This window comes from Novosphingobium cyanobacteriorum (assembly GCF_029436685.1).
Classification (GTDB): domain Bacteria; phylum Pseudomonadota; class Alphaproteobacteria; order Sphingomonadales; family Sphingomonadaceae; genus Novosphingobium; species Novosphingobium cyanobacteriorum.
In genome coordinates, this window is sequence record NZ_JAROCY010000023.1 from 1 (window position 1) to 53,727 (window position 53,727).

65 protein-coding genes and 1 tRNA gene (1 of these 66 only partly in view) are annotated in these 53,727 nt (G+C 64.9%); 54 read left to right on the top strand and 12 right to left on the bottom strand.

Annotated elements, in window-relative coordinates; genetic code table 11:
- Window positions 1-323: 323 nt before the first annotated feature.
- Together POM99_RS18505 and POM99_RS18510 are read right to left on the bottom strand one after the other, a co-directional pair.
- Window positions 324-1,277, bottom strand: coding sequence for a sensor histidine kinase (locus tag POM99_RS18505; RefSeq protein ID WP_277280097.1), 954 nt, complete (start codon window positions 1,275-1,277; stop codon window positions 324-326).
- Between the two features lie 152 nt (window positions 1,278-1,429).
- Window positions 1,430-1,798, bottom strand: a complete 369-nt coding sequence (locus POM99_RS18510; protein ID WP_277280099.1) for a hypothetical protein — start codon at window positions 1,796-1,798, stop codon at window positions 1,430-1,432.
- A 206-nt stretch (window positions 1,799-2,004) separates the two neighbouring features.
- Between POM99_RS18510 and POM99_RS18515 the strand changes: the two genes are divergently transcribed.
- Both POM99_RS18515 and POM99_RS18520 read left to right on the top strand, forming a co-directional pair.
- Window positions 2,005-2,415 (top strand): protocatechuate 4,5-dioxygenase subunit alpha, encoded by a 411-nt coding sequence (locus POM99_RS18515; protein ID WP_277280102.1) that lies wholly within the window; start codon window positions 2,005-2,007, stop codon window positions 2,413-2,415.
- Window positions 2,415-3,257 (top strand): class III extradiol dioxygenase family protein, encoded by an 843-nt coding sequence (locus tag POM99_RS18520; protein ID WP_277280103.1) that lies wholly within the window; start codon window positions 2,415-2,417, stop codon window positions 3,255-3,257. Before POM99_RS18515 ends, POM99_RS18520 begins: the two co-directional genes overlap by 1 nt.
- Before the next feature lie 196 nt (window positions 3,258-3,453).
- Here the strand turns inward: POM99_RS18520 and POM99_RS18525 are convergent, their stop codons facing one another.
- Window positions 3,454-4,080 (bottom strand): response regulator, encoded by a 627-nt coding sequence (locus POM99_RS18525; RefSeq protein WP_277280105.1) that lies wholly within the window; start codon window positions 4,078-4,080, stop codon window positions 3,454-3,456.
- Window positions 4,077-5,723, bottom strand: a complete 1,647-nt coding sequence (locus tag POM99_RS22435) for a sensor histidine kinase (protein ID WP_277280107.1) — start codon at window positions 5,721-5,723, stop codon at window positions 4,077-4,079. The genes POM99_RS18525 and POM99_RS22435 overlap by 4 nt, the downstream gene beginning before the upstream one ends.
- Before the next feature lie 331 nt (window positions 5,724-6,054).
- On the opposite strand from POM99_RS22435, the gene POM99_RS18535 reads away from it, so the two are divergent.
- The 4 genes from POM99_RS18535 (at window position 6,055) to POM99_RS18550 (ending at window position 8,146) form a co-directional block, all read left to right on the top strand.
- Window positions 6,055-6,678 (top strand): LuxR C-terminal-related transcriptional regulator, encoded by a 624-nt coding sequence (locus POM99_RS18535; protein WP_277280109.1) that lies wholly within the window; start codon window positions 6,055-6,057, stop codon window positions 6,676-6,678.
- 85 nt (window positions 6,679-6,763) lie between these two features.
- The gene (locus POM99_RS18540) at window positions 6,764-7,090 is read left to right on the top strand and encodes a hypothetical protein (RefSeq protein WP_277280110.1); all 327 of its coding nucleotides are present in this window, start codon (window positions 6,764-6,766) and stop codon (window positions 7,088-7,090) included.
- A gap of 38 nt (window positions 7,091-7,128) precedes the next feature.
- The gene (locus POM99_RS18545) at window positions 7,129-7,683 is read left to right on the top strand and encodes a hypothetical protein (RefSeq protein WP_277280112.1); all 555 of its coding nucleotides are present in this window, start codon (window positions 7,129-7,131) and stop codon (window positions 7,681-7,683) included.
- Window positions 7,622-8,146 carry a helix-turn-helix domain-containing protein gene (locus tag POM99_RS18550; RefSeq protein ID WP_277280113.1) on the top strand — a complete coding sequence of 175 codons (525 nt, stop codon included), beginning with the start codon at window positions 7,622-7,624 and terminating at the stop codon, window positions 8,144-8,146. Before POM99_RS18545 ends, POM99_RS18550 begins: the two co-directional genes overlap by 62 nt.
- Window positions 8,147-8,171: 25 nt before the next feature.
- On the opposite strand, the gene POM99_RS18555 is transcribed toward POM99_RS18550, so the two are convergent.
- From POM99_RS18555 to POM99_RS18570, 4 genes are all read right to left on the bottom strand, one after another.
- A complete protein-coding gene (locus tag POM99_RS18555) occupies window positions 8,172-8,423 on the bottom strand; it encodes a YMGG-like glycine zipper-containing protein (RefSeq protein WP_277280114.1) in 252 nt (83 codons plus the stop codon).
- 143 nt (window positions 8,424-8,566) lie between these two features.
- Window positions 8,567-8,851, bottom strand: coding sequence for a hypothetical protein (locus POM99_RS18560; protein WP_277280116.1), 285 nt, complete (start codon window positions 8,849-8,851; stop codon window positions 8,567-8,569).
- Window positions 8,848-9,735: a kinase gene (locus tag POM99_RS18565; RefSeq protein WP_438823028.1), complete on the bottom strand. Its 888-nt coding sequence runs from the start codon at window positions 9,733-9,735 to the stop codon at window positions 8,848-8,850. Before POM99_RS18565 ends, POM99_RS18560 begins: the two co-directional genes overlap by 4 nt.
- A gap of 226 nt (window positions 9,736-9,961) precedes the next feature.
- Entirely contained in the window at window positions 9,962-10,666 is a 705-nt protein-coding gene (locus tag POM99_RS18570; protein ID WP_277280117.1) for an energy transducer TonB, read from the bottom strand.
- Window positions 10,667-11,314: 648 nt separating this feature from the next.
- Between POM99_RS18570 and rpsL the strand changes: the two genes are divergently transcribed.
- From rpsL to POM99_RS18695, 25 genes are all read left to right on the top strand, one after another.
- Window positions 11,315-11,686 carry a 30S ribosomal protein S12 gene (gene rpsL / locus POM99_RS18575; RefSeq protein WP_264445369.1) on the top strand — a complete coding sequence of 124 codons (372 nt, stop codon included), beginning with the start codon at window positions 11,315-11,317 and terminating at the stop codon, window positions 11,684-11,686.
- Between the two features lie 149 nt (window positions 11,687-11,835).
- Window positions 11,836-12,306 (top strand): 30S ribosomal protein S7, encoded by a 471-nt coding sequence (gene rpsG, locus POM99_RS18580; RefSeq protein WP_277280119.1) that lies wholly within the window; start codon window positions 11,836-11,838, stop codon window positions 12,304-12,306.
- 99 nt (window positions 12,307-12,405) lie between these two features.
- The gene (fusA, locus tag POM99_RS18585; protein WP_277280120.1) at window positions 12,406-14,478 is read left to right on the top strand and encodes an elongation factor G; all 2,073 of its coding nucleotides are present in this window, start codon (window positions 12,406-12,408) and stop codon (window positions 14,476-14,478) included.
- Between the two features lie 127 nt (window positions 14,479-14,605).
- Window positions 14,606-15,796, top strand: a complete 1,191-nt coding sequence (gene tuf / locus POM99_RS18590; RefSeq protein WP_277280122.1) for an elongation factor Tu — start codon at window positions 14,606-14,608, stop codon at window positions 15,794-15,796.
- 170 nt (window positions 15,797-15,966) lie between these two features.
- Window positions 15,967-16,278 carry a 30S ribosomal protein S10 gene (gene rpsJ / locus POM99_RS18595; RefSeq protein WP_185663838.1) on the top strand — a complete coding sequence of 104 codons (312 nt, stop codon included), beginning with the start codon at window positions 15,967-15,969 and terminating at the stop codon, window positions 16,276-16,278.
- A gap of 312 nt (window positions 16,279-16,590) precedes the next feature.
- On the top strand, window positions 16,591-17,346 hold the full coding sequence (gene rplC / locus POM99_RS18600; protein WP_277280124.1) for a 50S ribosomal protein L3: 756 nt from the start codon (window positions 16,591-16,593) through the stop codon (window positions 17,344-17,346).
- A gap of 3 nt (window positions 17,347-17,349) precedes the next feature.
- Complete coding sequence (gene rplD / locus POM99_RS18605; protein WP_277280126.1) at window positions 17,350-17,973, top strand: 50S ribosomal protein L4; 624 nt, start codon at window positions 17,350-17,352, stop codon at window positions 17,971-17,973.
- Complete coding sequence (locus POM99_RS18610; protein WP_277280127.1) at window positions 17,966-18,271, top strand: 50S ribosomal protein L23; 306 nt, start codon at window positions 17,966-17,968, stop codon at window positions 18,269-18,271. Before rplD ends, POM99_RS18610 begins: the two co-directional genes overlap by 8 nt.
- Before the next feature lie 11 nt (window positions 18,272-18,282).
- Window positions 18,283-19,119, top strand: a complete 837-nt coding sequence (gene rplB / locus POM99_RS18615) for a 50S ribosomal protein L2 (protein ID WP_277280129.1) — start codon at window positions 18,283-18,285, stop codon at window positions 19,117-19,119.
- A 6-nt stretch (window positions 19,120-19,125) separates the two neighbouring features.
- The gene (rpsS, locus tag POM99_RS18620; protein WP_277280131.1) at window positions 19,126-19,404 is read left to right on the top strand and encodes a 30S ribosomal protein S19; all 279 of its coding nucleotides are present in this window, start codon (window positions 19,126-19,128) and stop codon (window positions 19,402-19,404) included.
- The gene (gene rplV, locus POM99_RS18625; RefSeq protein ID WP_124809396.1) at window positions 19,404-19,781 is read left to right on the top strand and encodes a 50S ribosomal protein L22; all 378 of its coding nucleotides are present in this window, start codon (window positions 19,404-19,406) and stop codon (window positions 19,779-19,781) included. The genes rpsS and rplV overlap by 1 nt, the downstream gene beginning before the upstream one ends.
- 2 nt (window positions 19,782-19,783) lie before the next feature.
- Window positions 19,784-20,494, top strand: a complete 711-nt coding sequence (gene rpsC / locus POM99_RS18630) for a 30S ribosomal protein S3 (protein ID WP_225205866.1) — start codon at window positions 19,784-19,786, stop codon at window positions 20,492-20,494.
- A gap of 3 nt (window positions 20,495-20,497) precedes the next feature.
- A complete protein-coding gene (gene rplP / locus POM99_RS18635) occupies window positions 20,498-20,932 on the top strand; it encodes a 50S ribosomal protein L16 (protein WP_277280135.1) in 435 nt (144 codons plus the stop codon).
- A gap of 12 nt (window positions 20,933-20,944) precedes the next feature.
- Window positions 20,945-21,148 carry a 50S ribosomal protein L29 gene (rpmC, locus tag POM99_RS18640; protein WP_169492441.1) on the top strand — a complete coding sequence of 68 codons (204 nt, stop codon included), beginning with the start codon at window positions 20,945-20,947 and terminating at the stop codon, window positions 21,146-21,148.
- 10 nt (window positions 21,149-21,158) lie between these two features.
- Window positions 21,159-21,428 (top strand): 30S ribosomal protein S17, encoded by a 270-nt coding sequence (rpsQ, locus tag POM99_RS18645; RefSeq protein ID WP_277280137.1) that lies wholly within the window; start codon window positions 21,159-21,161, stop codon window positions 21,426-21,428.
- A 126-nt stretch (window positions 21,429-21,554) separates the two neighbouring features.
- Entirely contained in the window at window positions 21,555-21,923 is a 369-nt protein-coding gene (rplN, locus tag POM99_RS18650) for a 50S ribosomal protein L14 (protein ID WP_277280138.1), read from the top strand.
- Window positions 21,923-22,240 (top strand): 50S ribosomal protein L24, encoded by a 318-nt coding sequence (gene rplX / locus POM99_RS18655; protein ID WP_277280140.1) that lies wholly within the window; start codon window positions 21,923-21,925, stop codon window positions 22,238-22,240. Before rplN ends, rplX begins: the two co-directional genes overlap by 1 nt.
- Window positions 22,233-22,814 carry a 50S ribosomal protein L5 gene (rplE, locus tag POM99_RS18660; protein ID WP_277280142.1) on the top strand — a complete coding sequence of 194 codons (582 nt, stop codon included), beginning with the start codon at window positions 22,233-22,235 and terminating at the stop codon, window positions 22,812-22,814. Before rplX ends, rplE begins: the two co-directional genes overlap by 8 nt.
- A gap of 23 nt (window positions 22,815-22,837) precedes the next feature.
- Window positions 22,838-23,143: a 30S ribosomal protein S14 gene (rpsN, locus tag POM99_RS18665; protein ID WP_277280144.1), complete on the top strand. Its 306-nt coding sequence runs from the start codon at window positions 22,838-22,840 to the stop codon at window positions 23,141-23,143.
- 10 nt (window positions 23,144-23,153) lie between these two features.
- Window positions 23,154-23,549, top strand: coding sequence for a 30S ribosomal protein S8 (rpsH, locus tag POM99_RS18670; RefSeq protein WP_225008635.1), 396 nt, complete (start codon window positions 23,154-23,156; stop codon window positions 23,547-23,549).
- Complete coding sequence (rplF, locus tag POM99_RS18675) at window positions 23,549-24,082, top strand: 50S ribosomal protein L6 (RefSeq protein ID WP_277280146.1); 534 nt, start codon at window positions 23,549-23,551, stop codon at window positions 24,080-24,082. The genes rpsH and rplF overlap by 1 nt, the downstream gene beginning before the upstream one ends.
- Window positions 24,082-24,432, top strand: a complete 351-nt coding sequence (gene rplR, locus POM99_RS18680; RefSeq protein WP_277280148.1) for a 50S ribosomal protein L18 — start codon at window positions 24,082-24,084, stop codon at window positions 24,430-24,432. Before rplF ends, rplR begins: the two co-directional genes overlap by 1 nt.
- Window positions 24,433-24,434: 2 nt before the next feature.
- The gene (rpsE, locus tag POM99_RS18685; RefSeq protein WP_277280149.1) at window positions 24,435-25,154 is read left to right on the top strand and encodes a 30S ribosomal protein S5; all 720 of its coding nucleotides are present in this window, start codon (window positions 24,435-24,437) and stop codon (window positions 25,152-25,154) included.
- A 6-nt stretch (window positions 25,155-25,160) separates the two neighbouring features.
- Window positions 25,161-25,337 carry a 50S ribosomal protein L30 gene (gene rpmD / locus POM99_RS18690; protein ID WP_185663857.1) on the top strand — a complete coding sequence of 59 codons (177 nt, stop codon included), beginning with the start codon at window positions 25,161-25,163 and terminating at the stop codon, window positions 25,335-25,337.
- 347 nt (window positions 25,338-25,684) lie between these two features.
- A complete protein-coding gene (locus POM99_RS18695; RefSeq protein WP_277280151.1) occupies window positions 25,685-28,306 on the top strand; it encodes a calcium-binding protein in 2,622 nt (873 codons plus the stop codon).
- 45 nt (window positions 28,307-28,351) lie between these two features.
- Here the strand turns inward: POM99_RS18695 and POM99_RS18700 are convergent, their stop codons facing one another.
- Complete coding sequence (locus POM99_RS18700; protein ID WP_277280153.1) at window positions 28,352-28,897, bottom strand: biliverdin-producing heme oxygenase; 546 nt, start codon at window positions 28,895-28,897, stop codon at window positions 28,352-28,354.
- Window positions 28,897-31,482, bottom strand: a complete 2,586-nt coding sequence (locus POM99_RS18705; protein ID WP_277280210.1) for an HWE histidine kinase domain-containing protein — start codon at window positions 31,480-31,482, stop codon at window positions 28,897-28,899. Before POM99_RS18705 ends, POM99_RS18700 begins: the two co-directional genes overlap by 1 nt.
- Window positions 31,483-31,673: 191 nt before the next feature.
- Here POM99_RS18705 and rplO point away from each other — a divergent pair, with 191 nt between their 5' ends.
- The 18 genes from rplO (at window position 31,674) to POM99_RS18795 (ending at window position 47,096) form a co-directional block, all read left to right on the top strand.
- Window positions 31,674-32,201, top strand: a complete 528-nt coding sequence (rplO, locus tag POM99_RS18710; protein ID WP_277280155.1) for a 50S ribosomal protein L15 — start codon at window positions 31,674-31,676, stop codon at window positions 32,199-32,201.
- Window positions 32,202-32,413: 212 nt separating this feature from the next.
- Window positions 32,414-33,781, top strand: coding sequence for a preprotein translocase subunit SecY (gene secY / locus POM99_RS18715; protein WP_277280211.1), 1,368 nt, complete (start codon window positions 32,414-32,416; stop codon window positions 33,779-33,781).
- 37 nt (window positions 33,782-33,818) lie between these two features.
- Window positions 33,819-34,463 (top strand): adenylate kinase, encoded by a 645-nt coding sequence (locus tag POM99_RS18720; RefSeq protein WP_277280157.1) that lies wholly within the window; start codon window positions 33,819-33,821, stop codon window positions 34,461-34,463.
- Between the two features lie 59 nt (window positions 34,464-34,522).
- Entirely contained in the window at window positions 34,523-35,497 is a 975-nt protein-coding gene (locus POM99_RS18725) for an SRPBCC family protein (RefSeq protein ID WP_277280159.1), read from the top strand.
- Between the two features lie 186 nt (window positions 35,498-35,683).
- Entirely contained in the window at window positions 35,684-37,039 is a 1,356-nt protein-coding gene (gdhA, locus tag POM99_RS18730; RefSeq protein ID WP_369011647.1) for an NADP-specific glutamate dehydrogenase, read from the top strand.
- Between the two features lie 89 nt (window positions 37,040-37,128).
- On the top strand, window positions 37,129-37,500 hold the full coding sequence (locus tag POM99_RS18735; protein WP_277280161.1) for a hypothetical protein: 372 nt from the start codon (window positions 37,129-37,131) through the stop codon (window positions 37,498-37,500).
- 282 nt (window positions 37,501-37,782) lie between these two features.
- Window positions 37,783-38,151 (top strand): 30S ribosomal protein S13, encoded by a 369-nt coding sequence (gene rpsM / locus POM99_RS18740; RefSeq protein ID WP_277280163.1) that lies wholly within the window; start codon window positions 37,783-37,785, stop codon window positions 38,149-38,151.
- 54 nt (window positions 38,152-38,205) lie between these two features.
- The gene (gene rpsK / locus POM99_RS18745; protein WP_008065643.1) at window positions 38,206-38,595 is read left to right on the top strand and encodes a 30S ribosomal protein S11; all 390 of its coding nucleotides are present in this window, start codon (window positions 38,206-38,208) and stop codon (window positions 38,593-38,595) included.
- Between the two features lie 118 nt (window positions 38,596-38,713).
- Window positions 38,714-39,778, top strand: a complete 1,065-nt coding sequence (locus POM99_RS18750) for a DNA-directed RNA polymerase subunit alpha (RefSeq protein ID WP_277280177.1) — start codon at window positions 38,714-38,716, stop codon at window positions 39,776-39,778.
- Between the two features lie 243 nt (window positions 39,779-40,021).
- Complete coding sequence (gene rplQ, locus POM99_RS18755; RefSeq protein WP_277280179.1) at window positions 40,022-40,447, top strand: 50S ribosomal protein L17; 426 nt, start codon at window positions 40,022-40,024, stop codon at window positions 40,445-40,447.
- A 364-nt stretch (window positions 40,448-40,811) separates the two neighbouring features.
- Window positions 40,812-42,929, top strand: a complete 2,118-nt coding sequence (locus POM99_RS18760) for a prolyl oligopeptidase family serine peptidase (RefSeq protein ID WP_277280215.1) — start codon at window positions 40,812-40,814, stop codon at window positions 42,927-42,929.
- Window positions 42,930-43,054: 125 nt separating this feature from the next.
- Window positions 43,055-43,693, top strand: coding sequence for a hypothetical protein (locus tag POM99_RS18765; protein ID WP_277280180.1), 639 nt, complete (start codon window positions 43,055-43,057; stop codon window positions 43,691-43,693).
- A 100-nt stretch (window positions 43,694-43,793) separates the two neighbouring features.
- On the top strand, window positions 43,794-44,117 hold the full coding sequence (locus POM99_RS18770) for a DUF1476 domain-containing protein (RefSeq protein ID WP_277280182.1): 324 nt from the start codon (window positions 43,794-43,796) through the stop codon (window positions 44,115-44,117).
- Window positions 44,117-44,350, top strand: a complete 234-nt coding sequence (locus POM99_RS18775; protein ID WP_277280183.1) for a BolA family protein — start codon at window positions 44,117-44,119, stop codon at window positions 44,348-44,350. Before POM99_RS18770 ends, POM99_RS18775 begins: the two co-directional genes overlap by 1 nt.
- A 45-nt stretch (window positions 44,351-44,395) precedes the next feature.
- Complete coding sequence (grxD, locus tag POM99_RS18780; protein WP_277280185.1) at window positions 44,396-44,719, top strand: Grx4 family monothiol glutaredoxin; 324 nt, start codon at window positions 44,396-44,398, stop codon at window positions 44,717-44,719.
- A 368-nt stretch (window positions 44,720-45,087) separates the two neighbouring features.
- A complete protein-coding gene (locus POM99_RS18785; protein ID WP_277280186.1) occupies window positions 45,088-45,882 on the top strand; it encodes an NUDIX hydrolase in 795 nt (264 codons plus the stop codon).
- A gap of 105 nt (window positions 45,883-45,987) precedes the next feature.
- Entirely contained in the window at window positions 45,988-46,278 is a 291-nt protein-coding gene (locus POM99_RS18790; RefSeq protein WP_277280189.1) for a hypothetical protein, read from the top strand.
- 125 nt (window positions 46,279-46,403) lie between these two features.
- Window positions 46,404-47,096, top strand: a complete 693-nt coding sequence (locus tag POM99_RS18795) for a sugar transferase (protein ID WP_277280191.1) — start codon at window positions 46,404-46,406, stop codon at window positions 47,094-47,096.
- A gap of 195 nt (window positions 47,097-47,291) precedes the next feature.
- Here the strand turns inward: POM99_RS18795 and POM99_RS18800 are convergent, their stop codons facing one another.
- Both POM99_RS18800 and POM99_RS18805 read right to left on the bottom strand, forming a co-directional pair.
- Window positions 47,292-47,429 (bottom strand): hypothetical protein, encoded by a 138-nt coding sequence (locus POM99_RS18800; RefSeq protein WP_277280192.1) that lies wholly within the window; start codon window positions 47,427-47,429, stop codon window positions 47,292-47,294.
- Window positions 47,430-47,517: 88 nt separating this feature from the next.
- On the bottom strand, window positions 47,518-48,684 hold the full coding sequence (locus tag POM99_RS18805; RefSeq protein WP_277280194.1) for a glycosyltransferase family 4 protein: 1,167 nt from the start codon (window positions 48,682-48,684) through the stop codon (window positions 47,518-47,520).
- Between the two features lie 261 nt (window positions 48,685-48,945).
- On the opposite strand from POM99_RS18805, the gene POM99_RS18810 reads away from it, so the two are divergent.
- The 5 genes from POM99_RS18810 to POM99_RS18830 all read left to right on the top strand — a co-directional run.
- A complete protein-coding gene (locus POM99_RS18810) occupies window positions 48,946-49,815 on the top strand; it encodes a glycosyltransferase family 2 protein (RefSeq protein ID WP_277280196.1) in 870 nt (289 codons plus the stop codon).
- 7 nt (window positions 49,816-49,822) lie between these two features.
- Window positions 49,823-50,908 carry a glycosyltransferase family 4 protein gene (locus tag POM99_RS18815; protein ID WP_277280197.1) on the top strand — a complete coding sequence of 362 codons (1,086 nt, stop codon included), beginning with the start codon at window positions 49,823-49,825 and terminating at the stop codon, window positions 50,906-50,908.
- A 13-nt stretch (window positions 50,909-50,921) separates the two neighbouring features.
- Window positions 50,922-52,388 (top strand): oligosaccharide flippase family protein, encoded by a 1,467-nt coding sequence (locus POM99_RS18820; protein WP_277280198.1) that lies wholly within the window; start codon window positions 50,922-50,924, stop codon window positions 52,386-52,388.
- 112 nt (window positions 52,389-52,500) lie between these two features.
- Window positions 52,501-52,576 (top strand) — tRNA-Thr (locus POM99_RS18825).
- Window positions 52,577-52,741: 165 nt separating this feature from the next.
- On the top strand, window positions 52,742-53,727 hold the 5' portion of the coding sequence (locus POM99_RS18830) for a tyrosine-type recombinase/integrase (RefSeq protein ID WP_277280200.1). It continues 214 nt past the right edge of the window; only the first 986 of its 1,200 coding nucleotides appear in the window; its start codon is at window positions 52,742-52,744; its stop codon lies off the right edge, out of view.

Sequence of the window (53,727 nt, forward strand, 5' to 3'; positions counted from 1 at the left end):
AACGAGCATCATGTACGCAGAGCCCGCGAAGACCAGCACGTTCAGCAACACGCTGGCTACGCCGACAAGGATGAAGTTGCCCTTGTAGCGCTGGATAAACAGGCTCAGGAATTGACGATCCACGTGTCCAGAACTCCCCCCACGAGCCGTGGCTAGACGAAGCCATAACGGTCGGCAAGCGCAATCATTCCGTAGAAACTACCACGGAAGCAGTGCGCCGAATCGCGCTAGGGCCATAATGTTGCAGGCGGGGTCAGGTTCCGAGCACTTTTGACACTGAAAGGGAGGTATAGCGCCGTTTCGGTGCAATTTGTTGGCCTTTTTCAAAGGTGCCGGCCACCATGGATGGCGATTTCGCACCACAGCCCCCTGGGTTCGAAGGCCAGTTCCACCCGATCCAGCCCCGGTTGCGGCATCAGCAGGCGGGTGCCGATGCCGGTGCGTTGGGGCGGCCTGACGGTTGGCCCGCCAACTTCCTTCCACAGCAGGAACAGCCCGCCGCCGCCTTCGGCCACGAACCAGGATATCTCGACGCGGCCGGCCTCGCCGGACAGCGCGCCGTGCTTTACGGCATTGGTGCACAGTTCGTGCAGCGCCATGATCAGCGGGATGCAGCTTTCGTCGGGCACCACGCAGGGGGTGCCCTGCAGGTGGATGCGGCCAGTGCCCGAGAAGGGTTCGACCGTGCGTTCGATCAGGTCGGGGAGGCGGCCTTCCGCCTCTGTGCCGATGCGCAGCAGGTCGCTGGCACGGGCGAGGCTGTCCAGCCGGCCGGAGAATTCGCGGAAGAAATCCAGCGGGTTCTCCGCTTTCGGCCCGCTCGAGGCAAGTGCCTGGACGATGGCGAGCATGTTGCGCACGCGGTGGCGCAGTTCGCGGTTGAACCCTTCCTGCTGCTGGTTGGCTTGCTCAAGGTGGCGCACCGCGCGGCGCAGCAGCGTGCCCATGGCGATGATCAGCGAGGCCGAGAATGCGAACAGTGCGAAGAACACGATGCGCGCGGCATCCAGCGAGACGAACCATCCGCCACCGCCGAAAATACGCTGCGCCCCCGCCGCGGCGACCACGGCAAAGGCTATGGCGAAGCCGGTGTCGAGGATCAGCGAGGCGACCAGCAGCGAGGGCCAGAACGTGAGGAAGGGCAGTGCCAGCCCACCCGTGTCCACGCTGGCGCGCAGCAGCGTGGGCACGACGAAGAGTGCGAGCATCCACATGGCCTGCTCGGCCTTGCCCCGCTGCCGGGTGACGGCCCTGCGTACTGCCGGCATCAAGTCCATCGGTACCCCTGCGCGCCCTGCGGATTTTGGGGGAATTGCACCCTTCACGTTCCGCTGGCGCGCTGGATTAGTCCGATCTGCAAAGCAAATCCATGGAAATAATGGTAAAAGCCATTCCTGTTTCCGCCCGCTCAGGCCCAGTTTTCGCCCACTCAGGCGGCGTAGGGCAGGATCGTGGAGCGCGGGGCGAGCCGCAGGGCGTCTGCCAGTTCGATGACCATGCCGATGGCGCGAGCCTCTTCATCGGTCAGGCCTTCGTAATCGGGCAGGAAGGCGCGACAGGCCTGCAGAAGGTTGCCCGGCGCGCGCTCGAGCTCGGCGCGGTAGTGCGCCAGCGTGGTGCAGCCGTCGATCTCGGACCAGCGCAACCCGCTGGGGGCGGGGCGTTCGTGAAAGGCCCAGAGCGCGGCGATGGCGCGTTCCACGGCGGCGCGCGCCTGGTCACCCAGCGCATCACCCGATGCGCGGGCCTTCAGCCTCTGGCGATAGCGTCGCTGGCGTTCGGCATTGGTCATGGCCATGCCCGAATGGCTAGGGGCTAAGCGGCATCCAAGGCAATCCGGTACCAACCTGTTACGTAACCATCCTTATGTCGGAACGTTTGCCACTTTCATCGGCGAAAAACCGGCCAAGCCTTGACCTGCATCAAGGCTGTATGTGTTGCATACAATTATCGTGCCTCTCGCAAACGGCTCGCGTAGCCGGATCGAGGAGAGAGGAACGGCAGATGACATCCGACCGATCGCTGGCGCTGCGGCGCTCAATTCCGGGCACTGCGCTGTTCGATGGCGAGCTGGCCGAGCGGGGCTTTCAGCTCAACGCCATGTGCTTTTCGTTCAACGAAGCAGCCAACCGAAAGGCCTTCCTGGCGGACGAGGACGCATACTGCGCGAAGTTCGCCCTGACGCCCGAGCAGCGCAAGGCCGTGGCCGATCGCGATGTGCCGGCCATGCTGCGCGCAGGGGGTAACGTTTACTATCTCGCCAAGCTGGCGGGCATCTTCGGCCTCAACGTGCAGGACCTTGGCGCGTTGCAGACCGGGCGGCCGCTGCAGGAATTCAAGGATTACCTGGTGTCGCAGCGCGCCGGGATCGACCCGGCGATCGCCGGGCTCCATGTCAGCAGGGAGATCGCATGATGGCCGAGATCGTGGGCGCCTATTTCACCAGCCATGTTCCCGCCATCGGCGGTGCGATTGCGCGTGGTGACCAGCACAATGAATACTGGAAGCCGTTTTTCGACGGGTTCCCCAGCGTGCGCCGCTGGCTGGCCGAGGTGAAGCCCGATGTTGCCGTGGTGTTCAGCAACGATCACGGGCTCAACTTCTTCCTTGATGCCATGCCCACCTTCGCAGTCGGCGCGGCGAAGAGCTACGCCAACGAGGACGAGGGCTGGGGCCTGCCGGTCTACAAGTCGTTCGAAGGGCATCCGGCGCTGTCATGGCACGTGATCGAGGAACTGGTCGGTTCGGAGTTCGACATCACCACCTGCCAGAAGATGCTGGTTGACCATGCGGTGTCGATCCCGTTCGAACTTGCCTGGCCCGATGCTGCCGAGTGGCCGGTGAAGATCGTGCCGATCGCCATCAACACGGTGCAGTTCCCGGTGCCCAGCCCGAAGCGCTGCCTCGCGCTGGGCCGCGCGGTGGGCCGGGCGCTGCGATCGTGGCAGGGGAACGAGCGCATCGTGGTGATCGGCACGGGCGGGCTTTCCCACCAGCTTGAGGGTGAACGCGCCGGCTTCATGAACCCGGACTACGACAAGTTCTGCCTCGATCACCTTGCCGCCGATCCCGATGCGCTGACGCAGCATTCGGTGGAGGAAGTGGCCCAGCTGGCCGGCACGCAGGGCATCGAGATCCTCAACTGGATCGCCGCGCGCGGCGCGCTGGGTGACGTGCCGCTGGCCGAGGTGACGCGCAACTACCACATCCCGATCAGCAATACCGCAGCCTGCACCCTGGTGCTTGAACCGGCCTGAAGGAAGCGGGGTTCCGCCGGCGTCGAACCCACCCCCTCCCGCATGCGGGAGGGGAGCGAGACTTGTGCTTGCGCAGCAAGCGTTAGTCGCAGCGGGATGGGCATCCGCCGCATGCGGACAAACATCGGGTCACCACCAACAGAAAAGGGCGCGCCGCCAGAAGGTTGCGCGCCCTTTCTCGTTCGGTTCGTAAAGCTCAGTCGCCCGGGTCGTTCACGGCCAGCAGCGCCAGCTCGGTGCGGTTGTCGATGCCCAGCTTCTGGTAGATGGCGTGGAGGTACACCTTCACCGTGCCTTCGCCGATATTCAGTTCCTGCCCGATGTCACGGTTGCGCAGGCCGCGGGCCACCAGCCGGGCAATGCGCCGTTCGCGCGGGTTCAGCCGTTCCAGCGGGCCGGTGCCCTCGGGATTCAGCGAAAGGTCCAGCGCGCGCTGCAGGAACTGCGGGTCGATCGCCTTCTGCCCGGCGTTGACCTTTTCCAGCACGTCGATCAGCTCGTCCTCGGCCCCGTCTTTCGAGATGATGCCGTCCACCCCTGCGCGCATCACCGACAGCAGCTGGCGATCATTGATTTCGGCGGTCAGCAGCACCACCGATCGCTTGTCTCCCCGCGAACGCAGCGTTTCCAGCGTCTGCACGCCGTTCAGCCCCGGCATGTTGATGTCCAGCAGCACGATCGATGGATCGTAGCTGTCGATCGCGGCCAGCGTCTCTTCACCGCTGGCGGTTGCCGCCACCACCTGGAACCGGCTGCCGCGCAGCACAGCTTCCACGCCTGCGCGGATGAAACCATGGTCGTCGGCAACAAGAATGGGGATCATGCAGCAATCCTTATCGGCAGATCAATGTCAAGCACAGCACCCGGATCGCTGTTCGATACGGCGATCCTGCCTCCCAGAGTTTCGATACGTTCACTTATCGACCGGGGGCGCATGACGCCAGTTGTCTTTGGGAAACCTTCGCCATCATCGGAGATTAGGATGCGCAGTGCGCCGGCCTCTTCCATGGCGAGCTGTACTTCCACCGTCCGGCAATGCCCGTGGCGAACGGCATTGGCCACCGCCTCGCGCACCACCTGCCGCAGCTCATAGGCCAGGTGTATAGAAACGGAGAGCGGGCGCTCTTCCGCCACCAGCCTGGTGGTGATGTGCCAGTGGTGGCCGATTTCTCCCAAAAGGCTTTCCAGTTCCTCGACCAGGTCGGTCTTGCGGTCGCCTTCCTCACCGCGCCGCAGGCGGTCGATCATGACGCGCAGCTGCGCCTGTTCGCGCCGCAGCGCCTCCTTCATGCCGTCGATCTCGTGCGATGGGTCGTTGCCTTCGCGGATCCAGCGGCGCAGCGCCTCCAGCCGGAACAGCGTGCCGGCAAGGAACTGGGCTACGCTGTCGTGCAGGTCGCGCGCCAGCGATTGGCGTATGTCGGAGACCGCGGCCGACTGGGCCAGCGCGGCCATGTCCTCGCGATCTATGGCAAGACCGATCTCGCGCGCCAGTGTCCGCACCGGCGACAGATCGTCCACCCCCAGGTCCGATGCGCCCCAGACCAGCAACTGGCCATGGCCATCGGCGGTCACAAAGCTCGCCAGCAGGCCTTCATCCACGCCGCAATAGGTCGCAAGGGGCAGCTCCATGCGCTCCATGCGCGCTCTCATCGCGCCGTCGTCTCCCAGCACGATGCCGCGCCCCGAAGGGCGATTGAACAGCATGGGATCGGAAACGTGGGAAATGTCTTCGGCAATCTCGTTCGGACCGATGCGGTCCGTCGTGATGGTGCCATCGATGTCCTTGACCACGTCCAGCCAGGGCTCTTCGTCGCGCACCACGGCCAGCGCCGCGCCCCGTGCCTGCAGCGACGTACGGACGTGCGACAGGGCATTGGCCAGCACCCGATCGCGCCGTTCGCCCGGGATGCCACCCGGTTCCGGCAGCGGCGGCAACAGCGGCCGGCGGCGCTCGACGCCCAGCCAGACCATGATGATCGACAGTACCACCATGTAGGATTGCCGGCGTCCGAAGCGGTATATGTCGATATCGAGGTGCAGCGTGGTCAGCAGCACGCCTGCCAGGCTGTTGGCCACGACCAGCGCCACCGCCGTGCGCAGCACTGCGGCCCAACCCCACCGCATTGCTGAAAAGATCAGAAGAAAGACCACGAAGGCCATGAACGGGCTGGAAAAATCGCCACGGCCGGTCTCGGTGATATAGACCGCGCCGATAAAAGCCAGGATATCGATCCCGTGGACGATCGCCGAAAGGCGGAAATCGAGCCACCAGCTGCGCCAGGCGATGGCCACCAGCAGTATCGACCATGCCAGGTACACCGTCAGCACGGCAAAGCCCGCGGTGAGCGAGCGGGCCGGCTGGACCGGATCGATCCACAGCGCCAGCAGGAACACCAGGGCCAGGATGGCGCGGCTTGTCGCCAGGGCCTTGCCCGTCCGGCGAATGAACAGGCTACGCTTCACGAGCGGCCTCTACCCCTTTAAGATCACGTCGGGCCACAGGATAGCGACAAACCTTTTCCGCACAATCGGAAAGGCGCGCAATGCACCGGGCCCGCAAGCAGCAACGCAAGCATTAGCAGCCTCTTGAATGCTTTTATTCCCGGGTCCGGAATTGAGGCTTGCAGTGCTCAACGGATTACACCATTTTGGTAACCGTTACCGGTAACTACGTGCAAACGCGTAGTTCAGCACGATTGACGGGGCGTTCACGCGGATCGAATGCTGGCAAGCGTTCGGTCCTAATGTATGCCAGATCAGGTGGATATTCGTTTCGGGTAGGCAGGGGCACGGCGTGGACAGTCTGGACGATCCGGAAGGATGGGAATCCGCCGGAGATTTTATCGGCAAGGACCTTGCCGAGCGACAGTTTGGTTCGTCTGAGCTGCGTGACGGGCTTACTGAGAAGCAACGGGCGGTTCTCGACCTGCTGATCCAGCACAAGACGTCCAAGGAAATATCCCGTGAGCTCGGCATCTCGCCCCATACGGTGGACCAGCGCATCATGCTCGCGCGGGCCAAGCTCAATGTCTCGAGCCGCAGCGAAGTGGCCCAAGCCTATCGTCGTCTGTTGGAAGAAGAACGCGAATCCGCGGGTTCCGCGATATACGAACGATCCATATATGGCTTTTCCCATGTCGCTCCCCCGGCAAATGACGCGCATTCCCTGTTCCGGGATGACGTGGCGGAACGACGCCCGGAAGCACCGACCGGAGACATGCGGGCTACGATGGCCGCACCGGCCGGCGACCTGTCCGGACCGGCCTACTACCACGTCCTCCCGGAGATGTTCGACGGTCCGAACGGAACCATGCTCCGGCTGGGCGCGATTGCGGTAATCGCGGTGTTCCTGATCCTGATCGTCCTGGGCGGATTGGCCATGTATGGCCAGCTGGCGCAGATGATCGACAGGACCTGAAGGGTCCGGCGAACCTCTCCTCCTTGACCGAAGCGTGTCGGCGCCTGCGCCGGCCGAAGGGGGATGTGCCATGTCGAATCGGACGATGACCATTGAAGTTGCCCAGCTGCGCATCACGCGGGACCTGCATGAAGCGGAGGCCGCACTCGACGAGGCGCTGATCCGCCAGGCCAACCTGCTTGCCACCATGGTGGGCGCCCGCCGCGAAACCGGCGTCGATCCCTTCGTGGGGCAGGATGCGCTGATGCGGCTGGTCAAGAGCCAGCAATCGATGATCGATGCCGGCGGCGAACTGGCCCGCGTGCACGGGCGGCTCAACAAGGTGGCGGTCGAACACAACGGCGGCAACGATGCCTGCCCCAGCACCGCCGAAGTGGAAGAGGCGCCGTTGGCCGCCTCGCAGGCCGCATGACCTTGACGTGCGGCCGCCCCGGATGTTCGTGATGCCCGATGCTTTCGCTCTGGATCCCGCGCCTCATCCTGCTCGTCACCGTCCTGTTCGCAGCCCGCAAGGGCGACGAACCCGAACGGCTCGTGGCGGGCATCCTGCTGGCCACCTTCGTGCTGGATGTGGGCAACCATGCCATGTTCGGGGACCCGGGCTGGTTCGCGGTCAACCCCGGCCATGTGGTGATCGACAGCTGGGCCTTCGTGGTCCTGCTGTGGGTCGCGCTCAGGGCCAACCGGGGCTGGCCGCTGTGGGTCAGCGCCTCGCAGGTGCTTGTCGTGCTGGGCCACCTCGCCAAGATCTGGGACGTAGGCGTGGTGCGCAAGGCCTATTGGGCCATGACGCAGATGCCCTTCGTGTTCCAGCTGGCCATCCTGGCGGTCGGTACGCTCGCGCATGTCGAGCGGCGCCGGCGGATCGGTCGCTATCACCCTTGGCGGCCGGAGCCTTCTCCCGCATCGATTGCCCGGGCCGGGCGCAGCCGGGAGAACGGACATGACCACGGTTCGCCTGATCGGATCGGCGCAGCGCAAGGGCAGGGCCATCCGCGCCGCTGAGGCGCAGATGCCCGAAGTGCCCGCGGTGCTGCCGGCGGGACCGGCCAAGGACCGGCTGGCGCTGGCGGTGGCGCGGGAATTCTACCAGGGCCGGCGGCGGCGGGCGCGCTTTCTCAGCGCGGACCTGTTCGGCGAGCCGACCTGGGACATCCTGCTCGACCTCTACGTCGCAGCACGGGAAGACCGGCGCGTGCCGACCACCAGCGCCTGCATTGGCGCGCATGTTCCGCCGACGACGGCGCTGCGCTGGCTGCGCATCCTGGAGGCGCGTGGCCTTGTTGAGCGCGAGGACGACGGCCGCGATGGCCGGCGCACGTTCGTGCGGCTGAGCACCCGGGGCATGGCGGCGATGGACGGGCTGCTGCAGAGCGCAGCCAGCGCGCTGCAGGTGGCCATGGCCAATGCGATGGGCGGCCCCGACGACGATGACGACGGCAGCGGCATGGGCGTGGCGGCGGAATAGCCGCCGCCGCGCCTCCGTTCCAGGGTCAGCGGTAGCGGCACTTCTTGCGGTTCTTGCGGGCGATCTCGTGCCCGGCAACGCCGCCCGCCACCGCGCCCAGCACGGTTCCGGTGGTGCCGCCGGCGATGACCTTGCCCAGCACCGCACCGCCGACGCCGCCGATCACCGCGCCCTCGGTCTTGGTCAGCCGCTTGCAGTCACGCGCCTGCGCCGAAGGCGCCGCGCCCGCCAGGGCAAGCAGGCCGAGCGCGCAGGCGGCGGTGTTCAAAGCCTTCATCAGTTCCCTCCTCATCGGTTCGGCCAAGGCTAGCACGCCTCGGCCGGTCCGGACCATTCCATCCGTCGCCCATCCGACACGCGTCGGCGCGGGCGAGCCGTGATGGCCCGCCCGCGCCTTGCGCCGCCTGAGCGGAGCAGGCGTTACTGACCGGTGCGACCGCCGCCGCCACCCTGGTTGTCGCCCTGCTGCTGCTGACGGCCATCGCGCTGACGGCCACCCTGCTGCTGCTGTTCCTGCTGGCCGGGCTGCTGCTGCCGGTCACCGCTGTCGCCCTGCGGCTTGCGATCGCCGTACTGCTGCTGCTGCTGCTGCTGGCCGGGCTTGCGATCCTCCTGCCCCATCTGGTTGGCACGGTCTGCCTGCTGGTCCTGCTGCCCCTGCTGACCGCCGAGATTTCCCTGCTTGTTCCTGTCGTTGTTGTTCATTGGTTCTCTCCACTGGGACCCGCCAAGGGGTCTGCGGACAGAGCGGATGGGGCCGTGGCCTGTTCCGGCCACAATGGAAATTCCGCGCCGTTCCGCCGCTGGCCCACGACCTGCCGCGCGGCATCGAGCTGCAGGACCAGATCGGCGTGGGCAGGCATCTCGGCCAGGATGTGCCCGGTCAGGCGTTCATAGTGCTGAACGAAGCGGGCGAGCTGGGCGTCGGTCATCCCGCCGCGCCCCTCGCGGCGCAGCGCCTGTTCCTGCTGCGTGCGCCAGGGCAGCACCGCCTGCCACCCCGGCGCGGCAAGGAGGGTGAGGTGGTCGATCCGCCCGAACAGCGCGCGATAGCCCGGCCCGCCAAGCGCGGCGTTGACCGCGTGGCGCCAGATGCCATCCGGGTCCTCGTCGCGCTCCAGCGCGTTGAGCGGGTCCGCCAGTGCCGCCTGCGGCTGGGGCCGAGCGCCGAGGCACCAGCCTTCGAGCACCAGCACGCGGGTTCCGGCGGGAGCCTTGGGCCAGTGGGCGACGGGCAGGCGATCGTCGGCGGCCTTGTCGAAGCGGGGCAGGGGGGCGGGCTCGCCCCGCTCAAGCGCGGCGATGGTGGCGAGGCCGAGGTCGGGATCATGGGTGCCGGGCACGCCGCGCGTGGCGAAGAGGGGATGGACCTGCTGCGCCAGCGCCTGCCGATCGGCGCGGGGCAGGTAGAGATCGTCGAGCGAAAGCGCCGCCGCCGGCACCGCAAGGGCATCGACCAGCGCGTTGGCGATGGTGGATTTGCCCGAGCCCTGCGCCCCGCAGATGCCCACCACGAACAGCCCGGACGGCCGCGCGGCGAGGGCCGGAACGACCGAATCGAGCACCCGGTCGAGGGCGCTGGGGGTCAGCGAGGTTGACACGGTTGACACTGTCCAATGGGCAAAACGCGATTTTCCGAAATCCTGCCTGTCCAGTCACTTGTGGAAAATCGGGAAAAGATAACAGACACGCGTGTCTCCTACGGCCTCGGCAGGAAGGTACTCCGGTTGGGGGGCTGTAGGAAAATGGTTTTTGTCGCGAGCGTGGAACCCCCACCCCAACCCCTCCCCGCCGGGGAGGGGCTTGCATGTGGGTTCAGTCTTCCAGTTGCCAGCGGATGGAGGACTGGAAGGTGGCGGAGGCGGTTGCGCCGGTTTCGTCTCGCGCCGGGGTAAAGCGGGCGCGGGAGGTTACGCGGGTGCAGGCGATCTGGTCGAGCAGGTCGTGCCCGCTGCTGGCGATCACGTCGCAGCCGGTGACTCGCCCATCCGCGCCGATGGACAGGCGGAAGCGGGTGACGCCGGTCCAGCCTTCGCGGATGGCCTGCGTGGGATAGTCGTTGCGCGAGACCCATCTGGCAGGATCGTTGCGCGGCTTTGCCAGCAGCGGGGCGAAGGACGGCTTCGGCGTGGGCGTGGGCTTGATCACCAGTTCGCCCTTGTCGCCACCGCCGATCTCGACGGGCTTGAGCGGGGCGAGGTCGAGCGGCTTTGTATCGAGCATCGGGCCGGTGGGCGCGAGTTCGTTGCGGGCGGGTGGAACGACGATGCGGTCGTCGGTCTTCGGCTTGATCGCAGGCTTGGTTTCGGGATGCGTGGGCGGTGGAGGAGGCGGAGCGTAGAACCACTGCGCATCGATCGCGTCGTCGATCGCTTCGGTGATCGCGCCGCCGGCGAAGGTGGAAAGCAGCGCCACCCCGAGCCCGACATGGAGCGCGATGACCGCCGCCCCGCTGCCCAGCCGTTCACGCCCCCACCGGTCACGCCACGCCGTTTCCCTGTTCAGGTTCGCGTATCCCATGTCTGCCTCTCCGTTATGGTGCCGGATGGGCCAACCCCGCCCGGCGGTTGTTATGGTGTATCATTACCACTGACCGAACTGGGCTTCAAGGGAATTCTCAATCGAAATGGTAGAAATAAACGAACGAGACGGTTTTGTTCTGGGCGGTTGGGTTGGGGGATGACTGGAGTGGCTGCTCTCGCCCATTTTCAGCCGATTGGTGGTGGCAGAGGCGATTCCGGGCACCCTTGGGTGCGGGGTTGCGGGGGGAGCCAAGCCCCGTGTCGAGCACGGGGCGACGGTCCTTTTTTGGAGGGGTTTGCTTTCCGCAGGCTCGTTCGCTCTTTCGCTCGCGCGGCTGCCGTTGGCGCGTATATATAGTGTGACGGCGCGCGGGCGGGCTGGGTGATGGCGGTTGACCTTGGGGCGCATCGCGCGTAAGGGCGCGCCTTCTTTCCGGGGTTTCCCGGATTCGAGCTGAACATTGGCGGTGCGTGCGGGGGGCATCCTTCGCGTTATCCGTCAAAGTAACCCGGTGCTGCGGCGCGGGTGGAGCGTTTCGGCTTGCAGGGCAGGGCAGGGCGGCCATGGGCCGGCCCGGCGCGTTTGCCCGGCAAGGCTTTTCCTTCACCTTTGGCGCAATGCCACAACCAAGGTGAAGAGATCTTCATGCCCACAATCAACCAGCTGATCCGCAAGGGTCGCGTTCCGCAGAAGACCAAGAGCAAGGTCCCTGCGATGGAGCAGAACCCGCAGAAGCGCGGCGTCTGCACCCGCGTTTACACGACCACCCCGAAGAAGCCGAACTCGGCGCTTCGCAAGGTCGCCAAGATCCGCCTGACCAACAGCCGCGAAGTGATTTCGTACATCCCCGGCGAAGGCCACAACCTGCAGGAGCACTCGGTCGTGCTGATCCGCGGCGGCCGTGTGCGCGACCTTCCCGGCGTGCGCTACCACGTGCTGCGCGGCGTTCTCGACACGCAGGGCGTGAAGGACCGCAAGCAGAGCCGTTCGAAGTACGGCGCCAAGCGTCCGAAGTAAGGTCAGCAGGCGAAGGTCCGGCTTCGGACCGATCCGCCGCCCGATCGCCCCCCCCCAAGGGGCATGATCTGGGTGGCTGGGCGGGGAAGCGGGCCGGAGCCGGAAGGCGGTCACTAATGTGAGCGCCGCACTCCGAAGGAGTATCAAAGATGTCTCGTCGTCGTCGTCCCGAAAAGCGGGAAATCCTGCCCGATCCCAAGTTCGGGGATCAGACCCTGTCGAAGTTCATGAACAACCTCATGCTCGACGGCAAAAAGTCGGTCGCGGAATCGATCGTCTATGGTGCGCTGGACACCATGCAGACCCGCGCCAAGGCGGATCCGCTGCAGCTGTTCCACGATGCGCTGAACAACGTGAAGCCGCAGATCGAAGTGCGTTCGCGCCGCGTTGGCGGTGCGACGTACCAGGTGCCGGTGGAAGTGCGCCCCGAGCGCGCCCAGGCGCTGGCCATCCGCTGGCTGATCACCGCCGCGCGCAACCGCAGCGAGACCACCATGTCGGCCCGCCTTTCGGCCGAGCTGCTGGACGCCGCCAACAACCGTGGCAACGCCGTGAAGAAGCGCGAAGACACCCACCGCATGGCCGACGCGAACCGCGCGTTCAGCCACTACCGCTGGTAATCCCGGCGGCGGGAGGTTCCCGTCTTTAAACGGTCACGAACGTAACCATATGGGGCGAGCCCGAGACATCAGGCTCCCCCACACCCAAGGAAACCCACCATGGCCCGCAGCCATCCGCTCGAGCGCTATCGCAACTTCGGCATCATGGCGCACATCGACGCCGGCAAGACCACGACGACCGAGCGCATCCTCTATTACACCGGCAAGTCCTACAAGATCGGCGAAGTGCACGACGGCGCCGCGACCATGGACTGGATGGAACAGGAACAGGAACGCGGCATCACGATCACGTCGGCCGCGACGACCTGCTTCTGGAACGATCACCGCCTGAACATCATCGACACCCCCGGCCACGTGGACTTCACCATCGAAGTCGAGCGTTCGCTGCGCGTGCTCGACGGCGCGGTTGCCGCGTTCGACGGCGTTGCCGGCGTTGAGCCGCAGTCGGAAACCGTGTGGCGCCAGGCCGACAAGTATGGCGTGCCGCGGATGTGCTTCATCAACAAGCTCGACCGCACCGGCGCCAACTTCAAGTACTGCGTGCAGACGATCATCGATCGCCTTGGCGCGAAGCCGGCCGTGCTCTATCTGCCGATCGGCGCAGAAGCCGACTTCAAGGGCCTCGTCGACCTCGTCGAACAGCGCGCGATCATCTGGAAGGATGAATCGCTGGGCGCCGAGTTCTTCTATGAAGAAATCCCCGCCGACCTGGCCGACGACGCCGCGCTCTACCGCTCGCAGCTGATCGAGCTCGCCGTCGAGCAGGACGACGACGCGATGGAAGCGTACCTGGAAGGCAACGAGCCCGACGTGGCGACGCTGAAGGCGCTGATCCGCAAGGGCACGCTGAGCCAGGCCTTCGTGCCGGTGCTGTGCGGCTCCGCGTTCAAGAACAAGGGCGTGCAGGCGCTGCTCGACGCGGTGGTGGACTACCTGCCTTCGCCGCTCGACATTCCCGACGTGCAGGGCGTGAACCCCGACACCGACGAGCCGGACACCCGTGCGACCTCGGACGAGGCACCGTTCTCGGCGCTGGCGTTCAAGATCATGAATGACCCCTTCGTCGGCTCGCTGACCTTCACCCGCATCTATTCGGGCACGCTCGTCAAGGGCAGCTACCTGAACTCGGTGAAGAACAAGAAGGAGAAGGTCGGCCGCATGCTGCTGATGCACTCCAACAACCGTGAAGACATCGATACCGCCTATGCCGGCGACATCGTTGCCCTGGCGGGTCTGAAGGAGACGACCACGGGCGACACGCTGTGTTCGGAAAAGCAGCCGATCATCCTGGAACGCATGGAGTTCCCGGAGCCGGTGATCGAGCTGTCGGTGGAGCCGAAGACCAAGGCCGACCAGGAAAAGATGGGCATCGCGCTCAACCGCCTGTCTGCCGAAGACCCTTCGTTCCGCGTTTCGACCGACCACGAGAGCGGCCAGACCATCATCAAGGGCATGGGCGAACTCCACCTCGAAATCCTCGTCGACCGCATGCGTCGCGAGTTCAAGGTGGAAGCGAACGTCGGCGCCCCGCAGGTGGCCTATCGCGAATACCTCGGCAAGCCGGTGGACATCGACTACACCCACAAGAAGCAGTCGGGCGGCACCGGCCAGTTCGGCCGCGTGAAGGTGAAGGTGACGCCGGGCGAGCGCGGTTCGGGCTTCACGTTCAAGGACGAGATCAAGGGCGGCAACATTCCGAAGGAATACATCCCCGCCATTGAGAAGGGTTTCCGCGAGACCGCCGAAACCGGTTCGCTGATCGGCTTCCCGATCATCGACTTCGAAGTCCTGCTCTATGACGGCGCCTACCACGACGTCGACTCGTCGGCGCTGGCCTTCGAAATCTGCGCCCGCGGCGCCATGCGCGAAGCGGCCCAGAAGAGCGGCATCAAGGTCCTCGAACCGATCATGAAGGTCGAGGTCGTGACGCCGGAAGAGTTCATGGGTGACGTGATCGGCGACATCAACAGCCGCCGTGGCCAGATCCAGGGCACCGACAGCCGGGGCAACGCCCAGGTGGTCGAGGCCATGGTCCCGCTGGCGAACATGTTCGGCTACGTGAACCAGCTGCGGTCCTTCACCCAGGGCCGTGCCAACTACTCGATGCAGTTCTCGCACTACGACGAAGTGCCGGCGAACGTGGCAACCGAGCTGAAGTCGAAGCTCGCCTGATCGCCAGATCAGCGGGTTCAATCGGAACGCTTGCCTGATCGCACGGATCAGGCTAGGGGCGGCGCCTGATTCAGTCGGGCGCCACCCTGCGGATATCACAGACAATCGAAAAAGAAGGTTTTGAGCAATGGCCAAGGCTAAGTTTGAGCGGACCAAGCCGCACTGCAACATCGGCACCATCGGTCACGTCGACCACGGCAAGACCACGCTGACGGCTGCGATCACCAAGGTGCTCGCCGAAACCGGTGGCGCCACGTTCACCGACTACGCGAATATCGACAAGGCTCCCGAAGAGCGCGAGCGCGGCATCACGATCTCGACCGCCCACGTGGAATACGAGACCGCCAACCGCCACTACGCGCACGTCGACTGCCCGGGTCACGCCGACTACGTGAAGAACATGATCACCGGTGCCGCCCAGATGGACGGCGCGATCCTGGTCGTGAACGCCGCTGACGGCCCGATGCCGCAGACCCGCGAGCACATCCTGCTGGCCCGCCAGGTCGGCGTGCCCGCGCTGGTCGTGTACATGAACAAGGTCGACCAGGTCGACGACGAGGAAATCCTCGAGCTGGTCGAGCTGGAAGTGCGCGAACTGCTTTCGTCGTACGACTTCCCGGGCGACGATATTCCGATCGTCAAGGGTTCGGCCCTGGCCGCTCTGGAAGGCCGCGACGACAACATCGGCAAGAACTCGATCAACGAGCTGATGGCCGCTGTCGACAGCTACATCCCGCAGCCGCCGCGTCCGACCGACAAGCCGTTCCTGATGCCGGTGGAAGACGTGTTCTCGATCTCGGGTCGTGGTACGGTCGTGACCGGCCGCGTCGAGACCGGCATCGTCAAGGTTGGTGAAGAAGTCGAGATCGTCGGCCTCAAGGACACCACCAAGACCACCGTCACGGGCGTGGAAATGTTCCGCAAGCTGCTCGACCAGGGTGAAGCCGGCGACAACATCGGTGCGCTGGTGCGTGGCATCAAGCGTGAAGACGTCGAGCGTGGCCAGGTCCTCTGCAAGCCCGGTTCGGTCAAGCCGCACACCGAGTTCTCTGCCGAGGTCTACGTGCTGTCGAAGGACGAAGGTGGCCGTCACACGCCGTTCTTCGCCAACTACCGCCCGCAGTTCTACTTCCGCACCACCGACGTGACCGGCGAAGTGATCCTTCCCGAAGGCACCGAGATGGTGATGCCCGGCGACAACGTGACCCTGTCGGTCAAGCTGATCGCCCCGATCGCGATGGACGAAGGCCTGCGCTTCGCCATCCGTGAAGGCGGCCGCACCGTCGGTTCGGGGGTTGTCAGCAAGATCACGAAGTAATATAGGCCGCGCACCGGCGGGGAGATTCGCTCTTCCCGCCGGCCGGTTTTTTACCAACTGATCGCTTTCAGGCAGTCGGCCCGCTCTCCCCGAGCTTGATAAATGGGGTGGGGTAGAGGGCAGGTCGGCCAGCCTTTTTTGTTTTTGCTCTTTCGCATCGGTAAACGGACATGGACGCCCAGAATATCCGCATTCGCCTCAAGGCCTTCGATCATCGTGTGCTTGACCAGGCCACTGGCGAAATCGCTGACACCGCACGCCGCACCGGCGCGCTGATCCGGGGCCCCATTCCGCTTCCGACGCGCATCGAGAAGTTCTGCGTCAACCGCGGACCGCACATCGACAAGAAGTCGCGTGAGCAGTTCGAAGTTCGCACCTACAAGCGCCTGCTCGACATCGTGCAGCCCAATGCGGCCACTGTCGACGCGCTGATGAAGCTGGACCTCGCGGCCGGCGTGAACGTCGAGATCAAGCTCGCGTAAGCGAGCTTGCCTTCAGTCCCGGCGAAAGCCGGGGTGGCTGAAGGCCGACAGATCTACGACGCAAGTTTCGAACCTTCGGGTTCAAAGTTCCTTCCGGTCCAAAGCCGGCTTGGTGGCAAACCGGCCACCGCGACATAGGGATACCTCCGGCGCCGTCCGCGCTCCCGAAAGGGAACGGGACACAGCCGGGCAAGCGTCCCCCGATCGCTCCTGTTTGGCAGGGGCACTCAGCCCGGTCGGGGCATGCTTCACATACGGGCTGAACACGCCTGTCGGGATGGTCTCGGCAGGCCTCTGTAAGGAGTATGGATCATGCGCACCGGCGTGATCGCGAAGAAGGTGGGGATGACCCGCCTTTTCCAGGACGACGGACGGCACGTGCCGGTCACCGTCCTGTCGCTTGAAAATTGCCAGGTGGTTTCGGTTCGCACTGAAGACCGTGACGGTTACGTCGCAGTCCAGCTCGGTGCCGGCGAAGCCAAGCAGAAGAACGTTGCCAAGCCGCAGCGCGAACACTTCGCCAAGGCGGAAGTGCCGCTGAAGATGGAAGTCGCCGAGTTCCGCGTCGCCGATGACGCCGTTCTCGAAGTCGGCAGCACCATCGCCGCTTCGCACTTCGTCCCCGGCCAGTACGTGGACATCACCGGACACACGCAGGGCAAGGGCTTTGCCGGCGCCATGAAGCGTTGGGGTTTCGGCGGCATGCGTGCCACCCACGGCGTTTCCATCTCGCACCGTGCCCACGGTTCGACCGGTAACCGCCAGGATCCGGGCCGCGTGTTCAAGAACAAGAAGATGGCCGGCCACATGGGCGACCGTCAGCGCACCCAGCAGAACCTGGAAGTCGTCCGCACCGACGACGAGCGTGGCCTGATCTTCGTGAAGGGTTCCGTGCCCGGTTCGAAGAACGGCTGGCTGCTGGTTCGTGACGCCGTGAAGGTCAACCGTCACGCCGAAGCGCCGTATCCCGCAGGCCTGAAGCAGGCCGCCAACAGCAATGACTCGGCTGCTGCCGACACCCCGGCGGAAGTCGCGGCTGTCGAGGCGACCGAAGGTCAGGAGGGCTAAGTCGTGAAGGTTCAGGTCCTCAACCTCGACGGCACCGCCGGCAACGGCGAAGTCGAACTGTCGGACACCGTGTTCGGTCTCGAACCGCGCGCCGACATCCTCCATCGCGTCGTCACCTGGCAGCTCGAAAACCGCCGCGGCATCGCCCGCAAGGCGCGTGAGCGCAGCGACGTTGCCCGCACCGGCAAGAAGTTCGGTCGCCAGAAGGGCGGCGGTACGGCCCGTCACGGCGATCGCAAGGCTCCGATCTTCATCGGCGGCGGCAAGGCTCACGGTCCGCGCGTCCGCGAGTTCAACGTCTCGCTGAACAAGAAGGTCCGCGCGCTCGGCCTCAAGATGGCCCTGTCCTCGAAGGCGCAGGCTGGTCTCGTGGTCGTCGACAACCTCGACGTCGACGGCAAGACCAAGGCGCTTGTCAGCCAGCTCGCCAAGGCGAACTGGGGCAAGAAGGTCCTGGTCATCGACGGCGAAGGCGTGAACGACAACTTCGCCAAGGCCGCGCGCAACATCGTGGGCGTGAACGTGCTGCCGGCGATCGGCGCCAACGTCTACGACATCCTGAAGCATGATACGCTGGTGCTGACGCGCGCCGCGGTCGAGAAGCTGGAGGCGCGTTTCAATGGCTAAGGACGCAATCGACACGCGTCACTACGACGTGATCGTGGCTCCCCACATCACCGAGAAGTCGACGCTGCTGAGCGAGCACAACGCCGTGGTCTTCAAGGTTGCCGACAAGGCGACCAAGCCGGAGATCAAGGCTGCGGTCGAAGCCCTGTTCAATGTCAAGGTCACTGCGGTGAACACCCTGACGCAGAAGGGCAAGACCAAGCGCTGGAAGGGCAAGCCCTACAAGCGCTCCGACGTCAAGAAGGCCGTCGTGACCCTGGCCGCGGGCCAGTCGATCGACGTCACCAGCGGTATCTGAGGCGCACGAACATGGCACTCAAGAACTACAACCCGACCAGCCCCGCACGGCGCGGCCTGATCCTCGTCGACAAGTCGTCGCTGTGGAAGGGCAAGCCGGTCAAGGCGCTGACCGAAGGCAAGTCCAAGACGGGCGGCCGCAACAACAAGGGCCATGTGACCAGCCGCGGCATCGCGGGCGGTCACAAGCAGAAGTACCGCTTCATCGACTTCAAGCGTCGCAAGTGGGACATGCCGGCCACCGTCGAGCGTCTGGAATACGACCCGAACCGCACCGCGTTCATCGCGCTGGTGAAGTACGAGGACGGCGAACAGACCTACATCATCGCGCCGCAGCGGCTTGCCGTTGGTGACGTGGTGGTTGCCGGCGAGAAGACGGACGTGAAGCCTGGCAACGCCATGCTCCTGTCGCAGATGCCGGTCGGCACCATCATCCACAACGTGGAGATGAAGCCGGGCAAGGGCGGCCAGATCGCCCGTTCCGCCGGCACCTATGTCCAGCTCGTTGGTCGTGACCGCGGCATGGTCATCGTCCGCCTGAACTCGGGCGAGCAGCGCTACCTGCGTGGCGACTGCATGGGCACGGTTGGCGCGGTCTCGAACCCCGACAACTCGAACCAGAACCTTGCCAAGGCCGGTCGCAACCGCTGGCTGGGCCGTCGTCCGCTGACCCGCGGCGTCGCCAAGAACCCGGTCGACCACCCGCACGGCGGTGGTGAAGGCCGCACCTCGGGCGGCCGTCATCCGGTCACTCCGTGGGGCAAGCCGACCAAGGGCGCCCGGACCCGTCACAACAAGTCGACGGACAAGATGATCATTCGTTCGCGTCACGCGAAGAAGAAGAGGTAAGACCACATGGCACGTTCCGTCTGGAAGGGCCCCTTCGTCGACCTGCACCTCCTGAAGAAGGCCGAAGTGGCTCAGGATGCAGGCTCTCGCGCTGGCCCGATCAAGACCTGGTCGCGTCGTTCGACCATCATTCCGCAGTTCGTTGGCCTGACGTTCAACGTCTACAACGGGCAGAAGTTCATCCCCGTCGCCGTCTCGGAAGAGATGGTCGGCCACAAGCTTGGCGAGTTCGCTCCGACGCGCAACTTCCCGGGCCACGCCGCTGACAAGAAGGGCAAGCGCTGATGAGCAAGCCTAAGGCACCCCGTCGCGTTGGCGACAAGGAAGCGCTGTCGGTCGGCACGCAGATCCGTGGTTCGGCGCAGAAGCTGAACCTGGTCGCCGGCCTGATCCGCGGTCGCAAGGCCGAAGAGGCCATGAACATCCTCGCCTTCTCGAAGAAGGCGATGGCGGTCGACGCCCGCAAGGTTCTCGCTTCGGCGATCGCCAACGCGGAAAACAACCACAACCTGGACGTCGACGCGCTCGTCGTGGCGGAAGCCTCGGTCGGCAAGTCGATCACGATGAAGCGCTTCCACACCCGTGGTCGTGGCAAGTCGACCCGGATCCTGAAGCCGTTTTCGCGCCTCCGGATCGTCGTCCGCGAAGTCGAGGAGGCCTGATCATGGGTCACAAGTCGAACCCCATCGGTCTGCGCCTGCAGATCAACCGGACCTGGGACAGCCGCTGGTATGCGGAAGGCCGTTCCTATGAGCAGCTGCTCAAGGAAGACCTCCAGATCCGCAAGTACATCGTCGAGAACCTGCCGCAGGCGGCAATCTCGAAGGTGGTGATCGAGCGCCCGGCCAAGCTGTGCCGCGTGTCCATCTATGCCGCGCGCCCCGGCGTGATCATCGGCAAGAAGGGTGCGGACATCGAGAAGCTGCGCTCGAAGCTCGCCACGATGACCCAGAGCGACGTGAAGCTGAACATCGTCGAGATCCGCAAGCCGGAAATCGACAGCAAGCTCGTCGCCCAGGGCATCGCCGACCAGCTGGTGCGCCGCGTGGCGTTCCGCCGTGCGATGAAGCGCGCCGTGCAGTCCGCCCTCCGTCTTGGCGCCGAAGGCATCAAGATCACCTGCGGCGGCCGTCTGGGTGGCGCTGAAATCGCCCGCGTCGAATGGTATCGTGAAGGCCGCGTGCCGCTGCACACGCTTCGCGCCAACATCGACTACGCCGAAGCCGAAGCCCACACCGCCTATGGCGTGATCGGCATCAAGACCTGGATCTTCAAGGGCGAGATCCTCGGCCACGATCCGATGGCGCAGGACCGCCTGATGATGGAAGCCCAGACTTCCGGCGTCCGTCCGGCCCGCGAAGACCGCAGGAACTAAGCCATGCTGCAACCGAAGAAGACCAAGTTCCGCAAGGCTTTCAAGGGCCGCATCCATGGCGTTGCCAAGGGTGGTTCGGACCTGAACTTCGGGTCCTATGGCCTGAAGGCGCTGGAGCCGGAGCGGGTTACCGCCCGCCAGATCGAAGCGGCCCGCCGCGCGATCACCCGCCACATCCGCCGTCAGGGCCGTCTGTGGATCCGCGTGTTCCCCGACGTGCCGGTTTCGAAGAAGCCCGCCGAAGTCCGCCAGGGCAAGGGCAAGGGTTCGATCGAATACTGGGCCGCCCGCGTGAAGCCCGGCCGCATCCTGTTCGAACTGGATGGCGTGCCCGGTCCGCTCGCTGCCGAGGCTTTCAGCCGCGCGGCGATGAAGCTGCCGATCAAGACGAAGGTCGTGGCCCGCCTGGGCGACACCTCGCACCTTGGCGGCGAGTAAGGAGAGACTACGATGGCCAAGTTCGAAGACCTTCGCGTCAAGAGCGACGACCAGCTCTCCGCTGATCTCGCCGAGCTGAAGCGCGAACAGTTCAACCTGCGTTTCCAGGCCGCGACGAGCCAGCTTGAGCGCCCCGCGCGCATCAAGGAAGTCCGTCGCGACATCGCGCGCATCAAGACGCTGCAGACTGAGCGTTCTCAGTCGGCCAAGGCGTAAGGAAGCCAATATGCCCAAGCGTATCCTGATCGGCACCGTGGTGTCCGACAAGACCGACAAGACCGTGGTGGTCAAGGTCGAGCGCAAGGTGAAGCACCCGCTCTACGGGAAGATCATCCGCCGCTCGAAGAAGTACCATGCGCACGACGAGGCGAATGCCTTCAAGACCGGCGAGACCGTCCGCATCGAGGAAACGGCCCCGATCTCGAAGCTGAAGACGTGGAAGGTCATCGACCGCGTCACGGCAGGCAAGACCGCCGCGATCGAAGCGGACGTCTGAGGGTCAGGCGGGTTCTTTCGGCCGAGGGTGGACATATCGTCCGCTCTCGTCGATAGGGCCCGTCCGAATTGCGATTTTGGAACTGCCGGACTGGTTCCGGCAAGCCAGTGAGAAGGAACCGGATCAATGATCCAGATGCAATCCAATCTCGACGTCGCGGACAACAGCGGCGCCAAGCGCGTCCAGTGCATCAAGGTGCTGGGTGGCTCGAAGCGTCGGTTCGCAAGCGTCGGCGACATCATCGTGGTGTCGGTCAAGGAAGCGCAGCCGCGCGCCCGCGTCAAGAAGGGCGACGTTCACCGTGCGGTGATCGTGCGCACCAAGAAGGACGTGCGCCGTGCAGACGGCAGCGTGATCCGCTTCGACAGCAATGCCGCCGTGCTCGTCGGCAAGAACGAAGAGCCGATCGGCACCCGTATCTTCGGCCCGGTGGTGCGCGAACTGCGCGGCCGCGGCTTCATGAAGATCATCTCGCTCGCTCCGGAGGTGCTGTAATGGCCGCCGCGAAGATCAAGAAGGGTGACACCGTCGTCGTCCGTTCGGGCAAGGACAAGGGCCGCACCGGCACGGTGCTGCAGGTCCTTCCCAAGGAAGACAAGGTCGTGGTCGGTGGCGTGAACGTCGCGACCCGTCACCGCAAGCCCAGCCAGCAGAACCCCCAGGGCGGTCTCGACCGCTTCGAGGCTCCGCTGCACGTGTCGAAGGTTTCGGTCGCCGACAAGGATGGCAAGCCCACCCGCGTCCGCTTCGAGACCCGTGACGGCAAGAAGGTCCGCGTGGCCGTGAAGTCCGGGGAGGCCATCGATGGCTGACAAGTACGTTCCGCGTCTGAAGGGCAAGTACGAAGCCGAAATCGCCAAGGCGATGCAGGCCAAGTTCGGCTACAAGAACGCGCTCGAGATCCCGCGCATCGAAAAGATCACGCTCAACATGGGTGTGGGCGAAGCGAGCCAGGACAAGAAGAAGGTCACCACGGCGGCTGCGGAGATGGAACTCATCGCCGGCCAGAAGCCCGTGATCACCAAGGCGAAGAAGTCCATCGCGCAGTTCAAGCTGCGTGAAGGCATGCCGATCGGCTGCAAGGTTACCCTGCGCCGCGAACGCATGTACGAATTCCTCGACCGCCTGATCACCATCGCGATGCCCCGCATCCGTGACTTCCGGGGTCTGAACCCCAAGTCGTTCGACGGCCGTGGCAACTATGCGATGGGTCTGAAGGAGCAGATCATCTTTCCGGAGATCAGCTACGACCAGATCGAGAAGGTGCGTGGGATGGATATCATCGTGACCACCACTGCCAAGACCGACGAGGAAGCGCGCGAGCTGCTCCGCCTGTTCGGCTTCCCGTTCCCGCTGGATGCTGCTGAACAGCAGCAGGCCGCCTGAATTTTTGAAGAGAGCTTAAGTCCATGGCGAAACTGAGTTCGATCAACAAGAACGAGCGTCGCAAGAAGCTTGTTGAGAAGTATGCGGCCAAGTTTGCTGCGCTGAAGGCCCAGGCCGACGATGAATCGCTCGACGAAACCGAGCGCCTGATCGCCCGCCTGAAGATGGCCGAACTGCCGCGCAACGCGAACCCGACCCGGGTGCGCAACCGTTGCAACACCACCGGCCGTCCGCGCGGCTATTACCGCAAGTTTGGCCTGTGCCGCATTGAGCTGCGCGATCTCGCCAACAAGGGGCTCATCCCCGGCGTGACCAAGTCGAGCTGGTAAGGATCATCCAATGGCATTGACCGACCCCCTGGGTGATATGCTCACCCGCATCCGCAACGGCCAGCGCGCGAAGAAGGACTCCGTCATCTCGCCCGCGTCGAAGCTGCGTGCGCACGTGCTCGAAGTCCTTCAGCGTGAAGGCTACATCCGCGGCTTTTCGGAGGACACCACCGGTGACCACCCGCAGCTGCGCATCGAGCTCAAGTATTTCGAGGGCCAGCCCGCGATCAAGCACGTGGCCCGCGTTTCCAAGCCTGGCCGCCGCGTCTACTCGGGTTCCAAGGAACTTCCGGTGATCCGCAACGGCCTCGGCATCACCATCGTCTCGACGCCGCGCGGCGTGCTTTCGGATGCCGAAGCGCGCGCTGCCAACGTCGGCGGCGAAGTGCTGGCGGAGGTGTTCTGATGAGCCGCATCGGCAAGAAGCCTGTGGCGATCCCGAGTGGCGTCACCGCGAACATCGCGGACGGCGTGATGACCGTGAAGGGCCCCAAGGGCACCCTGACGCTCAGCCTGCGCGACGAGATCAGCTACACCGTCGACGGTGACACGATCATCGTGAAGCCCGCCAACGACACGAAGTCCGCCCGCGCCTTCTGGGGCATGCAGCGGACGCTCGTGGACAACCTCGTCACCGGCGTGACCCAGGGCTATACCAAGATCCTGGACATCACCGGCGTCGGCTATCGTGCGAACGCCCAGGGCAAGAACCTGAAGCTGCAGCTCGGCTATAGCCACGACGTTGATTACGCCATCCCGGAAGGGATCGAGATCAAGACCCCGGACAACACCACGGTCGAAATATCGGGTATGGACAAGCAGAAGGTCGGCCAGGTTGCGGCCGAGATCCGTCGCTGGCGCAAGCCCGAACCCTACAAGGGCAAGGGTATCAAGTACCGCGGCGAGTTCATCTTCCGCAAGGAAGGGAAGAAGAAGTAATGGCCAAGCTGTCTCTCTTCGATCGCCGCCGCCGTCGCGTCCGTACCGCGCTCAAGGCGCGCTCGGGCGGTCGCCCGCGTCTTTCGGTCCATCGTTCGGGCCGTCACATCTACGCCCAGATCATCGACGACGCCGCCGGCAAGACGATTGTCGCCGCTTCGACGCTGGTCAAGGGCCAGAAGTCGATCGGTGCGAACGTCGACGCCGCCGTGAAGGTTGGCGCCGAGATTGCCGAGAAGGCCAAGGCCGCCGGCATCACCACCGTCGTGTTCGATCGCGGCGGCTTCCTGTTCCATGGCCGCGTCAAGGCGCTGGCTGACGCTGCCCGCGAAGGCGGCCTGGAGTTCTGACAATGGCTGACGAAACCAACCTGGAAGGCGTCGCCTCGGTCGAAGCGACCGGCGGTGAGCCGCAGCAGCGTGAAGGTCGTGGCCGTGGTCGCGGCCGTGGCGGCAATGACCGTGGCGGTGATCGCGGCGGTCGCGGTGGTCGTCGTGACGACCGTCGCGGTGGCCGTGGCAACGAGGAAGAAGGTGGTGAGGAGCTGATCGAAAAGCTCGTCCACATCAACCGCGTTTCCAAGACCGTGAAGGGCGGCAAGCGCTTCGGCTTTGCTGCGCTGGTCGTGGTCGGCGACGGCAAGGGCCGCGTGGGCTTCGGCCACGGCAAGGCCCGCGAAGTGCCGGAAGCCATCACCAAGGCGACTGCTTCGGCCAAGAAGAAGATGGTCCGCGTTCCGCTGAAGGAAGGCCGCACCCTGCACCACGACGGCAAGGGCCGTTTCGGTGCCGGCAAGGTCAACGTCCGTTCGGCTCCGGCCGGTACCGGCATCATCGCCGGCGGTCCGATGCGCGCTGTCTTCGAAAGCCTGGGCGTGGCTGACGTGGTGACCAAGTCGGTCGGCACCAGCAACCCCTACAACATGATCCGCGCCACCTTCGACGCGCTGACCGACCAGACTTCGCCGAAGTCTGTCGCCCAGCGTCGCGGCAAGAAGGTTGCCGACCTGCTTGGTCGCGGCGGCGCTACTGCGGTCGAGGCGGAAGCCGAAGCCGCGGCCATCGTGGAGTAAGCAATCATGGCGAAGATCAAGATCAAGCAGATCGGTTCGCCGATCCGTCGCCCGGAAAGCCAGAAGAAGATCCTGGTCGGCCTGGGCCTTGGCAAGATGCACCGCGTGGTGGAGTTGGAAGACACCGCCGAAGTGCGCGGCGCGATCGCCAAGCTGCCGCACATGGTGGCCGTGGTCGACTGACCACAGCCTTCCACCTGCGGGTGAACACGAAAGAGCCCCGGCAGCGATGCCGGGGCTTTTTTCGTTTGACGGTGTTTCCATTGAGATCGGCCGGCAGCCCTCGCCAATGCGATGCGGTTTGCCGTGTCTCGACCAGTCTCGGGATTTCCCCCTTTGGACAGCGCTGCGCGGGAGCCAGTTGTTACAAGGGGGAGATATAAGGGTTTACACGTATTATGTGATTTGAGAGCCTCACGCCGGGGGAAATCAGGTTGCCGGATACGATTCGTGTGTGGTCTCGTGGTCCGGGATTCTTGGAAGGTCGCATGCCCCATTGGTTTTTCAACATCCAATGAAAGCAGGGGACCATGACCAACTATATCGGTACTTCGTTCGGTGACGACCTGATCGGCGGTGCGGGCCGCGACGCGTTGTGGGGGCGGGGTGGATCCGACTTCCTGCAGGGCGGTGGCGGTGCCGACCTGATTTACGGCGGGGATGACGGTGATTTCATCTTCGATGGTCTCGGGCGGGATCGGGTCAACGGCCAGGACGGCGATGATACGCTGGTGATGGCGACGAATTTTTCCGGTACGGCGGCCAGCGCGGACATAGGTGACCGGGTCGATGGCGGTGCCGGGGTCGACTATGTGATCTACCTGCCGCTGGTGGAAGTGGCCGGGGTGCTGACTTTCGGGACCCATCCGAAGACGGTGGTCGATTTCCTGGACAGCACCAAGAATGCCGGGCTGGCTCAAGGCGACACGCTGGTCAACGTGGAGGGTTATGTTGGCGGTCGGGGCCAGGACGCGGTCTATGGCAACAACGACGTCAACTATTTCCGCGGATCGTTGGGCAATGACTTCTATGCCGGGCGTGGCGGCACCGATGTCTATATCGGCTACAACGGCTTTCCGGGGCTGGTGGCCGACGTGATCCCGGTGACGATGAAGCTGGCCTTCGGTGCAACGGCATCATCCTATGCGGCGAAGGCCGGCGTTACGGTGGCTGCCGGGCAGGCTGTGGCTCTTTACGAGATCTGGATCGACGCCAACAAGGACTTCGTCCGCGACGTCAGCGAGCTGACCTATGAGGCGGACGTGCTCGACGGGATCGAGCATTTCGTCGGCACGGCGGGCCAGGACGTGATCAACGGATCGGACGCCAACGAGATCTTCAGCACCGGGCCAGCCAGCGGGGGCGACAACATCAACGGCGGCGGCGGGTTCGATACGCTGAACCTTGACGTGCAGTATGGCGACAGCGGTCCGGTGCAGGTGGATATCGGGGCCGGCACGCTGGTGCAGGGCGAACTGGTGAGCCAGGTCGTCAGCATCGAAGGCGTGGAAGGCAGCCTGTACAACGACCAGATCATCGGCAGCGCGGCCAACAACACGCTGTGGGGCAAGGATGGTGACGATTCAGTCGACGGTGCGGAAGGCAACGACCGCATCACCGGTGATGCCGGGATCGACATCCTGTTTGGCGGGACCGGCAACGACATTATCGATGGCGGCGCGGACGAGGACGTGATCGATGGCGGCGACGGCTTCGACACGGCATCTTATGCATCGGCGCTGACCGGGGTGGCGGTGAGCCTGGCCAAGGGACGAGGCGGCGTTGCGCTGATTGATTTCGTACCGCAGTTGCCATCGGATTCGGCCGGGGACACGCTGGTCGATATCGAGGCCGTGATCGGTTCGCTGCAGTCCGACGTCCTGGTTGGCGACGACCTTGGCAATGTGCTGCAGGGGCGCGGCGGCAGCGACAAATTGAGTGGTTGTGACGGCAACGACATCATCTTCGGCGAGGGGGACCCAACCTCCAGCGTGCCCGACCGCAATGTCGACCCGACGCTCGACGACGACTTCTCCGACGATTGCGACTGCGAAGAGGAAGACGGCGCGGATGATTCCGGCAAGTATGACGACGACATTGCCGGGGGCGATGGCAACGACACGCTCTATGGCCAGCTGGGCAATGACGAGGTGTGCGGGGGCAACGGCAACGACGTGATGAGCGGCGGGACCGGCAAGGACGTGATGGAAGGCGGCACGGGCGACGACACCATCGACGGCAACGAAGGTAGCGACGTGATCAGGGCCGGCGCAGGCAACGACACGATCAGCGGGGGTGCCGGGTTCGACATCATCTATGGCGGCCTGGGCACCGACACGGTGACCTATGCGGCTTCGGCCGAGGCTGTGCGCGTGGATCTCTCCCAGTTCTGGCGCAATTCGGGCGGGGACGCGGCGAGCGACTACATTTCGGAGATCCTCAACGGCATCGGATCGGGCGAAGACATCGCGGACGTACTGCAGGGCACGCTGTTCGTGCAGCTGCTGCAACTGCTGGACCCGACGGCGACGTCAACATCGTTCACGCTGGGCATACCCGACGTACTGCTGGGCGTGGAGAACATCACCGGTTCCGCCCTTGACGACGACATCAGCGGCAATGCTTTGGCCAACGTGCTGACGGGCGGGGCCGGGCGTGACGTGATCGACGGACGTGGCGGCAACGACGCGGTGAACGGCGGAGACGGGGCCGATACGCTGAATGGCGGAGACGGCAACAATACGATCCTGGGCGGGGCGAGCATCGACGTGATCGATGGCGGCGCGGGAGCAGACACCATCCGCAGCCAGGAGGGCAGCGATACGGTGACCGGCGGCACGGGCGCGGACCGCTTTGTCTTCGACGTGGTGATCGGCAGCGGCAATGTGGACAAGATCACCGATTTCAGCGTGGTCGATGATACCATCGTGCTCGACAAGGCGATCTTTACCGCCCTGACCGCGGGCAACCTGCCTTCGGCGGCGTTCGTCATCGGCACGGGGGCTGCCGATGCGTCTGACCGGATCGTCTACAATTCGGCCAATGGCGCGCTTTTCTATGACGCGGACGGCAATGGTGCGGGCACCGCGGTGCAGTTCGCGACGCTTACCGCGGGGCTTGCGCTGACATCCGCCGATTTCGTGGTGATCTGAGAATGCAGGAGGGGGCGGCGACAGGAATGAGCGCCGCCCTTGCCTTCAGCGCCGGGCCGCAGAGGTGAAGGCCGCAAAGGTGGCGTGAGCCCCCGACAGCGCGCCGGTGCGCCAGGAAGGGCTGCAGCCTGAGGCATCCAAGCGGCCAAGGAAAGCCTGCCAGCGGCCGGGGGCGTGGCGGGCGTCGAAGAACGCGGAAGGCGCGCCTTCGGGCAGGTGCCTGCGGAGCATGGCGCCGCCCAGGCGGGAGCCTTCGAGCACGTAGAGTGCGCCCCAGCGGGCGGCAGGGCCAGCGGGCAGGGTGAAAGGGAGCGTCTGTGGCGGCGCTTGGCCCAGCGCCATCAGATCCTGGTGGAGAGCGCAGGTGCGGCCGGTCCAGGCGGGCAGGAGTTCGGCAGGGGCAAGCACGCGCTCGACTTCGGGCAGGACGCGCGCCTGCGCGAGGAGGAAACGGCGCAGGCCGTCCATCGTGGTGAGGTCGAAAGAGCCGAAGGCGGCGTCGACCTCGTCATGCTGGCTGCGCGTGGCGGTGCGCAGCATCTGACCGAGCGTTTGCGCCTGCGGAGCGGCGAGGGCGGCAGCTGCGGTCATCAGACGAACTCGCCCGAGACGCCGAGCATGCCCTCGATCGCGCGGATCAGGTTGCCGATGGTGTAAGGCTTTTGCACCACGGTGCGGGCGCGATGCTCCATGGGCAGCTGCGCCTGTTCGCCATAGCCGGAGGCGAAGAAGAACGGCACGTCCATGTCCATCAGGCGGTCGGCGATGCCGAAGCTGGTCTGGTCACCCAGATTGATGTCGAGAATGGCGAGATCGGGGCGCGAGCGATCGAGCGCGTCATGCGCGGCCTCGGGCGTGGAGGCGGTGTCGATGCTGGCGCCGAAGCGCTGGAGGATGTCCTCCGCATCCAGCGCGATGATCAGGCTGTCTTCCACCAGCAACACGTGGAACCCTTCGAGCAGGTGGGGATCCACGGCCAGCTCGGGCTGCACATGCTTGCCATGCTGCTGCTGCTGCCGGGCGATGCGTGGAGGCGCAGCGGTGGGGCGCTGCGAGACATGGCGGCGGGGAATGCAGAAACGCGCGTGTACGCCGCTGCGGGCATAGGAAATCTCTGCCGAGCCGCCAAGGTCATAGGGCACCGAGCGGTTGATGATGGTGGTGCCGAAGCCCTTGCGCGTGGGCGGTTCCACCGGCGGTCCGCCGACCTCGCGCCAATCGACCAGCAGGCTGTCATCGTCGGCACGGTGCCAGGTGAGATGGACCTGGCCATCGCCCGAGAGGCTGCCGTACTTGGTGGAATTGGTGACCAGTTCGTGGATCACCAGCGCCATGGTGGAATAGGCCTGGGGATTGAGCAGCACCGGCGGCCCCTGCGCGATCAGCGAGGTGCGGCGGTTGGCGGCGAAGGCTGCGGCCTCGGCCTCGATCAGCGCTTCGAGCGGGGCAGGGCCCCAGTGATCGTCGGTGATCTGGTTGTGCGCGCGGGCGAGGGCGTGGATACGGCCATCGACCACTTTCACGAAGTCCTTCACCGCCGTCTCATCGGGCTGCGACTGGCGGATCAGGCCGCGGATCACGCCGAGGATGTTGCGCACGCGATGGTTCAGCTCGGCGATCAGCAATTCCTGCCGGGCGTTGGCTTGGTGGCGTTCTGCAGCGGCTTCATCGGCGAGGCGCAGCACGACCTCGATCAACGTGGCGCGCAGCGTTTCGGCCACGCGCAGCTGCGAGGCGGTGAAGGGAGCGGAGCGCCCTTCGACCTGTTCGAGCCATTCCGCGAAGCTTTCACGCGGGGTGAGGCGCGGCCCGTTGGGGCCATAGGTGACCGGCTTGTGCGGATCCCCGGCCCAGCGCACGGCTTCCTTCAGCTCCTTGCGGAACAGCACGACATAGTCACGCGGGGAACGCGAGATGGGAATGGCGAGCAGGCCCGAGGCATCGGCGGCAAAGCCGGCAGCGTCGTCGATCAGCGAGCCGATATGGTCGGTGGCATAGACCTTGCCCGCTGCGGTCCCGTTGAGCGCGCGGATGATGCGGCGGAAATCCTGCGTGGGCGGGGTGGTGCCGGAAAAGGCATAGTGGCCATTGATCCACACGCCCACGCCATCGGCGGGGATCGCGCTGGTGAGGATATCGCCCAGCCAGTCAGGATCGTTCAAAAGGGTTTCATCGGAGGCCACGGCCCCGAGCAGCTGATCGGAAATGTCGCGCGCGCGGCGTTCGTATTCCACCATTTCGCGCCGTTCGCGGCTTTCCAGCCTGAGCGAGAACATCTGCGAGAACAGTTCGCTCAAGGAGCGGCGTTCGAAGGTGGGGGAGAGTGGCGAATAGTGGTGGCAGGCGAAGAGGCCCCACAACTTTTCATCCACCACGATCGAGATCGAGAGCGAGGCGCGCACGCCCATGTTCTTGAGGTATTCGATGTGGATGGGAGAGACCGAGCGCAGCACCGACAGCGAGAGGTCCACGGGCGTGCCGTCTTCGTCGAGCGCGGGCACGATCGGCACGGGCACGGAATCGACATCGTGGATGATGCGGGTGAGGTTTCGCAGGTAGAGCGCGCGGGCCTGCTTGGGAATGTCGCTGGCCGGATAATGCATGCCCTTGAAGGTGCCGATGCCGGGCTTGACCGCTTCGGCCACGACCTCTCCATGCCCGTCAGGAGCGAATTTGTAGACCATCACGCGGTCATAGCCGAGCAGGGCGCGGACCTGGCGCGCGCCTTCCCGGAAGAAGGCATCGCCATCGGGCTGCCCGTCAAGCCGGGCCATCATCCAGCGGACGGTGCCGGTGGCATCGCCATGCTGGCCGCTGGCCGGCTCCGCCTCGATCAGGAACTGGCGGCCGGAAAAGTGGACCGCGATGTCGAATGTGGGCAGATCCTGGCGCAGGCGGCAGGAAAAGATGCGTTCGACCGTGTCGGTGTTGACCAGAAAGGCCATCCGGTTGCGGATATCATGCAGCGGGCCGGCATCGATGAACGCGGCAAGGGGCTGGCCGATCATCTCGTCCGGCGACGTGCCCATGTAGGATGCGATGTTCGACGACACGCGCGCAATCAGCCAGTCGGTGCTGAGCGCGATGAGGAACCCCACGGGCTGGATCGCGCCGAGGAGATGGATAGGTTCACGGTCGCAGTTGGAAAGGTCGACCTGGAATTCCGGAGAGGCCATCAATTGTCCGCAGATCGTCCCAGTTGAAACGACAGGAACGGCATTGCCGCCGCCTGGTTCCGCCTTCATCCAAAAATGAGATGCAGCGTGCGGCAAATCGGAAACGGCCGCGGGGGGTGACAAAGTGGCCGCGTTCGCATATGGGCCCGCGTTCCTATCAGCGCGACTCAAAGCGAAAGCGAGTGCTCAACATGACCAAGCTTAACGAACTTTCCGACAATTATGGCGCCCGCAAGGGCCGCATGCGCGTGGGCCGTGGCATCGGCTCGGGCAAGGGCAAGACCGCTGGCCGCGGCCAGAAGGGTGCCAAGGCGCGTTCGGGCGTGTCGGTGAACGGGTTCGAAGGCGGCCAGATGCCGCTGCACATGCGTATCCCGAAGCGCGGCTTCAACAACATCTTCGCCAAGGACTATGCCCACGTGAACCTGGGCATGATCCAGAAGGCGATCGAGAACGGCAAGCTCAGCACCGATGGCGTGATCGACCATGCCGCGCTGAAGGCCGCTGGCCTGGCCCGTGGCGGCAAGGACGGCGTGCGCCTGCTGGCCAAGGGTGAGCTGACCGAAAAGGCGAGCTTCGCCGTTGCCGGCGCTTCGAAGAGCGCGGTTGCCGCGGTCGAGAAGCTGGGCGGCACCGTGACGCTGCCGGCCGCGCAGCCGAGCGAAGACGAAAAGAAGACCGCCCGTCGCGACGCCAACAAGGCTGCGAAGGCGAAGTAAGCCAAGATCCGGCGGGCGGTGGCGGCATGGCTGCCATCGCCCGCAGGTTTTTCGGGGCAATTCCCCGGTGATTTCTGCGCGAAAACCGGCGCAAGGGCCAAAGAACCTGCGCCCGAGGGTTCGACAATCGCGAACTCTCCCTATATGCGCTAGCCGTAAGGCGGTGCGGACCGGTCCGCAGCCGCTCCATGAGCAAGGCATCGAACCAGACAATGGCATCCCGCGCCGACAATATCGCCAGCAACCTGAGCCTGGCCAACTTCTCCAAGGCGACCGAGCTCAAGAACCGCATCTGGTTCACCGTGGGCGCGCTGATCGTGTTCCGGTTCCTCAGCTTCGTGCCGCTGCCCGGCATCAACCCGCTGATCCTGGAAACGCTCTACGACCAGACGCGCGGCGGCATCCTGGACATCTTCAATGCCTTTTCGGGCGGTTCGTTGCAGCGCATGAGCCTGATCGCGCTGGGCGTGATGCCTTACATCACCGCCTCGATCGTGGTGCAGCTGGCCGCATCGCTTCACCCCTCGCTCGCCGCCCTGAAGAAGGAAGGCGAAAGCGGGCGCAAGAAGCTGAACCAGTACACCCGCTATGGCGCGGTGTTCCTGACCGCGATCCAGGGCTGGTTCCTGGCCACCGGGCTTGAAGCCTATGGCGCCAGCGCCGGCATGCAGGCGGTGGTCAACCCCGGCCTGCTGTTCAAGGTGGGCGCGGTGGTCAGCCTGATCGGCGGCACCATGTTCCTGCTGTGGCTGGGCGAACAGATCACCAGCCGCGGCATCGGCAACGGTGTTTCGCTGATCATCATGGCCGGCATCGTGGCGCAGATGCCCAAGTTCGTGGGCAACCTGTTCGAACAGGGCCGTACCGGATCGATGAACGGCTTCGTGATCTTCGGCATCCTTGCCCTGATCGTGGGCGTGATCATCTTCATCTGCTTCTTCGAGCGCGCCACGCGGCGATTGCTGATCCAGTATCCCAAGCGCGCGACCGAGCGCGGCATGATGGCGGCGGACCGCAGCCATCTTCCGCTCAAGCTCAACACCGCGGGCGTGATTCCGCCGATCTTCGCCAGCTCGCTGCTGCTGCTGCCGCTGACGATCACGCAGTTCGCGGGCAAGTCAGTCTCGCCCGACACCACGACCGGCCAGATCATCATCACGCTGAACCAGTACCTGGGCCACGGCAAGCCGCTGTACATGGTGCTTTATGCGCTGGGCATCGTGTTCTTCAGCTTCTTCTACACCGCGGTGGTGTTCAACCCCGAGGAAACGGCCGACAACCTGAAGCGCAATGGCGGGTTCATCCCCGGCATCCGCCCGGGCAAGAACACCGAGAAGTACCTGGACTATGTGCTGACCCGCATCACCGTGCTGGGCGCGGCATATATTACCATCGTCTGTGTTGTGCCCGAATGGATCATGGCCGAAACGGGCATGGGCACCTTGTTCTTCGGCGGCACCAGCCTGCTGATCGTGGTCAACGTGACCGTGGACACCATTACCCAGATCCAGTCGCACCTGCTGGCCCACCAGTATGGCGACCTGATCAAGAAGGCCAAGCTTAAGGGCCGCATGCGCTGACCGTACGCGCAGGTCGACATAGAGGGGGACGCCAGACGTGAACATCATCCTGTTGGGACCGCCGGGAGCGGGCAAGGGTACGCAGGCCCAGCGGCTCGTGGAGCGCCACGGCATGAAGCAGCTTTCCACCGGCGACATGCTGCGCGCCGCGGTGAAGGCCGGGACCACGGTGGGCCTGAAGGCCAAGGCCGTGATGGAAGCGGGCCAGCTGGTCTCCGACGAGATCGTCTCCGCGCTGATCGGCGATGAACTGGACGCAATGCCGGCGGACCAGGGCGCGATCTTCGATGGCTATCCCCGCACCGCGCCGCAGGCGGAATCGCTGGAGGCGATCCTTGCCAGCCGTGGCCGCAGCCTTGACCGCGTGATCGAGCTGGAAGTGAACGAGGACGCGCTCGTGGAGCGCATCACAGGCCGTTACACCTGCGCCACCTGCGGCAAGGGCTATCATGATACGTTCGAGAAGCCGGCTGTCGAAGGCACCTGCGACAAGTGCGGCGGGCACGAATTCAAGCGCCGTCCCGACGACAACGAGGAAACGGTGCGTACGCGCATGGCCGAGTACCGCGCCAAGACCGCGCCGATCCTGCCGATCTACGAAGCCAAGGGTATCGTGGCGCGCGTGGATGGCATGGCGGACATGGATGACGTGACGGCTGCCATCGAAGCGATTATCGCGTAACGTGATGCAGGTGGAGCAGGGCGCTCCGCCATGCGAATCGTGCGATGGGGGTAATCGGCATGCGGACCTTGGCTCTGGCAGCGGGATTGCTTGTGCTGGCGCCGGCCATGGCGGCTGCTGCACATGCCGAAGTGATCACCAAGAGCGACGTCGGTTTCGTATCCCGCAATGCCGTGCAGGTGGTCGCCACGCCGGCCGAGGCATGGGCGGTGCTGGTCAAGCCGGCCACGTGGTGGCTTGCGCAGCACACCTTCTCGGGCGAAGCGACCAACCTGTCGCTCGATGCCAGCGCGGGGGGCTGCTTCTGCGAACGGCTGCCGGTCCCGCCTGGCGTGCCCAAGGGGCAGCAGGCAGGCGGCGTGCAGCACATGCGCGTGATCTACATCGATCCCGGCAAGGCGATCCGCCTGTCCGGCGCGCTCGGCCCGCTGCAGAGCGAGGCGCTTTCCGCCACCCTGACCATCACGATCAAGCCCGGCGAAGGCGGCACGCGCATCCTGTTCGAATACGTGGTTGGCGGCTTCATGCGCTATAACCCCGACGAGATCGGTCCGGCGGTGGACAAGGTGCTGGCGGCGCAGCTGGCTGCGCTGGCGGGCAAGCTGGGGCCGGTGACACCTGCACCTGCACCTGCGCCCGCTCCTGCTCCTGCAGCGACGCCTGTGCCCGAGCCTGCGGCGCAGCTGCCGGTCGAGGAGACGCGCGGCGGGCCGGGGCTCAGCCGATCGGGCAAGGCATGGAGCCTGCCGCCCGCACCGGGAGACAAGCCGCAGGCAAAGGCGCAACCGGCGACGGCCAGGGTCCAGCCGGCTGCGGCAAAGCCTGCTGCTGCGGCCAAGCCTGCCCCTGTGCCGAAGCCTGTGTCGACGCCGCCGGTGAAGAAGCCGGTCGATCCGCGGCCCATTCCGCCCAAGCCTGCGCCGCCGAAGCCGGCCGCGCCGGGCAGGCCCGCGCCGAAGCCCGCGACCCCGCCGGTGGACAAGGACAAGCAGGACGGCATCGCCGCCTTTGACCAGGCGCTGGGCAACGACTGAGGCTTGGGCCGGTACTGCGACCGCGCCGGACACAACTGTGGCGCGTCGCACTTTCCCCTCACGCAAAAGCGGTTAAACCTTCCCCCCGGAAACAGAGCGACTCGGCACGATACCGGGTTGCCGTTCCGCACGGGCCGCAAGCACACCCGGGGCGCAGCAGCGACCCCGTTCAAGGGGGAGAACACCGTGGCCGTTTCCGATCATGTAGACCTGCCGACCTTCATGGAAGGCGTGAAGCGCCGCAACCCGCACCAGCCGGAATTCGTCCAGGCAGTGCAGGAGGTTGCCGAGGATATCTTCGAGTTCATCCAGGACAAGGAACAGTACCACGCGCAGCAGATTCTGCGCCGCATCGCCGAGCCGGACCGCGTTGTCAGCTTCCGCGTATGCTGGGAGGACGACAACGGCAACATCCGCGTGCAGCGTGGCTGGCGCGTGCAGAACAACAACGCCATCGGCCCCTACAAGGGCGGCATCCGCTTTCACCCCAGCGTGACGGAATCGGTGCTGAAGTTCCTGGCTTTCGAACAGACCTTCAAGAACGCGCTGACCGGCCTGCCCATGGGCGGGGGCAAGGGCGGATCCAACTTCAACCCCAAGGGCAAGAGCGTGCGCGAGATCATGCGCTTCTGCCAGAGCTTCATGACCGAACTCTATCGCCACATCGGCGCCGACGTGGACGTGCCCGCGGGCGACATAGGCGTGGGCGGGCGCGAGATCGGCTACATGTTCGGCCAGTACAAGCGCATCACCAACAACTTCACCGGGGTGCTGACGGGCAAGGGCCTGGAATGGGGCGGTTCGCTGATCCGCACCGAGGCGACCGGATATGGCGCGGTCTATTTCCTTGCCAACATGCTGGCGACCAAGGGCGAGGACCTGAACGGCAAGACCGCGGTGATCTCAGGCTCGGGCAACGTGGCCACCCACGCGGCGGAAAAGATCGTGCAGCTGGGCGGCAAGGTGCTGACCCTGTCGGATTCGGGCGGGTTCATCCATGATCCCGACGGCATCACCCAGGAAAAGATCGACTGGGTGAAGACCCACAAGACCCACCGCCGCGGCCGCATCGAGGAATATGTCGACGCCTTCCCCGGCGCGACCTTCCATGCCGGCAAGACGCCCTGGGGAGTGCCCTGCGATGTGGCGCTGCCCTGTGCCACGCAGAACGAGCTGCTGGGCGAGGATGCCAAGGTTCTGGTCGCCAATGGCTGCAAGGCGGTGTCGGAAGGGGCGAACATGCCGACCGACCTTGACGGCGTGCACGTGTTCAAGGCGGCCAAGCTGCTCTACGCCCCGGGCAAGGCGAGCAACGCGGGCGGCGTCGCCGTTTCGGGCCTGGAAATGAGCCAGAACTCCGAACGCCGCGCGTGGAAGGAAGAAGAGCTGCAGCAGATGCTCAAGGACATCATGATGGGCATCCACCAGTCCTGCCTCACCTATGGCGACCAGGGCGGCGGCTATGTCGACTATGTGAAGGGCGCGAACATCGCCGGCTTCAAGAAAGTGGCCGATGCGATGCTGGCGTTCGGCGTGGTCTGATCGGGCCGACCTGCCACGGATGACGGTCAAACAGGGGGAAGGGGGCGGATGTCTGGCGCATCCGCCCCCGACTTTTTGAGAGGGCGAGCATGATCCCGGGTTCCCTGCTGATCCTTGCCGCAGCCACTGCAGCGGCCGACCCGATCAATACTGCGCGCACCTTTGCCGAGCTGTTGGCGACCGACCGCGCCGCCGCCGCCGCCATGGTCGCGCTCGATGCGCAGATGGGCTTCGGTGACGTTGGCGCTCCGTTCGACATGGCGGTCTTTGCGGACGGGTTTGCGCAGTGCCGCTTCGCCGTGAGGGCGGGGGCACAGGCGAAGCCGCTGGGGATGGCGGGGCGCGCGATCGACACGGTGCCGCTGATCATGGCCTGCCCGGACGAGCACGGCACGGTCCGCGAGCGCGAGGCGCAGTTGCTGGTGGAAGGTGAACGGGTTGCGGGATTTTACGTGCCCTGAGCGTCGGGCGCTTTGACGGCAGGACCAGAATGGAGTAAGAGGCTCTCAACAGGCCACTGGGTCCCGCCCGAAAGCGAGCGGAGGACGCCTGTTTGCGTTGCTTAGAGGTTGACGGACCTTTCGAATCCGCCTAAGCGCGCCTTTCACTCTCAGCCGGAAGGGGTTTGGATCAGGTCAGCGCAATTTTGCACTGGCCGGTTTTCGCCGTTCCGAGGGAGTGATTTTTCGCGATGAGATAGGGCCCCGCCGTGGCGGCGTCCTGTGGAGCAAACGGAGAAACAAGTGGCACGTATTGCCGGGGTCAACCTCCCCACCAACAAGCGCGTTATCATCGCGCTGACCTACATTCACGGTATTGGCGCGTTCAAGGCCAAGCAGATCGCCGACAAGCTGGGCATTGATCATGCCCGCCGCGTGGCCGACCTTTCGGACGCCGAAGTCCTGCAGATCCGTGAGACGATCGACGCCGAGCACACCGTGGAAGGCGACCTGCGTCGCGAAACCGCGATGAACATCAAGCGCCTGATGGACCTGGCCTGCTATCGCGGCCTGCGTCACCGCAAGGGCCTGCCGGTTCGTGGCCAGCGCACGCACACCAATGCGCGCACCCGCAAGGGCAAGGCCAAGCCGATCGCCGGCAAGAAGAAGTAAGATCGGCCTTCACGGTCCGGTCTTCCCAACGGTTTCTCGACAGGAATTCAACACATGGCACGCGAACCTCAGCGCATTAAGCGCCGCGAGCGCAAGAACATCACCAGTGGTGTCGCGCACGTCAACGCCAGCTTCAACAACACCATGATCACCATCACCGATGCCCAGGGCAACGCCATTTCGTGGTCGTCCGCCGGCATGATGGGCTTCAAGGGCAGCCGCAAGTCGACCCCGTATGCCGCCCAGGTGGCCGCGGACGACGCCGGCAAGAAGGCCGCCGAACACGGCGTGCGCACCCTTGAAGTGGAAGTGAAGGGCCCGGGTTCGGGCCGCGAGAGCGCCCTGCGCGCCCTCCAGGCGGTTGGCTTCACGATCACGGCGATCCGTGACGTGACCCCGATCCCGCACAACGGCGTTCGTCCTTCGAAGCGTCGCCGGGTCTGACCCGAATTTCGGCACCCGGCGTGGCGGTACCACCACGCCGGATGCCCAATACCTTTGACCGGGCGCGGCCTGCCCTCAGGCCGACTTCCGGCTCCCGAACAAACCCCAGGGGAATTCCATGACTGTCAACATCAAGAACTGGCAGGAACTGAAGAAGCCCAACTCCCTCGAGATCAAGCCCGGCAACGATCCGAAGCGCCGTGCGACCTTTGTCGCCGAACCGCTGGAACGTGGCTTCGGTCTCACGCTCGGCAACGCGCTGCGCCGGGTGCTGCTTTCCTCGCTGCAGGGCGCTGCGGTGACCTCGATCAAGATCGAGAACGTGCTGCACGAATTCTCGTCGCTCGCCGGTGTGCGTGAAGACGTGACCGACATCGTGCTGAACGTGAAGCAGATCGCGCTCAAGATGCAGGGTGAAGGCCCCAAGCGTCTCCAGCTCTCGGCCACTGGCCCGGGCGAGGTGAAGGCCGGCGACATCGCCGTGACCGGCGATATCGAGGTGATGAACAAGGACCTCGTGATCTGCCATCTCGACGAAGGCGCGACCTTCAACATGGAGCTGACCTGCGACACCGGAAAGGGCTATGTCCCCGCCGTGTCCAACCGCCCCATCGACGCACCGATCGGCCTGATCCCGGTGGACTCGCTCTATTCGCCGGTTCGCCAGGTGTCCTACAAGGTGGACAACGCGCGCATCGGGCAGGAGCTTGACTACGACAAGCTGAGCCTGATGGTGGAAACCGATGGCACCGTGGCGCCGGAAGATGCCGTGGCCTATGCCGCGCGCATCCTTCAGGACCAGCTTTCGCTGTTCGTGCACTTCGATGACCAGCTGCCGACCGGCCACGTGCCTTCGGTTGCCGGTGGCGTTGCCACGCACGCGCCGGAGGAGAGCGATGCGAACCAGCTCAACCGCTACCTGCTCAAGAAGGTGGACGAGCTGGAGCTGTCGGTCCGTTCGGCAAACTGCCTGAAGAACGACAACATCATCTACATCGGCGACCTGGTCCAGAAGACCGAGGCCGAGATGCTCCGCACGCCGAACTTCGGCCGCAAGTCGCTCAACGAGATCAAGGAAGTCCTTTCCTCGATGGGCCTGCGCCTTGGCATGGACATCCCCGGCTGGCCGCCGGAAAACATCGAAGAGATGGCCAAGAAGCTGGAGCAGGAGCTGCTCGGTTAATCCGAGCAGCGGCCGCCCGAAGCAGCCGACGTTTTGCGCAGCGAAACGGCAGGCTGGTGAGGAAATGCGGCCTGCCCGGCCAGCGGCCCGCAGGGCCGACTGACGTCACGGGATTTACTCCCGTGACGGTCTGGCCGAAGCGCAAGTCAAGCCTCTGGTTGGAGGCACCGGGGAATTGGTCGGCCCCATAACCGACCTGGATCGGGGTACCTTGTACGGCCCCCCTACGAACGGAGAAGAAAAATGCGTCATAAGCTGGGCCAGCGCAAGCTGGGTCGTACCTCGTCGCACCGTATTGCGCTGCTGCGCAACCTGTCGGCCGCGCTGATCAAGCACGAGCAGATCACCACCACGCTGCCGAAGGCGAAGGAGCTTCGCCCCTACCTCGAAAAGCTGATCACGCTGGCGAAGAAGGGTGGCCTGTCCAACCGTCGTCTCGCCCATGCCCGTCTGCTTGACGAAGCGCAGGAAAAGAAGCTGTTCGAGGTTCTGGCTGCTCGCTACGCCGACCGCAACGGCGGTTACACCCGCATCATCAAGGCCGGTTTCCGTGGTTCGGACGCCGCTCCGATCGCCGTGATCGAGCTGGTTGACCGCGATACTTCGGCCAAGGGCCTCGATTCGGGCCCGGTGATCACCGCGGACGAGGACGAATACGAAGCGGCCTGATAGCCGTTTCGCAATCGCGATAGTTTACGGGCGGAGCCGCAAGGTTCCGCCCGTTTTCTATTGTGCGCCGCAAAATCCTGATTCGTTTGGGTTTTTGGCTGGAAAAGCGGCGGACTTGCGTGGTATTTGCCGCGTGAAGATAAAAATGATGCTGCGGAGAGGAACAAGCCTGACCAACGGCGCGCTGGCCGGCGTGATCGGCCTGCTGTTGCCTGCAACCGCCTTCGCGGCCGATGCCGGCGGGGGCGATGGCGTTGCGCCTGCGCCATCGGTGGAAGGGTCGGCCGAGGTGCATGGACCATCGGAGGCCGGCTCGGTCCGCGCCTCGGTGCCGGCTGCGGTGGTTACTCCGTCGGTTTCTCCGATGGGCAAGGCCGCTCCCGGCGCTGCTGCCAAGCTGGTGCTGCCTTCGGTATCGATCCAGGGATATCCGGCGACCCGGCGCGAAGGTCTTGTCGAACGCCTGTTCGGACAGGATGTGGCGGACCCCTATCGCTGGCTGGAAGGCGACGTGCGCAAGAGTCCGGAGGTGGCCCAGTGGGTTGCCGGGCAGAATGCGGTGACTCGCAGCTATCTCGCGCAGTTGCCGGGGCGCGATGCGCTGGCGTCGCGCATCCGCTCGCTGTTCGATTACGAACGCTTCAGCCTGCCGCGCAAGGCGGGCAAGAGCTATTTCTACCTGCACAACACCGGCCTGCAGAACCAGTCCACGCTGATGGTGCGCGATGGGCTGAAGGGGGAAGGGCGCGTGCTGCTCGATCCCAATGCCTGGCAGCAGGATGGCAAGCTGGCACTCGATGCCTGGACGCCCTCGCGCGGGGGGCGCTGGCTGGCCTATACGGTGCAGCAGGGTGGCAGCGACTGGCGCACGATCCGCGTTGTCGATGTGAAGACCGGCAGGGTGCTGGACGATACGCTGCGCTGGGCCAACGATACGCTGATCGGCTGGGTAGGCGACGAAGGCTTCCTCTATTCGCGCTATCCCGCGCCGAAGGCGGGCGAGGAGTACCTTGCGCCTGCATTCGGCAAGGCGGTGTGGTATCACCGGCTGGGCACGCCGCAGGATGCGGACCGGCTGGTCTATGCCACGCCCGATCGGCCGGAACTGGGCCACAAGGCCATGGTCACGTCAGACGGGCGCTGGGCGGTGATCACCAGCGAGGACAGCACCTTGCCGCGCCGGGCGGTGCATCTGGTCGATCTGGCCATGGCGGAGAAGACCGGCGACTGGCAGGTCCGCCCGCTGGTGCCCGATATCCGGTATGACTGGAAGCTGGTGGACGGGCTGGGTGACCGGCTGTGGTTCATCACCAACGATGGCGCGCCGAACTACCGGCTGGTGCGGCTCGACCTCGGGCCCGATCCGCGGGTGCAGGTGGTCATCCCCGAAGGCGTCAACTCGCTGGAAGGCGGGCGGATGGTCGGGGACCGGCTGGTCCTGTCCTATATCCAGAACGGGCAGGCGGTGGCCGTGGTCACCGACATGAAGGGCAAGCCCGCCACCGCGATCACCATCAACGGCATCGGCTCGGCCAGCGGCTTTGGCGGGCGGGCGGGCGACCCCGAGACGTTCTACCAGTTCTCCAGCTTCAACCAGCCGCCCACGGTGTTCCGCATGGACATGCGCACCGGGCAGGTCAGCACCTTTGCCCAGCCGAAGCTGGGGTTCGATCCGGCAGACTATGAAGTGGAGCAGCGCACCTATCCTTCGAAGGATGGAACGCAGGTGCCGCTCTACATCGTGCGCAAGCGCTCGCTGGCGCAGGCGGGGAAGGCGGCCCCGACGCTGCTTTATGGGTATGGCGGGTTCGACATCGCGATGACGCCCAGCTTTTCGCCGGTGCGGATGGCGTGGCTGGAGGCGGGCGGCGTGTTCGCGCTGGCGCAGATCCGGGGCGGGGGCGAATTCGGCCGGGCGTGGTATGACGCAGGGCGGCTGGAGAAGAAGCAGAACAGCTTCGACGATTTCATCGCCGCCGGGGAATTCCTGATAAAAGAAGGCATTACGCCCAAGGGCGGGCTTGCCGTGCAGGGCGGATCGAACGGCGGGATGATGGTCGGCGCGGTGGTCAACCAGCGGCCCGACCTGTTTGCCGCTGCCAATCCCGATGTGGGCGTGATGGACATGCTGCGCTTTGACCGGTTCACGCAAGGGCGGTTCTGGACGCAGGATTACGGCAGCCCGGCGAAGGAGGCGGACTGGAAGGTGCTGCGCGCCTATTCCCCCTATCACAACATCGCCAAGGCGCAGTATCCCGCCATTCTGGTGACCACGGCGGACACCGACGACCGCGTGGTGCCGGCGCATTCGTTCAAGTATGTCGCCGCGCTGCAGGCGGGTGAAACGGGCGATCGGCCCCACCTGCTGCGGGTGGAAAGCGATGCCGGGCACGGGTCTGGCAAGCCGGTGGACAAGACCATTGCGGGCGGGGCGGATGTCCTCTCGTTCCTGGCGTACTGGACCGGTCTCAAGCTGCCTTGACCCCGTCTCAGTCGCTTTCAGTCGATCTCAGTCGATCTCAACCCCCTCTCAGTCACGTTCAGTCTACGGAAAGCGGAACCCTGCGACGGTAAGGCATTCTGGCGCCTGTGGATGGGGAGCGCGCGATGAAGGCCCAATGGATCGGACGTTCGCTGGCGGTTGCCGCCTGCCTTGGCATGAGCGCCAGCCCGGCTTTGGCCGACGGTTGGCGTGGGCACCGGGGCGGCTGGGGCCATCACCGGCACGACCGCAGCATAGACGCGGGCGACGTGTTTGCCGGCCTGCTGATCCTGGGCGGGATTGCCGCGGTGGCCAGCGCCATTTCAAAGAAGAATCCCAACCGCACAAGGGGCGAGCAGGCCCCGCCGCCGCCGCCGCCTGCCGATGCCAGCCGCAACGCGCCGGACGGCTGGTACGAGGTGCCGGGCGCGCAGGGCGGCGATGACTATGGGGCCGGGCAGGGCGATGGAATGGACGACCGCCAGGATGCGCCGCCGACCGGGCCGGATGCTGCCGGGCCGAATGGCGGCAGCGACTGGGGCGCGGGCCGGCATTCGCCGCAGTTGGACAATGCGGTGGAGGCCTGCGCGGCCGAGGTTGGAAAGCGGGGGCCGGTGGACCAGATCTGGAGCGCGGGGCCGGTGGCAGGCGGTTTTGAAGTGCGCGGCGGGCTGACATCCGGGGCGCAGTTCACCTGCACGGTCGATTCGCAGGGGCGGGTGTCCAACCTTTCGACCAGCGGCGACGCCAGAACGTCTTTCTGAGCTTCGAAGGACGCCGAAGCGACGAATCTTGCGCCATGCCCTTGCAGCGGTTCGACTCGCTGACTATCCGCGAGGAAAGACCACGCAAGGGAACCACGCGATGACCATGTTCGACGACCGCGAGCGCGCCGAGGAAGCCAAGTTCGCCCACGACGAGGAAATGCTGTTCCGCATCCAGGCCCGCCGCAACAAGCTGCTGGGGCAGTGGGCCGCCGAGAAGATGGGCCTCGATGCCGCCGAGACCGAAGCCTATGCCAAGGCGGTGGTGCAGGCCGAGTTCGAGGAAGCGGGCGACGAGGACGTTGTGCGCAAGCTGCTGGGCGACCTGACCTCTGCCGGGGTGGAGATCGACGACGCCGCGATCCGCGCCGCGCTGGACGCCAAGAGCGTGGAAGCGCGCCGCCAGCTGATGGGCGAAGCCTGATGGGCATGGCCGCCGCCGAGATCGAGGCGATGATCAAGGAAGCCCTGCCGGACGCGGAGGTGACGATCACCGACCTGGCCGGCGATGGCGACCATTATGCCGCGCACGTGGTTTCGCCCGCATTCAAGGGCATGAGCCGGGTGGCGCAGCACAAGGCAGTCTATGCGGCGCTTGGCGGCCGGATGGGCGGCGTGCTGCACGCCTTGCAACTGACGACCGCCGTCCCCAACTGAAGCACGCTGCCGCCCCTGTGCGGCCGAAAGGAAGATCCCAATCCCATGTCGACCGATCAACGCATCAGTGAAATCGTCAACGGCAACGATGTCGTGCTGTTCATGAAGGGCACCCCGCTGTTTCCGCAGTGCGGCTTTTCGAGCAAGGCCGTGGCGATCCTCGACCATCTTGGCGTGGAATACGCCTCGGTCGACGTGCTGCAGGACCAAGAAATCCGCCAGGGTATCAAGAGCTTCAGCGACTGGCCGACGATCCCGCAGCTTTACGTGAAGGGCGAGTTCGTGGGCGGATCGGACATCATGATGGAGATGTTCCAGGCCGGTGAACTGCAGCAGTTGATGCAGGACGCGGAAGTCAAGACCGCCTGAGGTGAACCGCGTCGCCTGTGCGACCGCGAAATCAATATGTTGCAGGCGCGGCCTCGTTAACCACGGGGCCGCGTTTTCGCATCTGCGAAGTCCATTTCGGAGATAATGTGGAGGTTCCCGGGAGAGGCGGAGCCGAGGAGACTTTGGTCGGCTCCGCCTCGATGAAGAAGCTTCTTCGGGACGGCATGCACTATGCAGGTCGTGTGCCAATTTCGAAGAATGGCCAATTTTCGCGGTTCATCGATCCCGCTGCATTTCCGGGTTCGGCACACCTGTAAACGCTGCCGACATGCAGGTGGGCCATTCGCGGGCAAGGCTTGGCCAGCAGGATGCTTGCAGGTGATTGAGCCGCGCGCCATGGTTCTGCCATGAGCAGCCCAGACCATCTTTCCGATGATGAAGTTCGCGCCTTGACCCGCCCGGCGGCGACAGTGGTCGTGTTCCGCCGAGCGCCTGACGGTGGCCCCGCGCAGATCCTGTTGGTCGAACGGGCGGGATCCATGGCATTTGCCGGTGGTGCCACCGTGTTTCCCGGGGGCAAGGTGGATCAGGCCGATGTCGAGCTTGCCGAACGCCTGTCTCATGATCTGGAACCCGCAGATGCAGCGGCGCGCATCGCGGGAATCCGCGAAACACTTGAGGAAACCGGCCTTGTAGTCGGGGTTGCGGGTGCGGTCAGCGTGGCTGCCGCGAGGCAGGCGAGGAGCGACCTGATCGGCCATGGCCGGTTGGACCAGGTGCTCGACGACTATGGCTGGAGCGTTGATTTCAACGCCTTGGTGCCGTGGGCGCGGTGGTGGCCTCGCCATCGCGAGGTGCGTGTGTTCGACACGCGGTTCTATCTGGCCAACCTGGGCACCGGGGCTGTCGATCTGGTGGTGGATGCAACAGAGAACCGCCACCTGTTCTGGGCAACTGCCGCAGAGGCGCTGGCGCTGGCGGAGGAGCAGAGGATCAAGGTGATCTTTCCGACGCGCCGAAACCTCGAGCGACTGGCTCTCTGGCCTGACTTCGATTCGGCCAGGGACCATGCCCAAGCGACTCCGATTGTCACGATTTCACCGGTGGTGGCACACCGGGATGGCCAGGCGTGGCTGACGATCCCGTCGGAGGCCGGCTACCCGGTTACCGAGGAGCTCCTTTCCGGAGCGAAACGGCGCTAGACTGCTCGAGAATGAAGCCAATGTTGCAGTGCGGCAAATTGTTGATTAGATACGTGAATATACGTATCAGTAATAACACCTAATAGTTTCTGCAGGGGGGTTAAGATGCCCCCCGGTATCCTGCGGCTGGAGGTCATTCCCATGCCGCTCGCCAAATTCCGCTACATTCCCGCTCCAGAGCCGGAAAACCGTGCTGCACCGCGGCTTGCCGGGGATGAGGACACGTTTGTGGCCTCGCCCGTGCACGCCCTGCAATCAGGACTGGCCGTTCTTGAGCAAAGCCAGAGCGAGTTGCGCGCGGATCGATACCCGGGGTGGTTTCGCCTTGGATTTCCCCTTGTGAGCTCCGTGCTTCTTTGGGGAGGAATTCTGTGGAGCGTGGGCCTGATTGGTTAATTTGACGCGCGTTCCAGACCAATTCGAGAAAATCGCACCAAGGCGGGTCTATCCGGCGCTGACCTGAAGGCCTGCACAAAGCATGTTCCCTTCATGCCCGGGGGGGCTGGTGAAGGAGGACCGCAATGAGCAATGCACTGCCCATTACAGCGGCGCGCTGGAACAATGCGTCAGCCCTGCCGCCACGTACAGCGGATGCGCCAGTCTTTGGTGACCGCTCTATCCGTGCGCTTGATATTGCCATCTCGTTTACAGCGCTGCTGTTTGCGTTGCCGCTGCTCGTTCTGATTGCGATCATCGTCAGGATTTCAGACCCCGGCCCGGTGCTGTTCGCGCATCGCCGTGTGGGTGCAGGTGGGCGGACGTTCCATTGCCTGAAGTTCAGGACGATGGTTGTGGATGCCGACGTGCGTTTGAAGGCTTTGCTGGAAAGCGATCCTGCAGCGCGCGAAGAGTGGAACCGGACCCAGAAGCTGCGCAAGGACCCGCGCATCACCTGGGCAGGATCGTTCCTTCGCAAGTCCAGCCTCGACGAACTGCCGCAGCTGATCAACGTGCTGCGCGGCGAGATGAGCCTTGTCGGACCCCGTCCGATCGTGGAAAACGAAATCCCGCGCTATGGCCGCCACTTCGCGCTTTATTGCAGCGTGAAGCCGGGCGTCACCGGCCTGTGGCAGGTGCAGCGCGACGACACGACTTCATATCGCCGCCGCGTGGCCTTTGATGTGGCCTATGCCCGCAGTCGTTCCCTGTCGCTGAATGTACAAATCCTGGCGATGACCGTTCCCACCGTGCTGCTGGGGCGGGGCGCCTGCTGACCGACCTGGATCTGGATGAAATAGGCATGGCCGCACCGGCGGGTGCGGCCATGCCGTCGTTTGATCGATTGCGGTCCCGGCAACGGAGCTTGATATCAGGCGTGCGGAGCAAACGCTGACTGAGCGAGGCCACGGAGCCGGTGCTGACCGACCGCTATACTGTATGGCCCGGACTGTGGGCCGAGTTGCACGTGATCAGTGGAAGATGAGCCAGGCGACCGCGATCCAGAACACCTGGCTGAGCGCGAGGCCGACTATCAACCCCCTGGCGGCCGCGATGCCCGTTTCCGGATCATCGGTTTCAAACGGGAAATCGACGGAATCGTCGTGCATGTGTTGAAAGACCATCTCGGCAACCCTTCTCCGCTTGCCGCCGATCTGCCGCAAAATCCGGCACCCGGCTGGCTTTTACCCATCGTATTCAAAGCGAGAGAGTTGCTGCCCGTTCCCGGCCAAACCACGCATCCTCCCCCCCCTCCGGCCGGGCCTGAGGCGTCAGGTCTTCTTTTGCTCCTTCGAGCAAGGCCGAAAGGACGGCCTGAGCCTGACTACGCCAAGTCCAGCGCAGGGCTCTTTGATATCCCCGTTCGACCTGCTCTGCAATGCACGAAGGACTACCGATGACGGAGCGGACTGCGGCAACCATATCGTCCACGCTGGCGGGATCGACATAGGTTGCGGCGCGCCCGCAACGTTCAGTCATCGAAGGGATTGCCGACACGACAGCCGGGCACCCGAAGCTCATCGCTTCGAGCGGGGGCAGGGGGCTTGCTTCGTAGAACGAAGGGAAAAGAAGGCAGGCGGCATCGCGATAGATGCCGGCCAGCGTATCGAGATCATTCACCTGGCCGGCAAAGCGCACGAGGTGGCGGATGTCATCGGGAACGCTGGCCGCGATCGGAGCCAGGATGTCGCTGGCCGAACCGACCAGCACGGTGGCGATCCCGTCTTCCCGGGCGAGCAGGGTGGCGGTGGCGAGCACGCCATGGATGTTCTTGCGCGCACTGAGCGAGCCGACATAGAGCACATAGGGCTGGTGGCCATCAACCGGGCGCTCCCTGTCGCGCCGCGACACTGCGCCATCGCGCCAGCCACCGTTGCGGACCACCCGGATGCTTTCCAGCGCAGGGGGGTGGAGCCCGGTTAGCACGGCTTTTTCAGTTTCCGACACGGTGAGCAGCTTGCGCGCGCGGCGCAGCAGGAACGGCAGCATCATGCGGTGGCCGAGCCGATAGCGCAGGCGATAGGCACCGGGGAACTGCTGATACGACAGATCGTGGATCATCACCGTGACCGGCTGACCCGCGGCGAGCATGACCAAAGGTGCTGTATTGCCGAGACAAAGCAGATGACCGCCACGGACATGGCGGGGCAGGACCGCCTGTTCCCACAGGTGGCCCGTCGCCTTGCCCGAAGTCCGTTCAACTTCGGTGGCGCGAAGACCCAGATCGGAGACATCGGCACCGGCTTCACACACGATGCGCAGCCTTGCGTGCGCCGCCCATGGCAACTGGCGGTCTGCCACCAGCTGGTCCATCGCCCGCACCACTTCGCGCGCGACGCGCTGCACGCCGGTGACCGGCTGCATCAGGAATCGGCCATTTATAACAATCTCTTGGCCGACACCGGACATCGACAAACAGTCTCCGCAAGGCGCTGGTGAAAGTCGCCAGAAGGGGTGGTTCTGCACCAGCAGTGAAAATGTTCCTTAGGGTTTAACACCAGTGCGGTGCTTGTCGTGACCCAACGGGTCGGGATCGGAGGCAACCGGAGGCGACTGCACTGCACAATGACTTTAGACAACCCTCACTCTCCGGCGATTGGTGCCGGGCCTTGTTGATGGACTTGCATGCTGCGCATCCACGTCGTTATCGCCACTGTCGGGCGCCCCGATCTCGTGCGGCGCACTGTTGACCTTATCGCCAGCCAGACCCGCCAGCCCGATGGCGTGCTGCTGGTGGTCCCTTCCGAGGCCGATGCCGGCACGGCGGCGGAAAGCGTGGTGAGACCCGAAGTGGCGCTTTCTCCCAAGGGACTGTGCCGCCAGCGCAACCGGGCGCTGGACCTGCTGGCCAGGCGCACCGATGTGATCCTGTTCCTCGACGATGACTTCGTGATGGCACCGAACTACATCGCGGAGCTGGAGGACATCCTGGCCTCGGATCCTTCGATCGTGGGCCTGACCGGCGATCTGGTGGGGGACGGCGTGCGATCGGGTGGGTACACCATCGAGCAGGCGCTGGAACTGATCGGCAAGCATGCTGCCGGGCTCGACCCCCGCATGCGCGACCGCGAGGCGCTTTATGGCTGCAACATGGCGATCCGCCTGTCGGCTGCGGGATCTTTGCGATTTGACGAGGCGCTGCCGCTGTATGGCTGGCAGGAGGACATCGATTTCACCCACCAGCTTTCGCGGCGCGGGCGGATCCTGTCCACCGGCCGGCTGACCGGGGTGCATCTTGGGGTGAAGGGCGGGCGCACCTCGGGCGTGAAGCTGGGGTATTCGCAGGTGGCCAACATCGTCTACCTGCTGCGCAAGGGCACGATGCCGCGCAAGCTGGCGCGCCGCCTGCTTTGGCAAAACGTGACCGCGAACCTGCTGCGCACGCCGTTCCCCGAACCGCATATCGACCGTGCCGGACGGCTGGCCGGAAACCTGCGCGCCATGGCGGACATAGCGATCGGCCGGATGGATCCCCGCAAGATCGAGCGGATGTGACCGGCGGATGCGCCGCGTTGTCTTCAACGGCAAGTTTACTGCCGGCGCGCTGAACGGCGTGCACCGCGTATCGGCGCGGCTTATCCAGGAAGTGGACGCCTTGCTGGCGCAGGCGGCGGAGCCTGACGATCCATCATTCTCGGTGGTGGTGCCGCGCGGTGGCGGTGACAAGATCAGGCTGGGCGTCATATCCGTTTTCGAGGATGACCAGCCTGCCAGCCAGAAATGGGAGCAGTGGCGGCTGCCTGCACTGGCCAAGGGCGCGCTGCTCGTCAACCTGGCCAATCTCGCCCCCGTGCTGCACCGGCCCAAGGTGACGATGCTGCATGATGCGCAGTTCTGCCGGGCGGACAGTTCTTATCCCTGGCGGCAACGGCTGGGCTATCGCCTGCTGACGCCGCTGATGGCGCGCAGCAGCGCGCGGGTGCTGACCGTATCGGCGTTTTCCGGCGAAGAGCTTGCCACGCACGGGATCACCGGAAAAACCCCGGTGGAAGTGCTGGCCAACGGTGCGGACCACATTCTGGAACAGGACGCGGACCCGGAGGCGCTGTCGCGGCTGGGCCTTGCCCCCGGTGGCTATGCGCTGATGTTCGGAAGCGGCAAGGCCTACAAGAACAATCGCGTGGTTTTCGATGCCTTTGCCGGAGGGGCGCTCGCACCCTTGCGGCTGGTGGTGGTTGGGCCCTCGCGCGATGTGCTGATCGCCGCCGGACTGACGCCGCTCGATGACGCGGTGTTTGCCGGCAGCTGCGACGACCGCGTGTTGCGCGCGCTGTACGAAGGGGCCCACGCCCTGCTGTTTCCGTCGCTGACGGAGGGCTTTGGCCTGCCGCCGGTGGAAGCGATGGTGTGCGGCTGTCCCGCGATCGTCGCACCCTGCGGCGCCATGCCCGAAGTGTGCGGGGACGCCGCCCTCTACGCCGATGCCGGTGCGCCTGCGACGTGGGCACAGCAGATCAGGGCTCTGGCCGATCCAGGCTTGCGCGATCGTGTTGTCGCCGCCGGACGGGCACGGGGTGGGCGCTACACCTGGGCGCGAGCCGGTGAGCAATTGCTGGGTGTGCTGCGCGATTTGGCGCGGCGGGCCTGACGGGAGCATCAGCGTGCTGGCAAAACTGGTGGCCCTGACGCGCAAGGGCAGCTTTACGGCCGCGATCGCCATGCTGGCGCGCGTGAGCAACCAGGTTGCGGTGGTGGGCGTCACCCTGGTCGCCACGCGGGTGCTCGGGCCTGCCGACTTCGGCGTGTTTTCCATTGGCGCGGCGCTGCTCACCCTTGCGCGGACCATGCTCTACACCGGGCCGTTCGAGTTCCTGCTCAAAGCTCCGGAGGAGCGCGGGCTCGCGGTCTCACGGGCATGCCTGGTGGCCAATGGCGTGGTGGCGCTCGGCTGGCTGATCCTGCTCGTACTGACCGGACTGGCTGCACCCTTGATGTTCAGGGGCGCGGGTGTTGCCGCCGTGATCCTGGCGCTGGCGCCGTCCAACCTGATCGCCGGCGTGGCGGGGTGGATGGAGGCGTTGATGCTGCGCAGCGGGCAGGTGAGGCGCTACTACGTCTCCACCGTCGCCGTCGAATTCGGTTCTGGCATCGGCACGGCGATCCTGCTGCTGGAGGGTTGCGGGCTGTGGGCGTTGGTCGCCCAAGTCTACATGCGCATGCTGCTGTACGTGGCGATCTATGGGCTGGTGGTCAAAGTGCCGGCCTGGCAACGCCCGCCTGCTGCAGACGTGGGTGAAGTGCTGAGATGGTCCCGCAGCCGCTATGGCTCGGTGCTGGTGGGTTTCCTGGCGAACTATAGTGGCGACCTGCTGCTGGGCCTTACGTTTTCTCCAGCTGCTTCAGGACTTTACCGCGCAGGCAACCGGATGGTTACCGCGCTCGCCGACATGTTCGTCCAGCCCGCGAGCCTGCTTACCACGACCACGCTGGCTGCCGAGCGGGCGCGGGGCGTGCAGGACACCGGGGTCTGGCTGCGCCTGCTTTCGCTGTTTGCGGCAATGGCTTTTCCCGCGTTGGCCCTGTTGGCATTGGTGGCGGACCGGGTGACACCCATAGCGCTTGGGCCGGCCTGGGCGGCGGCGGGGCCGGTGGTGAGCGTATTCTGCATCGCGCGCATGGCGGGACTGGTCTCTGCCGTGTCGTCCTCCACGCTGGTCGTGCACGATCGGCAGGGGCGCGTGCTGGCGGTGCAGGGGGCTGCGGCAGTGGCTACGGGCGTGCTCACGCTGGTGGCGGCGCCATTCGGGGCAGTGGCGGCGGCGGCGGCGGCGGCGGCGGTGACCATCGTCGCCTCGATTGCCCTGTTCCGCTCGGCCGCAGGTGTGCAACCGCCCCAGTCCGGTCCGCTGGGCGATGCCGCGCGCATGGTGCTGTTGCCGCTGGTGGGAACCCTGTCCATAGGGTTCCTGGCCGACGTCCTGCTGCGGCGCGCCGGTGTGCAGGCGAAGCTTGATGTCGCGCTGGTGGTGGGCCTGGGCGTGGCGGGCTGGGCCGTGGCGGCATGGCTTGCCGCGCCGGCACTGCGTCGCGGGGTGGCCGTGCTGTCCGATCGCCCCGGTGGCCGCTGACGCCGATGGCGTGCGTTCCTGCAAATTGCTTCCCGCCGACGGAAAAGACAATTGCACAACGCGGCAAGCGCTTGTAAGGGGGCCGCCTTCCCGCCGCAAACGCAGCCGGAATGCCGCTTTAGCTCAGTCGGTAGAGCACATCATTCGTAATGATGGGGTCACGTGTTCGAGTCACGTAAGCGGCACCACCTCCACCTTCGCTATTGACCGCTGAAGGTTGCTAAAACCTCGGAAATCTGCGATAAATTGCCTTGGCTTGGCCGCCAAGGTTCGCTGAAATTCGCCTGCAGCCGCGACGATTTGGGGGCCTTTTGTGGGGGCCTTCGCCAACCCCAAATTCGAAAGGCCCCCAAATGGCTCTGACAGAGACTGCGATCCGCGCCCTCAAACCCAAAGCCAAGGCTTACAAGGTTGCCGACGAGAAGGGCCTTTATCTGCTCGTGACACCCTCGGGCGGACGGCTTTGGCGAATGAAATTCCGCAATGGCGCCGGGGTCGAGAAGAAGCTTGCCTTGGGGTCCTATCCTGAATTGAAGCTCCGTGACGCTCGCGATGCCCGCGATACGGCCAGGGGGAGCTTGGCCAAAGGCATCGATCCAGCTGATCAGAAACGCCGTGACAAGATTGCTGCCAAGATCAGCGCGCTGAACACCTTCAGCGCGGTCGCCAAAGCCTACATCGAGAAGAACCGCCGGGATGGGCTGGCGGCAGCGACGGTCCGCAAGCGCGAGTGGTTCCTGAGCTTGCTGCAAAAGAAGCTGGGCAACCGTCCGATTGTCGAGATCGAGCCGGTAGAGGTTCTGGAGGCTGTCCGGCCTTACGAAGCGTCCAAGAACGACGAGAAGGCTCACCGGACGCTCCAGTTCGCAGGACAGGTGTTCCGGTTCGCGGTCGCCAACCAGTTGGCCAAGGTCGATCCCACACGCGATCTGCGCGGCGCGCTCGCCAGTCGCAAACCAAAGCATTTCGCCGCGATCCTCGATTCGCGGCGCGTCGGCGAACTGCTGCGCGCGATCGATGGCTACGAAGGCTACCCGACAACCAAGTATGCGCTCCTGTTCTCGCCGCTGGTATTTGTCCGGCCAGGCGAACTGCGCCACGCGGAATGGCGGGAGATCGATCTCGACGAAGCGGTGTGGCGCATCCCTCCCGCAAAGATGAAGACCCGCCTCGAACACGCAGTTCCCTTGTCCAGGCAGGCTATCGCTGTGCTGAAGGAGGCCAAGGCTTTCACCGGCGGCGGGAAGTATGTTTTCCCGTCGATCAGGACGCCGAAATCACCGATGTCAGAGAACACGGTCAATGCAGCGCTGCGGAGGCTCGGCTACTCCGGCGATGA

Bases quoted from the DNA above. Each gene is read 5' to 3' on its own strand.
- rpsC (WP_225205866.1), top strand. From the start codon at position 19,784: ATGGGTCACAAGTCGAACCCCATCGGTCTGCGCCTGCAGATCAACCGG.
- rpsH (WP_225008635.1), top strand. From the start codon at position 23,154: ATGGCATTGACCGACCCCCTGGGTGATATGCTCACCCGCATCCGCAAC.
- rpsN (WP_277280144.1), top strand. From the start codon at position 22,838: ATGGCGAAACTGAGTTCGATCAACAAGAACGAGCGTCGCAAGAAGCTT.
- POM99_RS18525 (WP_277280105.1), bottom strand. From the start codon at position 4,080: ATGATCCCCATTCTTGTTGCCGACGACCATGGTTTCATCCGCGCAGGC.
- POM99_RS18505 (WP_277280097.1), bottom strand. From the start codon at position 1,277: ATGGACTTGATGCCGGCAGTACGCAGGGCCGTCACCCGGCAGCGGGGC.
- POM99_RS18515 (WP_277280102.1), top strand. From the start codon at position 2,005: ATGACATCCGACCGATCGCTGGCGCTGCGGCGCTCAATTCCGGGCACT.
- POM99_RS18775 (WP_277280183.1), top strand. From the start codon at position 44,117: ATGGGCATGGCCGCCGCCGAGATCGAGGCGATGATCAAGGAAGCCCTG.
- POM99_RS18785 (WP_277280186.1), top strand. From the start codon at position 45,088: ATGAGCAGCCCAGACCATCTTTCCGATGATGAAGTTCGCGCCTTGACC.
- POM99_RS18810 (WP_277280196.1), top strand. From the start codon at position 48,946: ATGCTGCGCATCCACGTCGTTATCGCCACTGTCGGGCGCCCCGATCTC.
- POM99_RS18790 (WP_277280189.1), top strand. From the start codon at position 45,988: ATGCCCCCCGGTATCCTGCGGCTGGAGGTCATTCCCATGCCGCTCGCC.
- rplN (WP_277280138.1), top strand. From the start codon at position 21,555: ATGATCCAGATGCAATCCAATCTCGACGTCGCGGACAACAGCGGCGCC.
- POM99_RS18815 (WP_277280197.1), top strand. From the start codon at position 49,823: ATGCGCCGCGTTGTCTTCAACGGCAAGTTTACTGCCGGCGCGCTGAAC.
- rpsL (WP_264445369.1), top strand. From the start codon at position 11,315: ATGCCCACAATCAACCAGCTGATCCGCAAGGGTCGCGTTCCGCAGAAG.
- POM99_RS18610 (WP_277280127.1), top strand. From the start codon at position 17,966: ATGGCTAAGGACGCAATCGACACGCGTCACTACGACGTGATCGTGGCT.
- POM99_RS18795 (WP_277280191.1), top strand. From the start codon at position 46,404: ATGAGCAATGCACTGCCCATTACAGCGGCGCGCTGGAACAATGCGTCA.
- fusA (WP_277280120.1), top strand. From the start codon at position 12,406: ATGGCCCGCAGCCATCCGCTCGAGCGCTATCGCAACTTCGGCATCATG.
- rplV (WP_124809396.1), top strand. From the start codon at position 19,404: ATGAGCAAGCCTAAGGCACCCCGTCGCGTTGGCGACAAGGAAGCGCTG.
- rplO (WP_277280155.1), top strand. From the start codon at position 31,674: ATGACCAAGCTTAACGAACTTTCCGACAATTATGGCGCCCGCAAGGGC.
- POM99_RS18550 (WP_277280113.1), top strand. From the start codon at position 7,622: ATGACCACGGTTCGCCTGATCGGATCGGCGCAGCGCAAGGGCAGGGCC.
- rpmD (WP_185663857.1), top strand. From the start codon at position 25,161: ATGGCGAAGATCAAGATCAAGCAGATCGGTTCGCCGATCCGTCGCCCG.
- rplP (WP_277280135.1), top strand. From the start codon at position 20,498: ATGCTGCAACCGAAGAAGACCAAGTTCCGCAAGGCTTTCAAGGGCCGC.
- POM99_RS18735 (WP_277280161.1), top strand. From the start codon at position 37,129: ATGATCCCGGGTTCCCTGCTGATCCTTGCCGCAGCCACTGCAGCGGCC.
- POM99_RS18760 (WP_277280215.1), top strand. From the start codon at position 40,812: ATGGGCAAGGCCGCTCCCGGCGCTGCTGCCAAGCTGGTGCTGCCTTCG.
- POM99_RS18560 (WP_277280116.1), bottom strand. From the start codon at position 8,851: ATGAACAACAACGACAGGAACAAGCAGGGAAATCTCGGCGGTCAGCAG.
- POM99_RS18520 (WP_277280103.1), top strand. From the start codon at position 2,415: ATGGCCGAGATCGTGGGCGCCTATTTCACCAGCCATGTTCCCGCCATC.
- POM99_RS18545 (WP_277280112.1), top strand. From the start codon at position 7,129: ATGCTTTCGCTCTGGATCCCGCGCCTCATCCTGCTCGTCACCGTCCTG.
- POM99_RS18805 (WP_277280194.1), bottom strand. From the start codon at position 48,684: ATGCAGCCGGTCACCGGCGTGCAGCGCGTCGCGCGCGAAGTGGTGCGG.
- rplR (WP_277280148.1), top strand. From the start codon at position 24,082: ATGGCCAAGCTGTCTCTCTTCGATCGCCGCCGCCGTCGCGTCCGTACC.
- POM99_RS18750 (WP_277280177.1), top strand. From the start codon at position 38,714: ATGACTGTCAACATCAAGAACTGGCAGGAACTGAAGAAGCCCAACTCC.
- rplB (WP_277280129.1), top strand. From the start codon at position 18,283: ATGGCACTCAAGAACTACAACCCGACCAGCCCCGCACGGCGCGGCCTG.
- rpsQ (WP_277280137.1), top strand. From the start codon at position 21,159: ATGCCCAAGCGTATCCTGATCGGCACCGTGGTGTCCGACAAGACCGAC.
- rplX (WP_277280140.1), top strand. From the start codon at position 21,923: ATGGCCGCCGCGAAGATCAAGAAGGGTGACACCGTCGTCGTCCGTTCG.
- rplE (WP_277280142.1), top strand. From the start codon at position 22,233: ATGGCTGACAAGTACGTTCCGCGTCTGAAGGGCAAGTACGAAGCCGAA.
- POM99_RS18770 (WP_277280182.1), top strand. From the start codon at position 43,794: ATGACCATGTTCGACGACCGCGAGCGCGCCGAGGAAGCCAAGTTCGCC.
- rpsE (WP_277280149.1), top strand. From the start codon at position 24,435: ATGGCTGACGAAACCAACCTGGAAGGCGTCGCCTCGGTCGAAGCGACC.
- rpsG (WP_277280119.1), top strand. From the start codon at position 11,836: ATGTCTCGTCGTCGTCGTCCCGAAAAGCGGGAAATCCTGCCCGATCCC.
- POM99_RS18540 (WP_277280110.1), top strand. From the start codon at position 6,764: ATGACCATTGAAGTTGCCCAGCTGCGCATCACGCGGGACCTGCATGAA.
- POM99_RS18765 (WP_277280180.1), top strand. From the start codon at position 43,055: ATGAAGGCCCAATGGATCGGACGTTCGCTGGCGGTTGCCGCCTGCCTT.
- POM99_RS18555 (WP_277280114.1), bottom strand. From the start codon at position 8,423: ATGAAGGCTTTGAACACCGCCGCCTGCGCGCTCGGCCTGCTTGCCCTG.
- POM99_RS18570 (WP_277280117.1), bottom strand. From the start codon at position 10,666: ATGGGATACGCGAACCTGAACAGGGAAACGGCGTGGCGTGACCGGTGG.
- POM99_RS18800 (WP_277280192.1), bottom strand. From the start codon at position 47,429: ATGCACGACGATTCCGTCGATTTCCCGTTTGAAACCGATGATCCGGAA.
- rplF (WP_277280146.1), top strand. From the start codon at position 23,549: ATGAGCCGCATCGGCAAGAAGCCTGTGGCGATCCCGAGTGGCGTCACC.
- POM99_RS18725 (WP_277280159.1), top strand. From the start codon at position 34,523: ATGCGGACCTTGGCTCTGGCAGCGGGATTGCTTGTGCTGGCGCCGGCC.
- grxD (WP_277280185.1), top strand. From the start codon at position 44,396: ATGTCGACCGATCAACGCATCAGTGAAATCGTCAACGGCAACGATGTC.
- tuf (WP_277280122.1), top strand. From the start codon at position 14,606: ATGGCCAAGGCTAAGTTTGAGCGGACCAAGCCGCACTGCAACATCGGC.
- rpsK (WP_008065643.1), top strand. From the start codon at position 38,206: ATGGCACGCGAACCTCAGCGCATTAAGCGCCGCGAGCGCAAGAACATC.
- POM99_RS18510 (WP_277280099.1), bottom strand. From the start codon at position 1,798: ATGGCCATGACCAATGCCGAACGCCAGCGACGCTATCGCCAGAGGCTG.
- rpsS (WP_277280131.1), top strand. From the start codon at position 19,126: ATGGCACGTTCCGTCTGGAAGGGCCCCTTCGTCGACCTGCACCTCCTG.
- POM99_RS18695 (WP_277280151.1), top strand. From the start codon at position 25,685: ATGACCAACTATATCGGTACTTCGTTCGGTGACGACCTGATCGGCGGT.
- POM99_RS18705 (WP_277280210.1), bottom strand. From the start codon at position 31,482: ATGGCCTCTCCGGAATTCCAGGTCGACCTTTCCAACTGCGACCGTGAA.
- rpsJ (WP_185663838.1), top strand. From the start codon at position 15,967: ATGGACGCCCAGAATATCCGCATTCGCCTCAAGGCCTTCGATCATCGT.
- rplC (WP_277280124.1), top strand. From the start codon at position 16,591: ATGCGCACCGGCGTGATCGCGAAGAAGGTGGGGATGACCCGCCTTTTC.
- rpmC (WP_169492441.1), top strand. From the start codon at position 20,945: ATGGCCAAGTTCGAAGACCTTCGCGTCAAGAGCGACGACCAGCTCTCC.
- POM99_RS18700 (WP_277280153.1), bottom strand. From the start codon at position 28,897: ATGACCGCAGCTGCCGCCCTCGCCGCTCCGCAGGCGCAAACGCTCGGT.
- rplQ (WP_277280179.1), top strand. From the start codon at position 40,022: ATGCGTCATAAGCTGGGCCAGCGCAAGCTGGGTCGTACCTCGTCGCAC.
- secY (WP_277280211.1), top strand. From the start codon at position 32,414: ATGGCATCCCGCGCCGACAATATCGCCAGCAACCTGAGCCTGGCCAAC.